A 57,671-nucleotide genomic window follows, 5' to 3' on the forward strand; every position below is an offset into this window, starting at 1 on the left:
TAGCGATACATGGAGCTGAGCAGTACTAATAGATCGAGGACTTAACCGGGTAAGAGTTTACAGCAGTTCGAAGTGTTTCAATTTAATTCATAATCTTAATATCTAGTTTTGAAGGTACGAGTTACCAATAGTGTAGTGACGATAGCGAGAAGGATACACCTGTTCCCATGCCGAACACAGAAGTTAAGCTTCTCCACGTCGAAAGTAGTTGGTGGGAAACTACCCGCGAGGATAGATAGTTGCTACGCTGTTTCATGATGGAGGATTAGCTCAGCTGGGAGAGCATCTGCCTTACAAGCAGGAGGTCACAGGTTCGATCCCTGTATCCTCCATTCATCATGAGCCGTTAGCTCAGTTGGTAGAGCATCTGACTTTTAATCAGAGGGTCGACAGTTCGAACCTGTCACGGCTCATTTGCAACATATATACACACCATGCGGGTGTGGCGGAATTGGCAGACGCGCTAGATTTAGGTTCTAGTGTCCAGTGGACATGAAGGTTCAAGTCCTTTCACCCGTATTCAATATTGTTGTTGCAATATTGGGAAACATTTAGTAAAATATGAAAGTAACGTTTTTATGCCGACTTAGCTCAGCTGGCAGAGCATCTGTCTTGTAAACAGGGGGTCGGAGGTTCGAATCCTCTAGTCGGCATAATGCGGAAGTAGTTCAGTGGTAGAACATCACCTTGCCATGGTGGGGGTCGCGGGTTCGAATCCCGTCTTCCGCTTTCATTATAGTAACGCCGGGGTGGCGGAACTGGCAGACGCACAGGACTTAAAATCCTGCGGTAAGTGATTACCGTACCGGTTCGATTCCGGTCCTCGGCACTATAATGAATATGCACCTATAGCGCAATTGGATAGAGTGTCTGACTACGAATCAGAAGGTTGTAGGTTCGACTCCTACTAGGTGCATTTGTTTTTCTCGGGAAGTGGCTCAGCTTGGTAGAGCACCTGGTTTGGGACCAGGGGGTCGCAGGTTCGAATCCTGTCTTCCCGATTGCAACGAAAGTTGTTATCAGTACAGCATTATTAGTTTCATGGCGGTGTAGCTCAGCTGGCTAGAGCGTCCGGTTCATACCCGGGAGGTCGGGGGTTCGATCCCCTTCGCCGCTATTATTCCGGACCTTTAGCTCAGTTGGTTAGAGCAGGCGGCTCATAACCGCTCGGTCGTAGGTTCGAGTCCTACAGGGTCCATCTTTAAGGACCCGTTTAATGCTGTTATTATTATCGCGGGATGGAGCAGTCTGGTAGCTCGTCGGGCTCATAACCCGAAGGTCGTAGGTTCAAATCCTGCTCCCGCAATTTGTTTCAAAAAATTTGGTTCGTTGGTCTAGTTGGTTAGGACGCCTGCCTGTCACGCAGGAGATCGCGAGTTCGATTCTCGCACGGACCGTTAGTAAAGAAGTTTACTATGATAGAAGTAGCCGTAAGGTAATATGCGGGTGTAGTTTAGTGGTAAAACCACAGCCTTCCAAGCTGTTGTCGCGAGTTCGATTCTCGTCACCCGCTTTGCCACTTTTATGGGCCTATAGCTCAGCTGGTTTAGAGCGCACGCCTGATAAGCGTGAGGTCGATGGTTCAAGTCCATTTAGGCCCACTATATCTGGAGAAGTACTCAAGTGGCTGAAGAGGCGCCCCTGCTAAGGGTGTAGGTCGCGTAAGCGGCGCGAGGGTTCAAATCCCTCCTTCTCCGTTTTTTATATGACCCGTTGGTCAAGTGGTTAAGACACCGCCCTTTCACGGCGGTAACATGAGTTCAAATCTCGTACGGGTCATTGATGCAGATGCATCATTAGTTTAATAGTTTTACGTTTTAAGCAATGGAGGATTACCCAAGTCCGGCTTAAGGGAACGGTCTTGAAAACCGTCAGGTCGCGAAAGCGGCGCGTGGGTTCGAATCCCACATCCTCCTTAGTGGGTAGCATGTGATACATTTTTTATTATCGCGGGATGGAGCAGTCTGGTAGCTCGTCGGGCTCATAACCCGAAGGTCGTAGGTTCAAATCCTGCTCCCGCAATTTGTTTTAAAGAATTATTTGGTTCCTTGGTCTAGTTGGTTAGGACGCCTGCCTGTCACGCAGGAGATCGCGGGTTCGATTCCCGCAGGGACCGTTAATGGCTCGGTAGCTCAGTTGGTAGAGCAATGCATTGAAGCTGCATGTGTCGGCGGTTCGATTCCGTCCCGCGCCATTTTGGAGGGGTAGCGAAGTCTGGCTAAACGCGGCGGACTGTAAATCCGCTCCTTCGGGTTCGGTGGTTCGAATCCACTCCCCTCCATATTTAGGGATATAGTTTAAAGGTAGAACTACGGTCTCCAAAACCGTCAGTGTGGGTTCAATTCCTACTATCCCTGTTTCTACCTTTAATAATGGCGGTATTGGTGAAGTGGTTAACACATCGGTTTGTGGTACCGACACACGTGAGTTCGATTCTCACATACCGCCTATTTTTATTGGGTTATAGCCAAGCGGTAAGGCAATGGACTTTGACTCCATCATGCGCTGGTTCGAATCCAGCTAACCCAATTGTTTTAAAAATTGAATATGGCGGTATAGCCAAGTGGTAAGGCAGAGGTCTGCAAAACCTTCATCACCGGTTCAAATCCGGTTACCGCCTTTGGTTATGCCTAAGTAATCAGGTATGTATTGACATGCCGGTGTGGCGGAATTGGCAGACGCGCAGGATTCAAAATCCTGTTCCCAGTAGGGAGTATCGGTTCGACCCCGATCACCGGTATAGAATGGTTTATAAAACCAAATATCAGTTAGCTCTGAATGTTGTTAAATCAACGTTCAGAGCTTTTTTTCTGTCTTTAAATTAATCACAAATTTTTGAATTCTAAAATGCTCTACGACACATTGCTCCCACGCGGGAACACCGAGATGATTAAAAATATTATTTACCTAACTCCTATTGCCTTTAGATTACCGGTGCTACTATAATCAAGATAGTAGATAAATCATATACGTTACTTAAATGAACTTTGACGTTTTAATACATAAAATATCCAAAAACTTCTTTTGTAGGAAAAAAAAGATAAAGTAAGTACTCGAAATACTTACTAAAAGTATTGCAAATGACGATGTAGGGTGCTTTAATGTATTTGGAAGCTAAGTAGTGCTATTTTTTTCAAAAGAATAAAAGAGTATTGCTAATACTTACTTTTAAAACGGGTGAAATAATGGTAACTAAAAAAGAGAAGATGCATCGTAATGCAATTAGAGATGTCTCACGAATCGATTCGGAAACAACAGAATTAGAAAAATGTATTTTCATTGTATCGATTGCCTATTTGAAATTTAAGGGTGAACCAAGGCCACCAAAGGATAGATTTGCTAGAACTCTGTTTCGAAGGTTGGAGTCTAGGACTCGCATTCTCAAAGTAGCACTTCCAGTGGTAGCAAATATCATGAAGAATATATCAACAAATGCTTATGAAGAAATAGTAGATTATATTATTGAATTGAATGTACAAGAAGTGGCTGCATTTATTGAAGAGTATCTCTATGTGGACGCAAAACGTACGTATAGTAATGCTACGTCATCCAAGAGTATAAATGATCTCCTAGTAAATTTGGCTAATATCAAGACAAACGATGCGGTTTTAGACCCAAGTTGTGGGATTGGTGGTACTTTGTTAACAATCGTTAAAAATAATCCTCAGCAGCTAATATATGGACAGGATACGGATCCGGTTTGTATTACTATTGCAAAGCTGTTGTTGGATATCGGTGGTTCTGAAAATTATCATCTTTTCGTTGGTGACAGTTTATCTGCCCCCAAGTATTTACAGGATGAAAAGTTAATAAAATTTGATGCTGTAGTAACGGAACCACCTTTTGTCTCACAATTTGAAAAAAGTTTAAACGATAAAGATAGCTATGATAGATTTACTTTTGGAACAGTACCACTGAAGAAGGCTGATTGGGGATTTGTTATGAATGCCATAAATTCCTCAAAAAATGAGTCTGGACGATCAGTTGTATTACTTCCTACAGGATCATTATTTAGAGGAGGTTCTGAGGGCGAAATTCGCCATAATATTTTAAAAAAGGATTTATTTGAGGCGATTATTTCGTTACCCAGTGGGGTATTGCCAAGTAGTTCTATTCCTACTAGTATCATGATCTTTGATCGTAATAAACCAGTTGATCGAAAAAATAAAATGTTATTTATCAAGGTTTCCAAAGATGATATTGTCCGAGTTGGAAGAGGACCTGGATTGACTACTGAATCGGTTGAAAAAATTGTTTCTACAGTTCGTAATTTAACAGAAATTGAAAATTATTCGTTGGTCTTATCTAATGATCAAATCTCAGCCGATAGTATGATGGTGGATAGATATATTAAGAAGACAATGTATCATTTCGATAATCATAAGTATTATATCGATTTAGTAGATTTCTATGGTGGTAACACTATTCCACTTAAAAATATCTCTAAAATAGATCGTGGATATAATATGATCTCTAAAAATGAAAATGAAGACGGCAAATATCAAATTATGAAGATTTCCGATATAGATGGTGAAAGTATTAATTATAATGAGATGTCGCGAGGAGATATTGAAGAAAGGACCAAAGTCGATAATTATGAGATAGAAGATGGCGATGTCATAATGGCTGTTCGGGGCACGTTTAAGATATTAACGGCTCAGAACGTTAAACCAAATACTTTAATTAATAGTAATTTGGTCAGGTTACGAGTCAATCCAAAACTGTATGATTCCGATTTCCTAAAATATTTTATAAAAAGTCCAGTTGGCAGAGCACAATTGGAGAATATTACGATGGGGACTACGGTTCGTCAAATTCCCATAAAACCTTTGAATATGTTTCAATTGCCAAATTTGACTTTAGTAAAGCAGAAGAAAATTGTTAAACATTATTTAAATCAAACAAATGATATTCAAATTAAAATAAATGAATTGGAAAAATTAAAAAGGAAAAACAATCAGGATCTGTATCAAAAGATGGGTCTGGATGATTTATATCAAGTTGATGGGGGAGAAAATAATGATTTATAAATTTTATGGATTCACGATTATTTTAAAACGTTCTAACAACAAAATGATTTATCGGTATAAAAATGTCATCCGCCCAGAAGAAATCAGTTTTAAAAATAATGAGAAATACATTGCTGAATACCATGATGGTGACACTTTAGCTCTATCTAAATTAATTAAGGCTAATGGCAAATTAGTTCAGAGTTTTGTTAACCGATATTCTCGTTATTTAGGTCCGGGATTGTCTGAAGAGGATTTGGTTCAGGCTGGTTATGTTGGTCTAATAAAGGCTGCCAAGCGTTATGACAGCGACCGTGATACTAAGTTTTCAACCTATGCTTGTTGGTGGATCAGAAAAGAAATCCTTTCAGAAAAAGATCGTATTAATTCGACGATTAGAGTTCCAGAACGTAAGTCAGCTGCAATCAGATCAATTAATGCACTTCAAAGTCAAAGCGTCGAGTTATTCGGCGAAGTAAACGTGGATTGGATTTGCCAAAAGGCTGAGATAGATGAGAAAGAATATTATCGTTTATCACAAGTTAACCAAGAAAAATTAAGAATCATGAGTTTGAATCATCTAATCTCCGATAATGGGGAAGATCAATTAGCCGATATTTTGCCTGATACAAGACAAAGTTTACAAGCTATTGTTGATAATGACTTTTTACGTGAGGATCTCCATAAGCAATTGCATCACAGATTGACTGAACGAGAAGCAAAAGTAATTATTGAACGTTTTGATTTAGATTGTCAGGGTCAAAGAACTTTGCAGGAAATTGGCCAAGAAATGGGTGTTACTAAAGAAAGAATTCGTCAAATTGAAAAACAGGCTATTAATAAATTACGAGATATAGTTGGTTTGAGAGATTATTTTCTTAATAACTAATGTGATCTATTAAAACAGAGACAGCACTTTTATTAAGATATTTCTTATTAAAGTTTTGCTTTGCATTAATCTTAGTTTTACCATTTAAGAACCCTTGGATTGTTATCCTTTGGTTCTTTTTTACTTTATGGTCCAATTTAGTAGATGCGACAAAGTATTGATCACTGGTGTTCAGAGGAGCTAATAATAAACTTGTTTTACCAGATTTATTTGTAGAAAAATCTTTAATGTAAAACTTGTTTAAAGTGACACCCATAAAGAGCATGTTGCTATCATATTGTTGCATTGAAGTGATATCTAGTTTTTTCATAATATCAGGATATTTTGACTCTACTTTTGATGATTTTTTTCTTTGAGCAGCCTTAATGATATTGATAGATTGATTATTTACTGAATTATTGAACGGAATATTAGTTCCACTAAAAATAGTTAGACTGGTTAACAAAGCTATCTTTTTTCTATTCATATCAACAATATCTCTTCCTCGTAAATTTACTTTCAAAATCATTATAATTCACGATTATCATCATAAATAGGAAAATGGCTATGTAAATTTTGATAAAAGATACATTTTTATTTATTAATAATCTTTTCACAAAATCGACTAAATTTCGTATGAAAAAAGTGATTTTTTTGTTAGGATACAAGTAAAAATTGGAGAGAGGTAATGCTATGGATTTAACGCTTGATCATTTACTCAATACCACATATGAAGAATTATCAATGAATAAAGTAAAACGTTTTAATATAACTGATTTGACAAGAGCCTCTAATGTAGCTAGAGGAACAATCTATTACTATTTTGAGAGCATTGAAGATATTTACATGGCTACCTTTAAAAAATATATTTTGAATATAGCCATCGAAAAGAGCGATACTTTTAACAAATTTGTATTTAATTTTATTTCACAAATTAATGAAAATAAAATTTTTAGTTTGAATGTTTATCATTTAGCTGCCCTGAATTTTAGGAAAGTTGTCTTACTCGATATTTTTAACGGTCAGTTAACAAAATATAAAGCTAAATATAATAAAAATGACAATTATCTAGTCAGCGGTCTATGTTTTATTGTGATTTATTGGTTAGATCATAATTTAGAGTTGGAAACAGAACTTATTATTCAAGAAATTAATCATTATCTCGGATTACTTCAAATTACTTTTGAACAGATTTAAAAAAGTGTTCAAATATTGAACACTTTCTGAAAATTGTACATATTAAATGAAAGATTATTCCATTATGATAGTAACTGTAATCAAGTCAGCAAATTGTTGACTTGATTAAAATATAAAACAAAGGGGTGACGGGTAATAATTTTGTAGAAGAAGCGATGATTAAATTCATCGCTTTTTTGTATTTGTTGGTTAATTTGAGATTATTGAGATTTCATGTATTATATATACTTGAGGTGGAAAAATGTTTAGAAATGCAAAAGCAGAGGATGCGGATCAGATATTGCCAATCTTATTCCAGATCTTCGATGAGATGGAACTCGATGTTTTCAAAGAAGTTGGCGATGAAAAGATGGCTCAGGTTATTAAAGAGGGATTCTTTCAACCTGGCTACCGTTATGGATTGGATAACATTCTCGTTAACGAAATTGATGGTAAAGTAGTAGCAATTATGGTCGGCTATCCTGAAAGTCTAGAGGATGGCATTGATGAACCTTTGATCAAAATTATGCACAAGTATGGCATTAAAGAAAAGAACTTGTTTGGCGATAAAGAAGCATGGCCAGGTGAATGGTATTTAGATTCATTTGCGGTTGCTCCAGCTTATCAAAACAAGGGTATTGGAACTGAAACAATGGAACATTTCATTCAAGTCATGCGTGACCGTGGTGAAAAGATCCTTAGTTTAAATGTTGATGTAAATAACGAACCTGCTAAGCATGTATATACAAAGACTGGCTTTAAAAAAGTTGGTCAGCTGTACATTGGCAGTCATTTATATGATCATATGCAATATGATTTAGAAAAATAAAAATTAAAAAACAGCACCTATTAGTGGATTCTAATAGATGCTGTTTTCATTTGGAGACGGTACTTTTAATTACACTTACTTTTAAAGCTATTTAAGTAAGGAATCTTGTTTTTCAGTAAATTGTTATCCAATTCCGCATTAGGAGTGAAAGTTGGTAATTTAATATATTTATTCAAAAAGATAGTTAGAAGTGTTCCAACAGGTCCATCATCCATATTGGCAAAATCTAATTCCAATCCGGGATGTCCTTGCGCTAGGATAGTTGGTTGTACACGAATAATTTCTTTGCCATTTTTTGTTACGTGATAATCAGACATAACCAAGTTTCCAGTAACATTCCAATTGATCTTGCTAAGATGGACAAATTTTAAATCTAGCATTGGAATAGCATTAATAGTCGCTTTTTCCTCACCATTAATTTCAATTGAATAAATTTTTAAAAAGCTATTCTTTAACTTTATTTCACCAATCAACGTATTCAAACGATTATACAATTTAATCAAAAAAGGATTTTTTTTGTCGCGTGATGCAATAAAAATAGTCTCTTTATTTTGATTGGTCACCACTAAGATATTGCCAACCGCTAAGTCTGCTTTTCGAATATAAAGATTCATCATATATTCTGTTTCTTTGCCTTTTCGACGACTTTTTCAATAATTTGAGCTACACCATCATTGATATTGTTATCAGTTTTGATGTCTGCCAATTCGGAAATAGCGGGAATGGCATTCTTCATAGCAACACCAACACCAGCATCTCGGATCATTGATTCATCGTTGAGGTTATCGCCGATAGCCATAGTTTCTTCTTGAGCAATATTTTTATCCTTAGCAAATTGTAAAAGAGCAATACCTTTTTGGGCATCTATACTATTGATTTCCACGTTGTTTGGCGAAGAAGATGTTACCACGACGTCATTAATATTTTCCTCAATATCTTTTCTTAAGGGGGCGAGGACTTCCTTTTCTTTGTCACTGAATGCTAACAATTTCATAACTTTGTAGGAAGGATCACTGAGAATCTTGTCGTAACTGTCGACAAAAATCATAGGCGTTAATTTAATACGAGATAATGTATCTTGGAGTGCCTGCTCGTAAGTTGTGCTGGGATTTAATTTAACCAGTAATTCCGCTAGACTAGAAACACGTAAATCTTTGTTATCTGAAAAGATTCCCTTATTAGTGATAACTTCAAAATAAATTTTATGTTCCTTTAAGTAATTGATCGCTTTTGTTTTCGATGTTTCTGAAATAGGATTGCTGGAAATAAGCTTCTCATTTTCATCATAAACTTCGGCACCGTTTAGGGTGATATATCCGGGATGAACCCGATTTTTTAAGAAGGGTTTAGCTTCATCAAGGCTTCGACCAGTTGCTATTATAAATTCAATGCCATTCTTTTGGGCATCTTTAATGGCTTTAATATTACGATCTGAAACAGCCATTTTATCGTTCAATAATGTACCATCCATATCGGATGCAATTAATTTAATCATAAAGTTCCCTCCGAGTGCGTTATGCTATATGTGAATGTTACCATATTTTATAGAATTAATATCAAACAGGTAGGTGTAAATTTGAAAACGCTAATAAAAAATGATTGGCAAGATGTCCTTCAGGGCGAATTTGACAAACCGTATTATGAGAAATTACGTGAATTTCTTGTTAACGAATATAATACTCAAACAATTTATCCAGAAATGCACCACATCTATCAGGCTTTTCAGTGGACTTCGTTTGCAGATACTAAGGTCGTAATTTTAGGACAAGATCCTTATCACGAGCCTAACCAAGCAATCGGTTGTAGTTTTGCTGTGGCTCCAGGTGTAAGAATACCGCCTTCATTAAGAAATATCTATAAAGAATTACAGGATGATTTGGGATGTACTCCTGTTAATCATGGCTACCTTAAAGCCTGGGCACAACAGGGTGTATTATTGTTGAACTCGGTTTTGACAGTCAGACGTGGAGAAGCCTTTTCACATAAAGGAAAGGGTTGGGAAGAGTTAACCGATTATGCAATCCATGCCTTGTCAGAACGAGGTAAGGTCGTCTTTATTTTATGGGGCAATGCCGCTAAAAGTAAGATACCTTTGATTGATCAATCAAAGAACACAATTATCTCTTCACCACACCCAAGTCCCTTTGCTGCTAGATATGGATTTTTTGGTTCAAAACCATTTTCTAAAGCAAACGCTTCACTTTTAAACTATAATGAAGAGGAAATAAACTGGCAATTACCTGAGAATGCCGACGAGACGGAGGAATAGTAATGGATTTGTTTGAAAGCCTTAAGAGTAAAATTGATGGAAAGAATTTAACAATTGTTTTCCCAGAGGGTGAAGAACCTAGAATTTTAGGTGCCGCATCTCGACTTTTTAAAGAAAATATTTTGAAGCCTATTTTAATTGGTGAGCAAGCTAAAGTTGAACAAGTTGCTAATGAAAAATCATTCGATATTTCTGGTATCGAAATTATCGATCCTAAAAAGTATGCCGATTTTGATGACTTAGTAGCTAAATTTGTTGAACGTCGTAAGGGTAAAAATACTAAAGAACAAGCTGAAACAATGCTTTTAGATAATAACTATTTTGGAACAATGTTAGTTTATACTGGCAAAGCTGACGGAATGGTATCCGGTGCTGTTCATTCAACTGGTGACACTGTTCGTCCAGCTCTTCAAATTGTGAAGACAGCTCCTGGTAATTCAAGAATCAGTGGTTCATTTATTGTGCAAAAGGGCGAAGAGCGTTATATGTTTGCTGATTGTGCTATCAATATTAACCCTAATGCTCAAGAACTTGCTGAAATCGCAGTTCAAACAGCTAAGAGTGCTAAGCTCTTTGATATTGACCCTAAAGTTGCTATGCTTAGTTTTTCAACTAAAGGTAGCGCCAAGAGTGATGAAGTAACTAAGGTGGCTGAAGCTACTGAAATTGCTCATAAATTAGCACCTGATTTGGCTCTTGATGGTGAATTACAATTTGATGCTGCATTCGTACCAAGTGTGGGTGCTCAAAAGGCTCCAGGTTCAACAGTTGCTGGTCATGCCAACGTCTTTGTATTCCCAGATTTACAATCAGGTAATATTGGTTATAAGATTGCTCAAAGATTTGGTGGCTTTGAAGCCATTGGACCTGTTTTGCAAGGACTTGCTAAACCAATTTCTGATTTATCACGTGGTTCTAATGAGGAAGATGTCTACAAGACAGCTATTTTAACAGCTAGTTTAGCATTATAAAATTGAGGAGAAATTATGCTCGAATATCAACTAACGACTCATTCATATGAAGAAACCGAAGAATTGGGAGCAAAAGTATCTAAACTGTTAGAAGCAGGGGATGTGATTGTTCTAAACGGGGACTTAGGTGTCGGTAAAACAACTTTGACTCGTGGATTGGCACGTGGCTTAGGAATTAAAAGAAATGTTAAAAGTCCTACTTTTACTTTGATACGTGAATACCAAGATGGAAGAGTGCCACTTTATCATATGGATGCTTACCGTTTGGAGAGCAGTCCCGATGAAGATTTAGGCTTTGATGAATACTTTAATGGCAATGGAATAACAATTGTTGAATGGCCTCAGTTTATTAAGGATGAAATCCCAGCTGAACATATTTCAATAAATATTACTCGTTTGTCAGATACCGATCGCCAGATAGTATTTAAATTACATGGCGATAAATATGCTGACCGCAAGTTTGGAGATTTGTAATGAGTGAAGAACTGACTTTACGTGAAGCAATTCCTAGCGATGCTAAAAATTTGATAGACTTTTTAAAGAAGGTCAGTCAACAATCAGATTTTATCGTCTTCGATGATTTAAAGAATCTGACATCAGAAAAAGAAGAGCAGTCGTTAGATCAAATTTATCAGTCAAAAGTCGATGAATTAATGGTGGCAGTTTTTGATGAAGAAATTATTGGCTACTGTCGAATCGAAGCAAGTGATGATCAAAAAGCGGAGTTAGGTGTCGTAATCGATAAGGATTTTTGGAATAATGGCATTGCTTCTTACTTGATTGAAGACATATTAGATTGGGCTAAGTCGTCGCCATTAAAACAAGTTTTTCTAGAGGTATATAAAAATAACCCTGCTGCAATTCATATTTATCAAAAATATGGTTTTACAACAGAGTTAACAAAAGATGAAACATTAATTATGTCCAGGATGGTCTAAGTAAATATTTTTAAATTGCCGTCCTCCGCAAAAATTGGGAATGCTGTTGGAACGCTATGGGCGCGATTCGGAGCTAATTATTTTACACTTCGTGCAAAATAATGGATCTTCGAAGTCGGCCTTATTGTAATCGGCAAAGCCGATAACAATAATTTCATAGCTGAACGCATCCCCAATTTTTGCTCCGGACTAAAGAGTGCTTCTATATGTTTGTACGTTTTTAAATATTAGATAGTAAAGCAGTATTTATTAAGCAATTCAGATATATGGATATATCTTGAATACTTGATAGATGCTGTTTTTTATTGAATTGAATTTGTATGAAAACTAAAAAAGCGTCCATATAACCAACATAGTGGTTATATGGACGCTTTTGATTCAAAGATAATTTTGAAATGAAAGCTATTAACTAGTAAGCTTAACCATTCTTTTAATTTGTTCAGTTCCAAATTGTTGTTCTGTTTTAACGAGAATCTCGGCACAAGCTACACTGTCGGCTAGAGCGTTATGATGATTTCGTAGATCAATATTTAAACGCTCAGAAACGGTGTTCAGTTTGTGATTGGGAAAATCGGGGAAGAACTTGCGACTGGTTCTTAAAGTATCGATTGTTAAATATTTAGGAACCATTATGCCGTAGTTAACTAAAGTTTTTTTCAAAACGCTATTATCAAAACTGGCATTGTGAGCTGCTACAAGATGACTGCTATCAAATAAAGGACTGATGTGATTCCAAACTTGGTCAAAAGTAGGGGCATCTTGAACGTCTTCTGGTCTAATGTGATGGATTTGAATGTTACGGGGACTGAAGTATTGTTGAGGATTTATTAAAGTATAAAAATTATCAACAATTTGGTTGTTACGGACGAGGACTAGAGCTAAAGAACAAGCACTGTCTCGGCTTCCGTTGGCAGTCTCGAAATCCATTGAAACAAAATTCATAGAGTGATCTCCTTATATATCTAAGTCTAATTCGATGGGACAGTGATCTGAACCATATATATCTGTGTGAATGTCGGCAGCTTTCAGCATTTTTTCGCCATTATCGGAGAGAACGAAGTAATCAATTCTCCATCCAGCATTGTTTTGACGAGCATTGAAACGATAACTCCACCATGAGTATTTCACATCATCGGGATGCAAGGTTCTAAAAGTATCAATAAAGCCGCTGTTCAGCAATTCTGAGAACTTAGCTCGCTCTTCATCAGAGAAACCAGGGTTCTTATGATTGGTTTTATCATTTTTAATATCTATTTCTTCATGGGCTACGTTTAGGTCACCACATAGAGCAACTGGTTTATCAGCTGATAATTTCTTCATGTATGCTCTCAAAGCATCGTCATAACGCATCCGATAATCTAATCTCTTGAGCTTTTGTTGAGAATTAGGGGTATAGCTATTAATTAAGTAAAAATCTTTAAATTCTAAAGTTAAAGTTCGACCTTCATCGTCAAATTCCTCAATTCCTAATCCTTTTGTCACATTCAAAGGTTCTTCCTTAGTGAAAACGGCGGTACCAGAATAACCTTTCTTTTTTGCATAGAAAAAGTATTGATGATAACCGGGAAGGTCAAGATCGATTTGTCCTTCTTGTAGTTTAGTTTCTTGGATACTAAAAACATCAGCATCTAATTCATTAAAGGTTTCAGCAAAATCTTTCTTGACAGCTGCACGTAAACCGTTTACATTCCAGGATATAAGTTTCATAAAATCACCTCGGCACAATTATAGCATTATTGTGGTATTTGTTAGTTCGTTATGTATCTTAGTATGTGATAAAATTGTATATAAGTCTATGCAACATAAAGGATGATGAATATTGAAGTTTCCAGTTGAAGAATTACCTAATATTGAATTTAAAATAAATGAACCGCTCAGTAAGTATACTTTTACTAAAACGGGTGGAAATGCTGATGTCTTGGCTTTTCCTAAGACTCGTGAAGAGTTAGTGAAAATTGTCGATACAGCCAGGGTCAATAAGGTGGATATTACTATTATTGGTAATGCCAGCAATTTGATCATTAAAGATGGTGGTATTAGAGGAATTGTTATTATTTTACCTAATTTCCATAAAATTACTGTATCCGATACTAAAGTTACTGCTGAAGCTGGGGCCACGATTATTAATACAACGATTGCCGCTCAAAAGGCTGGCTTGACTGGTATTGAGTTTGCTGCCGGAATTCCAGGTAGTGTCGGTGGGGCAGTCTTTATGAATGCCGGTGCTTATGGCGGTGAAATTAAAGATGTTTTTGAGTCTGCGGAAGTATTATTACCAGATGGACATATTACAACAATCAATCATGAACAAATGGATTTCACATATCGTCACAGCTTGGTCCAAGACAATGGTGGAATCGTTATTAGTGCTACTTTTGCTTTAAAACGTGGTAAAAAAGAAGTTATTCAAGAAGAAATGGATCGTTTGAATGAATTGAGAAGATCTAAGCAACCACTTGAGTATCCTTCATGTGGTAGCGTCTTTAAACGTCCTAAGGGTCATTTCACTGGTCCATTGATCATCAAGGCCGGTTTGCAAGGCAAGATTGTTGGTGGGGCTCAGGTTTCTATGAAACATGCAGGCTTTATCGTCAATATTAAGCATGCCACGGCAACTGACTATTTGAATTTGATTCATCTGATTCAAAAGACTGTAAAAGAAAAATTTGATGTCGAACTTCATACCGAAGTTCGTATTATTGGTGAAGACGAAAAATAAAAGAATGGTAGGTGTTGTCTGTGGAAATAATTGAATCAATTATTTTGATTCTATCTTTATTAATTATTGCCAATATTGTAAGTCACTATTTTGTGTCAATTCCACCGAGTTTGTTACAAATTGCGGCGGGAGTTTTAGCGGCTTTGTTTATGCATGTAAAAATTTATGTTGATACAGAATGGTTTTTGCTGGCATTTATTGCGCCAATTCTATTCAATGATGGAAATAATTTCCCTAAACGAGAACTCTGGAAGTTGAAGGGTCCCATTTTGGGAAATGCAATTATCTTAGTTATTTTATCCACGGTAATTGGGGGAGTGTTTGTTAAATGGCTGATTCCTCAACTACCATGGGCAACTGCATTTACGTTAGTGGCAGTTTTGTCGCCAACTGATCCTATTGCGGTTGAATCCATTGCCAAGAAGGCTCATATTCCGGATAAATTGATGCATCTGATAAATGGAGAAAGTTTAATCAATGATGCATCTGGTTTGATCTGTTTCAAATACGGAGTTGCTGCAACAGTAACTGGAGCCTTTTCACTGAAAAGTGCAACAATGGACTTTTTTCATATCTCGATTATAGGTGCCTTAGTCGGTGCCATAATGATTTGGATTTTTAATGGAATTAGATTGTATCTGATTAATCAAGGTGTGGATGATTCAATTCTGCATGCGATTATTCAAATCATTATTCCATTTATTATTTATTACGTAGCTGAAGATGTCTTCGACGTTTCAGGCGTTGTAGCGGTCGTTATAGCGGGTATTTTGAATATTTCTTCTAGTAGAAATATTAGTAATTTCACACCCGAGATTAGACTGGTTACTTCTCGGACTTGGGATTTGGTTGTCTACGTTCTCAACGGCATTGTATTTATTCTTTTGGGAATTGAAATTCCATTTGCGATGGAAGAATTAGTTCATAACGATAACATCAATACTTTTGGAGCAACGTTATTAGCTTTTATTATTTGGATAATGTTAGTCGTGATTCGTTTCCTTTGGAGTTACGTCTATTCAACTTTTTCCAACAATGGGGATGGCAAAGTCGTTCTCTGGTCAAAAACTAGATTTGACGATTGTCTGATGTCAGGAATATCTGGCGTTCGTGGTGCTGTTACTATGGTTGGTGCGTTGTCAATTCCGATGACGATCAAAGGTGGAGCGGCTTTTCCTTCAAGAACGTTATTGTTGTTCATCGCTAGTGCCGTTATTATTTTTAGTTTATTAGGAGCTACGCTTTTAATCCCTATTTTGACTAAGAATAGTGCACCGGTTGTTTATCGTGGTAGTACGCTTACCTCTGAAAGTGATGAGGATGACGACGATGATGAGGAAGATGAAACACCAATTGAATTGACTCAATACGAGGCTAATCGAGTTATTTTAGAAAGAACGGTTAAGAAACTGCGTTCAGAAATGGATGATGGCGATACGGCGGTTTATTCATCCGTGATTGCTGAGTATTTGTATGATATACGAAATTTAGGTGCTCAATCACGAAATCAATCTAGAACACGTCAAATTAGCAAGCGTCGAGTTCACGGTAAAAAGGATGCTGAACTTTGGGATATTTCTTTCAACTGTGAATTAGAAGCTGTTGATGAATTATATGATAATCATGAAATATCCGATGAATCGTATGATTTAGCATTAAAGAAAATTGCTCGTTATAAAAAAGAAATCGTTCATCGACGCTATAATCAAACGGTTGAATTCTTTTATAACTATTTCCGAAGAACTTACTTACAAATAAAGCATTTGATTTATCGTTCCGTAAACTCGGATGATATTAAACAAATCAATCAGGATTCAATCAAAATTTCCATTGCTGGTGCAAAAAAGGCTTTAGAAAAATTACAAGAATTGAATCAATCGGATTCAGACGATTTTGATGATGACTTAATTTATATTTTCCAACGCCATTATGAAGATCGTTTGGAGTTGTTACAAGGTCGATATCGAGGACGTTCACCACAGTTTAATAGTGATCGAATGAACCTTGAAATCAAGGCTTTGAGTTATCGTCGAGCTTTTGTCCAAGATATGTTGGAACAAGGTAAGATCAGTAAGATGACGGCTAATGAGTTACGGAAGAATATTAATTATAGTGAAGAAGTAATTAATATTGGAATAGATTAAAAATACAAAATATGGTGAACTTTTATAATTTTTATTGTTTGTTATAATTAGTTCGAACTACTAAGGAGCTATGGAAATGAATTTTATACCAAGCAATATATTTACGTGGCAGAATTTGGCTAACTTGGTTGATATCTTGGTAGTCTGGTATTTTCTGTATAAAGTTCTGTCGATGTTACGAGGCACCAAGGCTGTTCAATTATTAAAGGGAATCATAATTATATTCGGGATTAAGCTCATTAGTTGGGCTTTAAACCTACATACAGTCTCTTATTTAATGGATCAGCTGATAAATTGGGGAATTATTGTTATTGTGATAATTTTCCAACCAGAAATTCGTCGTGGCTTGGAACATTTAGGCCGGTTGCCATTCTTTAGTTCGACTAGTAATGAAGAGGGCAAAACGAAGAATCACTTAATTGAAAGTCTGGATCAGGCTATTCAATATATGAGTAAGCGTCGAATTGGGGCGTTGATCACCTTGGAAATGAATACTGGTTTGGAAGAATATGTTGAAACTGGGATTGATCTGGATGCTGAAGTTACAGGGGCATTGCTGATCAATATTTTCATTCCTAACACGCCGCTTCATGATGGGGCGGTTATTGTTCGAAACAACCGTATTTCAGTGGCTGCTGCTTACTTACCGTTATCAGAGAGCAATACGATTCCTAAGGAGTTAGGAACTAGACACCGTGCTGCTGTTGGTATCAGTGAAGTAACCGATGCGATAACGATTGTTGTATCTGAAGAGACTGGTGGCGTTATGATCACAAGAAATGGTCATATGATGCTGGATTTGTCTCGAGAAGACTATTTGAAGTATCTCCAAGCACAGTTGAAGGATCCTAATGATAATGGCACACATTCAATCTTAGGTTTCTTGAAATTAAGCCGGAAGAAAAAGGAGAGACAAGATGAAAAAGATAATTAACAGTAATTATTTTTACGCATTTATATCTCTCTGTTGTGCCTTATGGTTATTCTTTTTTGTAAGCACACCCGGTGTGGGCTCAACAAGAGATTCTAATCAATCGAATACATCTACTGTAACTAAGAAGGCTACGATCACAGCTCCTTTACAACTACAGGCAGATGTTGACAAGTATTACATAACTGGATATCCTGAAAAAGTTAAAATAACAATCGAGGGTCCGGCAGCTTTAGTGACCGCAACAAGAAATACACAGAACTTTAATTTGTATTTGAATTTAAGAGACCTTTCAATTGGTCAACATCGAGTCCAAATTAAAGAAACTGGGTTAAACAGTGAACTTACATATAGCATTAAGCCAAAGTATGTAACAGTTAATATTCAAAAACGTGTTACACGAAGATTTGCAGTTGATGTTGATTATAATAAGGATTCACTGGCAAGTGGTTATGAAACTGGAACGACAGATGTGTCACCAGATACAGTAACAGTAACTGGTGCGGCCTCTGAAATTGCCAAAATTGACAAAGTAGTAGTTAAACCAAATTTACCTAAAGGAATAAAATCTACATTTGATCAAGAAGTTTTAGTGCAAGCTCTCGATAAAAATGGTAAAACTGTAAATGTTACATTAGATCCACAAACGGTTCATGTGAAGATTCCTATTTCAATTCAAAGTAAACAAGTAAGTATCAATTTGAAGCAAAAGGGAAATTCATCGGATACGAGTTATTCGTTTGAATCTGATGTTAAGAATATTAGGGTCTTTGGTACTAAGAGTCAGATTGATGCTATCGGCGATTCAATCGACATACCGGTTGATGTTTCTGATGCAAGCGGCAATAGTACAAAGAAGAATGTCGACCTGGGTGACGCTTTGGGTAACAAAGTAACCTTTACCGATCCAGGTACTATTAGTGTTACGATAAGTCATTCTAATTCTAGTTCAAGTACTAGTTCATCCAATACAACTGGAAACAGTACAGCTTCAACTAGTTCAGACTCTAAGAATGAAACAAGCAGTAATACGGATTCATCAAGCACTAATTCAACAAATGATAACAATGATAGCGAATAAACGCTGGGGGTATATTTTTCATGACAAAATATTTCGGAACAGACGGAGTAAGAGGTATTGCAAATAAAGAGCTAAGTCCAGAACTAGCTTTTAAATTAGGCCGTTGTGGCGGTTATGTATTAACACAACATTCAGATAATGAGAATGCACATCCACGTGTTTTAGTTGCCAGAGACACACGTATTTCTGGTCAAATGCTACAAAATAGTTTAATTTCAGGATTGCTTTCAGTTGGTATTGAAGTCTTAAACTTAGATGTTATTACAACTCCAGCCGTTGCATATCTTGTTCGTGCCGTTTCAGCTGATGCTGGTATTATGATTTCAGCTTCACATAATCCTGCTGAAGATAACGGTATTAAATTCTTCGGATCAGATGGTTACAAGTTACCAGATGATGTTGAAGAGGAAATCGAAGAACTATTAGACGCTAAAGAAGATACATTGCCAAGACCATCTGCTGAAGGTTTAGGTAGCGTTTCAGACTATCCAGAAGGTGCCCAAAAGTATTTACAATTCTTGAAACAAACTCTTTCTGATGATCTTAGTGGCATGAAGATCGTATTAGATACTGCTAACGGTTCAACAAGTCGTTTAGCAAGTACACTTTTTGCTGACTTGAATGTTGATTTTGAAATCATGGCATCACATCCAGATGGAATCAATATCAACAAGAATGTTGGTTCAACACATCCAGAGCAATTAGCTCAACGTGTTAAAGAATCGGATGCCGTAGCTGGATTAGCTTTTGATGGTGATGGAGATCGTTGTATTGCAGTTGATGCTGATGGAAACATTGTCGACGGTGATAAGATCATGTTCATTCTTGGTAAATATTTGCATGATGGTGGACGTTTAAAGAAAGATACGATTGTAACTACTGTTATGAGTAATATCGGCTTGTACAAGGCAATTGAAGCCAATGGCATGAACTCTGTACAAACAGCAGTTGGGGACCGTCACGTTGTTGAAGAAATTCGTGAGAATAACTACAACATCGGTGGTGAACAATCAGGACATGTTGTTTTGTATGAATACATGAACACTGGTGATGGTATGCTTACAGGTACACACCTACTTCACGTTATGAAGGAAACAGGCAAGAGCCTAGCTGAATTAGCTGCTCCTGTAAAAGTTTATCCACAAAAACTAGTTAATGTTCCAGTAGCGGACAAGAATTCATGGGACAAACACCAACCAATCCTTGATGTCATTAAGACAGTCGAAGACGAAATGGATGGGGATGGTCGTGTTCTAGTACGCCCTAGTGGTACACAAGCCTTACTACGTGTTATGTGTGAAGCTTCAACTGAAGAAAAAGTTAACGAATACTGTGATCAAATCGTTGCAGTCGTTAAAAGTGAGTTAAATTAAGACAAATAAATAAAGCTGATGATTTCGAAAATGAGATCATCAGCTTTTTTGGTTTGTATAGATTGGGGATATGAGTAATTTCCCGTCCTCCACAAAAATTGGGAATGCTGTTGGAACACTATGGGCGCGATTCGGAGCTAATTATTTTACACTTCGTGCAAAATAATGGATCTTCGAAGTCGGCCTTATTGTAATCGGCAAAGCCGATGACAATAATTTCATAGCTGAACGCATTCCCAATTTTTGCTCCGGACTAAAGAGTGGTTCTATTATTTTATTTAAGGACTGATACTAAGTAGATTTTATAGTTTGAGACTAATCAGGTTTGTTGTTTTCGGTTAAATAGATAATGCTTAGACGTTTTGAAGAGAGAATAATTAAAAGAGAAAGATGCTTATATCGACTTAACTAGTAGTTGATATAAACATTTTTTATTTTGGAGATGAAGAATTAAAGTTTTAATTATTTACCAACAAAAAAATCAAAGCAGAATCTAGTCTGGAGTAAAAAATCTGTGGGCCCTCAGTGGCGACATTCTACTTAGCTTGCGGAGCAAGGTTAGTAGAAGACCGGACTTGAAGATCCATAATTTTTTGCGAAGTGAAAAATTATTAGCTTCAAGCCGTGTCCGCCACGTTCCAGCGGCCCACAGATTTTTTGCGGAAGACGGCAGGTTAAGCAAATTTAAATAACATTGGTCTACATGACATATACCAATGTTTACAATCGGTACATACCACCTATACCATTTATAAAAAATATTAAAACTTTCTTGACATAATGATAACTAATTAGTATTCTAGTCATTGTCGCAAGGTAATAAGTATAGTTCAAATGACCTATACCATTTACAACAAAATAAACTATACCAATTGAGAAAGGCTATAATTATTATGTGTGGAATTGTCGGAGTAATTGGAAATAATAATACAACTGATATTTTATTAAATGGATTGGAAAAACTAGAATACCGTGGTTACGATTCAGCCGGTATTTATGTTAATAATCAAAAGGGCAAAGACTTCTTAGTTAAAGAAGTTGGTAAAATTAGTGAATTAGAAAATGCCGTTACAAGTGATGTTCAAGGCCTAGCCGGGATCGGTCATACTAGATGGGCAACGCACGGAAAGCCAACTATTGAAAATGCTCATCCTCATTTTTCAGAAGATAACCGTTTCTACTTAGTACATAATGGTGTTATCACAAATTATGATGAGTTGAAGAAAGAATACTTAGCTGATTTCAAATTTGAAAGTCAAACTGATACTGAAGTTGCCGTACAATTAGTTGATTATTTTGCTAAAAAGGGTATGGACGGTGAAGCTGCTTTTAGAAAAGCACTCAGTTTGATCGAAGGTTCATATGCTTTTGCTATGATCGATAAAGAAGAACCAGATCGTATCTTCGTTGCTAAAAATAAGAGTCCACTTCTCATCGGTTTGGGAGACGGCTTCAACGTTATCTGTTCAGATGCTATGGCTATGCTTGACCAAACTCATAAATTTGTTGAAATTCATGATGGTGAAGTTGTTATCTTGAAGAAAGATTCTGTTGAAATTAGCAAGATTGACGGTACTAAGGTACAAAGAGATCCTTATATGGTCAACATTGATGAGAATGATATTTCTAAGGGTACTTATGACCACTACATGTTGAAAGAAATTGACGAACAACCAAATGTCATGAGAAAGATTTCTAAAAATTATATCAATGACGATGGTTCATTGAATGTTGAACAAGACCTTTTGGATGAAATCAAGAAAGCTGATCGTTTATATATTGTTGCTGCCGGAACTAGTTATCATGCCGGCTTGGTTGGTCGCAATATTTTCGAAAAGATTGCCGATGTGCCTGTAGATGTTGAATTGGGAAGCGAATTTGGTTACCATATGCCAAAACTTTCTAAGAAACCATTCTTCATTTTCTTATCACAAAGTGGTGAAACTGCTGACAGTCGTCAAGTGTTGGTTAAAGTTAATGAGATGAAATTACCAAGTTTAACAATGACAAATGTTGCTAACTCAACACTTTCTAGAGAAGCTACATATACTATGGAATTGTTAGCTGGACCAGAAATTGCCGTTGCCTCAACCAAAGCTTATACAGCACAAATTGCTGTTGAAGCGGTGTTGGCTAAGGCTTTGGGTGAAGCTAAGAATTTACCAATTGCTAAAGAATTTGATCTTAAAGAACAATTAGCTTTGGCTGCTAACGGAATTCAAACTATTGTTGATGAAAAAGATAAGATTAAGGAATTAACAGCTGATTACTTAACAGGTAAATCAGATGCCTTCTATATCGGTAGAGGTGTTGATTACGCTCTATCACTAGAAGCAGCTCTTAAACTAAAAGAAATTTCTTATATTCACGCTGAAGGCTTTGCTGCCGGAGAATTGAAGCACGGAACAATTGCTTTGATTGAAAAAGATACACCTGTCTTTGCCTATGTGAATGATGGTATTGGTGCAAGTCATACTCGTGGTAACATCCAAGAAGTAGAAGCACGTGGAGCTCATGTTCTAGTTATTGCTAGTCAAAAATATGCTGAAGCAGGAGATCAAATTGTTATTCCTGAAATTGATGAATTGATTTCCCCAATTATTAGTATTGTTCCTGCTCAAATGATTGCTTACTACGCAAGTTTGGCACGTGGAAACGATGTCGATAAACCTCGTAACCTTGCAAAAAGTGTCACAGTAGAGTAGCCTAAATTTACATAATGGATATATAATAGTCTTCGTAATGAAGGCTATTTTTTTATTATAAAAATTATAGATTGGTGGTTTTATGGGAAATAAAAAATTAAATTTGTTCTCAACAGTAATGTTTGGGCTAAGTGCGATTATTGGTTCAGGCTGGATGTTTGGATCTAGTCAGGCGGCGCAAATAGCCGGTCCAGCAGCAATTATTGCGTGGATTGTGGGAGCAATTTTAGTAGCAATGATTGCAATGGTTTATGTCGAAATTGGGACGATGTTTCCGGAAGAGGGAGCTATGAGTCGATTTACGATGTACACTCATGGTTCGTTGTTAGGACATATTTTCTCATGGGCTAATTGGATTTCATTATTAGCAATTTTACCAATTGAAGCAGTGGCCTCAGTTCAGTATATGAGCACTTGGCCATGGTCTTGGGCTAATTGGACGCATGGATTTATGAAGGGCGGACAGCTTAGTTTTCAAGGAATTATGATGGCAACAGTGATGCTGTTCATCTTTACAATTATTAATTATTGGTCAGTCGCTATTATGGCCAAATTTAATAACTTCATTTCAGTTTTAAAAGTAGTCGTACCAATAATCACAATGATTGCCTTGGTTACGGCACATTTCGATTTTAATAATATGGGTAGTTCATTTAGTGAATTTATGCCTAATGGTACGGCATCAATATTTGTAGCTATTGGTAGTGCCGGAATCATTTACTCTTACGTGGCTTTTCAAACGGTCATTAATTTGAGTAATGATATTAAAAAACCGTCTGTTAATATCAGACGAGGAATAATTTTATCGTTATTGATCAGTGCTTTGATTTATATCGCATTACAAATTGTCTTTATCGGAGCATTGCCACAGTCAATTGTTAATGGTGGTTGGTCAAAGATCAACTTTAATTCACCATTTGCTGATTTGGCTATCTTGTTGAATATTTATTGGTTATCGACATTGGTTTACTTCACAGCCTTTATTTCACCGGTCGGTAGCGGAATTGCTTTTGCATCTTCAGCAAGCAAATCATTATCATCGATGCCTAAGAATAAGCATTTGCCATTGTTCTTGAGCAATTCGAATAACAAATACAATTCGCCACGGATAGCTTTAATGGTCGATTTTGTGGTCAGTTTCATTTTGATTTTACTATTTAAGAATTGGTCATTACTATCACGTGTAGTTGCAGCATCAACGTTGATTTCCTTGCTATCAGGTCCAGTTGTGGCAGGAAGTTTGCGTAAAATGGGTCCGGAATTAAGACGACCAACAAAAATTAAAGGAATGAAAATTCTAGCTCCAGTTGTTTTTGATTTAATTAGTTTGGCAATTTATTGGGCTATGTTCCCAACGACCGTAGAGGTTATCGTAATCATTATCGTTGGTTTGCCAATCTATTTTGTTTACGATTATCGTCGTGGTTTTAAAGAGTTTAAGCAGAAATTATATGCCAGTTTGTGGCTGATAGTTCATCTGTTTGGTTTATCAATTATTTCTTGGATTGGTGGATCAGACTTTGGTGGAATGAATTTGATTAAGTATCCAATGGATTTCGTTGTTATATTGATTTTCTCAACTGTTATGTATTATTGGGCAACTCATTCATTGTATTATTCTGGTTATTTCGATGATGCTAAAGAGATCAATGCAACAGTTAAGTTGGAAAATAATTAGTCAATGAATAGTTTGAAAACAAAACAAAAATGGTTCTGGGGAATAGTAGTTTTAATTGAAGCTATTCTTTTCTACAGTTCGTCAATGACCTATAAGGAACAGACTTCAGTGCCTTTTTTAGAAAAATATTTATCCGGAAGACCTTTTGCTAATGCTTTAAAAGGAATTCATTTTACCTATGGTGGTAAGGTTCAATCGATTGAGAATGATGGCTATTACCATTTTGTCGAGTTCTTTATACGAAAGGGAGCTCATTTCGGTATTTATTTGGCTCTAGGAGTATTTTTGTGCTTAGCTTTGTATACATATTTTAAAGATAACTGGCTTTTACAAACGATTATTCCTTGGTTATCTGCAACGGGATTAGCCGCTTTTGATGAATTTCACCAAGGTTTAACTGGAGGTAGAACTCCTTCAGTAGTGGACGTAATCCTTGATAGTTCGGGCGCTTTGTTGGGCTCAGTTGTCGTTGTACTGATACTGTATTTTGTTATAAAACATAAGGATAAGAATAAAATTTTTTCAATTAAATAAGCTCCAGATAATAAGATTATGCGAAAGCATAATCTTATTATTTTTGCCCAAAATGCTATATCATGTGGTTAAAATTTTTAGAAGGAGGTATCGGGCTTATGAACATGGATGACGATGTGGTAGAGATCGGTGAAACGTCAGTATTGAGTCGTAAAATGGGCCTAGGTACTAACAAAGTTGGGAAGAGTGATATCTACAAAGACGTTAAAGATGCCGATGGCTTTGGACTTGTCAAAAAAGCTATCGATTCGGGAATGACGACTATTGATACGGCGTATGCATATGGCAAAGGTCGTTCGGAAGAAATCATTGGTGACGTTATTAAGCATTATGATCGTAGTGACATTGTAATAGCGACCAAGGCTGCTCAAGATCCAGAGCGTGATTATGCTATTAATAATTCCCCGGAGTTTTTAAAGAAGTCTGTGGATCAAGCTCTTGAACGATTAAAAGTTGATTATATAGATATTTTTTATATACATTTTCCAGATAAAGATACACCTAAGGCTGAAGCTCTCTCAGCTTTGGAAGATATGCGTGAAGCTGATAAGATCAAAGCCATTGGGGTTTCTAACTTTACTTTAGATCAAATCAAAGAAGCCAATATAGACGGTTTCGTCGATGTTGTAGAAGATAATTACAGTCTGGTTCATCGCAATGCTGAAAAAGAGCTGTTTCCTTATTTACGTGAAAACAATATTTCATTCGTACCATACTTTCCTTTGGCTTCTGGTACTTTGACCGGAAAATATCAAGCAAGTGATTATGCCAAAGTTCCACGTTTTTCAAAAGAGGAGTTTGGACAAATTGTAACGTCACTTGATCCGGTTAAAAAAATTGCCGCTAAGTATGACGCAACTGTCACGCAATTGTTGTTGGCTTGGTACATGATGGATCCAGATATTTCAATCGTAATCCCAGGTGCTAGAACTGTTGAGCAAGTGGAACAAAATGCTAAGTCCTGGGATATCCATCTAAGTAAAGAAGATTATCAAGCGATTGATACAGCTTTTAGTGATTTTAAATAAAAAATAAATTTAGAAGAAGTGATCATTATGGCAAAGAAAGTAGTGATTTTAGGTGCAAACGGCTATGTGGGAGGAGTTTTTGCAAAACAATTCCTCGATAGAGGCGACAGTGTAGTAAGTATTTCCCGCTCAGGACGTCCAGATAAAGATGTCGATTGGTATGACAAAATTGATTGGGAAATGGGTGATCCATTGGATAAAGATGCTCCTTGGGAAAAATATTTAGCTGGTGCTGATATTTTAGTTGATACCGTGGGTGAATACATGGAACATCTTGATAAAGGTATGACGTATGAGAAGGTCAATTATCAAACAGCTTTAAATATTGCCGATGCCGCTGAAAGACAAAAAGTTCCTATCTTTATTTTTATTTCCATCGACGATGATCCTGCATTTCCAGACCGTCGACTCTTTACAACTAAACGGGATGCCGAAGATTATTTGAAACAACGTGATTTTATTTCTATCTTGGCGCGTCCATCGGCTATGTATCCAGCAGATCAATACAAAAAGGGTGAAGGTCCACATCGTAGTTTGTTAGTTGATGATGTTGCTAGCTCAGTTATTGCCGCTACTGATACTGTTAAAGAAACGGAAACTCTGAAGGTTGATGATCTTGAAAGATAATTGATTTTTTTAACGTGATGCAAATTCCTGCATTGCGTTTTTTTAGGCAAAAAATATAAAAACTTGTGATAGAAGTTGTATTATATGTTTAAACATATATGCATACGGTTTCATAATTACAAGGTGGTTTAGTAGTATGACAAATATAAATATTGATAGAAGATTAGCGGTGATTGTAGCGGTCGGATTGAATTTGATTATTTATTTGTTTTACCAAGTAGTTGTTATACGTGCTGATGATTTGAATACGTCAGAAGTTAACTCGTCAAGCTCCGTGACCAATTTTTTGACACCAAGTACTGAACACGATAATAAAAGTAATTCTTCACTTGATGAATCAGTGGATATCAGTGCGGATGTTAAAAAGGATAATATTTCAGATTATCTCAATGGTGTTATCTCTAATAAGGATATTAATATTTCCAATTTGACCAATAATGTCGTCTATGATGAGAAAACGGATAAATTTGTTATTCCAGCTGGTACTAGGGAATTTGAATTTCATTGGGATGCGAATTCCACAACTGATGGAAAAGAATATAGTGGAACCTATAAAGTTTATCTGAACAGTCATGATGTTGTTATGACGGCTGATCCTACAACTGGTGATAACAAGAATGATGTTAATGTGGATCAAAATACCAAGGTTCCTAACAAAAACTTGACTCAGGATTTGAAGGACAGTACTAATGCTGTGAATAAAGCCAATGAGCCGTCATTAGAAGACTCATTTCCTAAACGGGGCACGATTATAATGTTTGGCAACGTCTACAGTATTTCAGGTCCGGTTGAGCCCAAAAAGAAACTAAGAATAGAATCGAGTTATAAATCTAGTATTGCTAAATACAATCCTAATTTTTTACAACCGAGTGTAAAAATGCTTCCTGAGGCGGGAAATAAGAGTGGTGATTTTCTAACAATTTTAGGGATGACGATTGGCATATTGACGGTAATTGTAATCGATATCAGGAAGACTCATCAATATGGCAAATAAATATTATTTTTTAGCGTTTATTTACGCTACAAATATTGAAATAACAGTGTTACTTTGATAAAATTATATGCGGTTTACAATAATCATGAAAGAAGGAAACAGAAATGTCAGGACATTCAAAATGGCATAACATCCAAGGTAGAAAAAATGCCCAAGATGCAAAACGTGGTAAAATCTTCCAAAAGCTGTCTCGTGAGTTATTCATGGCAGCTAAATCGGGTGGTGCCGATCCTAACGATAATGCTGCCCTTCGTTTAATCGTAGATAAAGCTCGTGCAGCTAATATGCCAAAGGACAACATCAAACGTGCCTTAGACAAGGCTGAAGGTGGCAGTGATGAACATTATGATGAAGTTACATACGAAGGCTATGCTCCAGGTGGAGTTGCAGTTTTAGTAGAAGCTTTAACAGATAACAAGAACAGAACTGCTTCTGCCGTACGTGTTGCATTTACCCGTAACGGAGGAAGCATGGGCTCAAGTGGTTCAGTTGCTTACATGTTCGACCGTAAAGGTTATATCGTCTTGGATCGTTCAAAGAATACTCAAGATGAGGATACAGTTTTGATGGATATCATGGACTTAGGTGCCGATGATCTACAAACATCAGATGACGCTTATGAAATCTATACGGAAGCTAAAGAATTCGCAGCTGTTCGTGATGGTTTAATCGAAAAGGGTTATGAACTTGCCGATTCAGAATTGACAATGATTCCACAAAACACAACACCAGTTCCAGAAGAGAAAAAAGAACAATTTCAACATATGATTGATCAACTTGAAGATGATGAAGATGTTTCAGAAGTTTATACTGCTGCTGCAGATGCTGATGATGAATAATAAGTTCTTTAACTAAAAAGATCGTAAACAATTTGTTTACGATCTTTTTTTGTCGTCTGAAATATTATCAAGAATGTCATTGGAAGTTAGTTTTTCGTAGTTGCTCTGTAATTTAATCAGGTTCTTTTTATAAGATTTAGCGTAGACAATGGCAAAAAGAGTATCCAATAAATATTCAAAGGTGATCTGTGAGGCAAAAGTGCTGACTTTGAAGATATTATATTCATTTTGAACGATTGAAATAGTTTGGGATGCATATTGAATCATCTGACTGTCGGGATTGCCAGTTATTAAAAGCGTTGGGACTTTTTGTTGATGTAAAAATTTGATCAGTTTTAGATAGTTGGAGCTGTTTCCGGTATAAGAGAGAAAGATGGCTAGATCATTTTCATTCAGATTAACTGAGGTCCAAGATTCATCGCTGTATTCTTCAGCTATAATGGCAAACTTATTGATTTTGACTAATTTGCTTTGAAATCCCCGGGCACGAATTTGAGTATCACCGATAGCAAAGAGGACTAGTCGATTACTATTCATAATTTTAGTGGCTGCAGCGGTTAATTCTTTTTCAGTTAATTGAGCTAAGGCTCTTTTGACGGCATTGATAGTTAAATCAGAAATATTTTTAGCAATTTCAACGGCGGTATTCTCTGATGAAAAAGGGAAATTAGCATCAACGGCGTTCAGCTTGGTGATGTTTTGTTGCACATCTTTAGTGATGTCTTGGCGCATAGCTCGAAAGCCACTGTAGTCTAACTTTTGGGCGAAACGAACAATGGCAGAATGGGATGTGTAAGTCTTGGAAGCCAGGGTTTGAATGGACATAGTGGAAACGGCGGTTAAATTATTTTCGATGTATTTGGCAATTCGTTGTTCATTGTCAGTTAAATCTTGAACGTGAGTGATTCTATCTGAAAAAAGCATGGGTAAATCTCCTTTGTACTGATTATAACGAATCTATTGAACATAATGTTTATGAGTTTGGTGTAATTAATATTTATTCTTGTTCATTGTGACCAGTTTCATGGCAAAAGGTTATCAAGAAATAATTTTGCCTGTAGAGTGTATTTATGGATACGAGGAGGAATTATTATGAAAAAATTGACCATCGCATATATCGGAAATGGGAAGAGTGCTAATCGATATCACTTGCCATTTTCATTAAAATTAAAGGATCAAATTAAAGTAAAAACAATCTATGCTCGTCATATTAGTCATGAAGTGTGGAAAAAAATTGACGGCATTCAGTATACAACTGATGTAAATGATATTTATAACGATCCCGAAATAGATTTAGTTGTTTTATCAGTTCCAGCAGGAGTCCATTACAAGCTCGCTAAAGAAGTTCTTGATCATAATAAGAATGTTCTAGTGGAGAAACCATTTACGGAAACAGAGGCTCAAGCCAGAGAATTATTCCAATTGGCTAAGGAAAAACATTTGTTAATTCAATGTTACCAAAATCGTCGTTATGATTCTGATTTTCTGACCGTTCAGAAAGTAATTGAAAGTGGAAAACTTGGGGACATCTTAGAAATTGAATCGACGTATGACTATTTCCGTCCGTATATTCCTGAAGGTGAAAAAGAGTTTTCAGTTGGACATAGTTTCCTATACGGACATGCCTGCCATACATTAGATCAAATTATTTCATATTTTGGCAAAGCAGATAAGGTTCACTATGATATTCGTCAATTGTTGGGTAAAAATCGAATGAACGATTACTTTGATATTGACATGTATTACGGAATTATGAAAGTTTCAGTGAAATCGAGTTTTTTCAGGCTAGTACCTCGTCCTAGTTTCACTGTTTATGGTAAAAAAGGCGTTTTTGTGAAACAGGATATGGATCGTCAAGAAGTTGATTTAAAACATTTCTATATGCCAGATCATGCTGATTTTGGCTTGGATCGTCCAGAGGATTATGGAATGTTAACTTATCTGGATGACGATAATCAGTATCATCAGGAAAAAGTTGTTTCTGAAGTAGGCGATTATAGTCGTGTTTATCAAGGATTGTACGATGCCATTATTAACGGCCAACCAAAGACAGTTAAAGATGAAGAGACCATCTATCAAATGCACATGCTTGAAACTGGTATAAAAGAAATTACGGAAGAAAAGGAGAATCAATAATGAAATTAGCAATATTTGGAGCGGGAATGATCGTTAAGGACTTTCTCACAATGATTCATGATCTTCCTGAAATAGAATTGACCGCCATTATGGGGACGCCTAAGGATTTACCAACGATGGAAGAATTGCAAAAGAACGATGGAATCAAGAAAATTTATACCGATGCAAAGGAGTGCTTAGCTGATCCAGAGATCGATACGGTCTATGTAGCACTACCTAATTTCTTACATTATCAGTTTTCAAAGATGGCTCTAGAAGTTGGAAAAAATGTTATTTGTGAAAAGCCATTTACATTGAATTCTACTCAATTAGAGGAGCTGAATAAGTTGGCTCAAGATAAGGATCTAATTTTAGTTGAAGCCATTACAAATCAATACTTATCTAATTATCGATCCTTGAAGAATGCCTTACCAGAATTAGGTTCTTTAAAAGTAATTGAATGTAATTATTCACAGTATTCGCACCGTTATGACGCCTTTTTAGAAGGAAAAATTTTACCTGTTTTCGATCCTAAAAAGGGTGGTGGTGCCTTGATGGATTTGAATATTTACAACATTCATTTTGTTATTGGTTTAATGGGTGTTCCTAAAGCAGTGCACTACTATGCTAATGTGACACGTGGAATTGATACTTCTGGTATTTTGGTACTCGACTATCCTGAAACTAAGGTGGTCTGCATCGCTGCTAAAGATTGTTCAGCTCAGGTTACTTCAACTATCCAGGGTAATAAAGGATCAATTGTCGTTGATGGACCAACGAACGTGATGAAAGATTATAACGAACAATTAAATGGTGCCGAGTCTGAACAAGTAGATAAGAAAGTTCATCCACACCGTATGTATGAAGAGTTTAAAAACTTTAACCAAATGATTGAACAACATGATACGAAAGCTGCTAGTGAAAGAATGCAACACAGCATGATCGTTATGAATGTCGTTGATGCGGCATTGAAAGATTCAGGAATTAAATTAGGCTAGTTTCTCCTCCTTATTCAAATTTAAATAATAAATACGAACGGTCACTATTAAGATATCAAAGTATATATACATGCTTTGAGCACCTAGTAGTGGCCGTTTTTTAATCTAAAATTTCTAAATATTGCTGAAAGCTTTTTTATCCTTTTCTTCGTAATTTTTACCTGAAAGGGGGTCATTCGATGACAGCAGAATCGATGGTCAATAATTTGTTAACGGAAGCATGCATTAATAAAATCTCAGATATTTATTTTTTTCCACATGACAACTTCTATCATATCGAGGCCAGTAATTCTTTCCAGAATTATACAGTGGCTGATCTAACTAATGATGAAAGTTTTGCCATTATGAATTTTTTAAAGTTTAACGGAGGATTGGATGTTTCTGAACGTAGACGTTCACAGAAGGGAGCTTTTAATTTTAATTATCAAAATAAGCGGATATTTATTCGAATTTCCGCAGTTGGTGATTTTCAGAATCGTGAGTCAATGGTAGTACGGTTAATTTATCCACAGGAATTTAACTCAGTGGTAGATGAAGAAATCATTCAGAAAATTCTGCCGATTGCTCAGCAAAAAGGAATGATGTTATTTTCCGGTCCGATGGGTTCAGGGAAAACTTCTTTAATGTACACTTTGGGTCGTCAATTGAGTCTTACTAAAAAAGTTATGTGCATTGAAGATCCAATTGAAATTGTTGAAGATAGTTTCTTGCAGTTACAAGTCAATGATGAGGCGGGAATGACCTATGAAGAGCTGATAAAAACGAGTTTACGTCATCGTCCAGAAGTATTGATCATAGGTGAAATCAGAGATAAGAAAACAGCACAGCAGGCCATTCAAGCGGCTCTGTGCGGCTATACCGTTATGTCAACGATTCATGGGAAATCCAAATATTCAATTTTACAGAGGTTACGTCAATTTGGCATTGATGAAATCGATATTTTGAATGGGATAAATCTTATTTCCTATCAGCGGCTAGTACCAACTTTTCAGGAATTAGAATTATTCATCGATACTTTGGATGCACCCCAAATTGAGAAATATTTAAAAGATGAAGTTGTCGATAAGCATTGGCAATCTATGTTGGAAGAAGCGTATCAGTGTGGTCGAATTGATCAAACTACTTATCAGGAATATATTTATGGCTAAAAAACTTACGATGGCGAAAAAAGCTGAGTATTTAATTTTGATTAGTAAACTCTTGAAGAATGGATTTTCACTGGGTGATTCAATTAATTGTCTTCGTTTGTTGGATGATAACGTGGGAGTATTCGAATTAATTTATCATGATTTACGTCAAGGGAAGATGATTTCTCAGTCATTGATCCATTTTAATTTACCCACCGTCGTTTATAACCAGTTGATCATTGCGCAAGACCACGGAAAATTGGCACAAGCTTTGGAACAGACTGGGATTTTGTTACAGGATCAGGCTAAACAGAAGAATAAATTCAAAGAATTGTTAGCTTATCCCTGCTTTATTTTGATGTTCTTAATAACAATGTTAGTTGGAATGAAACTCTATATTGTGCCGCAATTGTCAGTTTCAGGTGGGGACAGCGCGATAAATCTGTTTCTAGGAGCAATCTTATTAGGATTATTTTTAATAATTTTGGGTACAGTAGGCTTAATAATTTTTCTCAAGAGGAAGGATGAATATTCTCGAGCACTTTTTCTTGTGAAGCTACCTTCCGTGGGGAGAATTTATCAAAGCTTTTATTATTTCTTGATTCTGCAAGGATTAGGGATGCAGTTAGCCAACGGAATGAATCTGTACAGTATCTGTGAAAAGAATAACCATTTTCAAAAAGGCTCTATTCAGGAACATCTAGCAGATAAATTCATTAATAGTTTGGTTGGTGGTAAAAGTCTCTTGTCATTGATTGAGCAGGAACCATTATTGCCAAAACAGTTACAAATCATTTTACAGGCGGGAGAGAGTGGAACGGCATTAGCTCAAGATATTTTGTTAATGTCGGAATTAAAATTTGAAGAAACACAACGTAATCTCAAAAAATTACTAGGATTAGTGCAACCAATTCTCTTTGCCATTATCGCGATTATTATCGTGGTGACTTATTTGATAGTTTTATTACCAATTTATGGAATGATGAAAGGAATCTCATGATGAATAAAATAAGAAAAGGTTTTACTTTAATTGAAATGGTTATCGTTCTGTTCATAATTTCACTGTTGCTTTTGATTATGATTCCTAATTTAACGAAACAACGTGATAATGCCAATGAGAAATCAAATGAAGCTTTGCAGACCACAATCATTAATCAAGCTGAATTATATTCTGAGAACCATTCAGATGATGATGTAACCATAGATAATTTAAAAAAAGACAATTATATATCTGAAAAACAAGTTAAGAGATTATCAAATTTGAATTTGCAGAAAGATAAAGACACTGGAGAATGGACACTGGTAAAAGAGGCTTCACATTAATTGAAACGGTAATTGGTTTAGCAATTGTTTGCGGTCTGATTGCTGTATCAGTGTGGAACCTTAAAGATTATCAGGCTCAAATTGAAGAAAAAGAGGGACTAGAGTGGTTTAAAAATTCTTTTAAAAATGAGATGAATTATTCTTATCTTTATCATGAATACGCTGGATTAAGGATTAGAGAAAATAAAATTACTTTTATAAGATATGCAGCCAATGGCAAAACAATTTTTAAGAAGAAGACTTTGCCTAAAACCTTAAAAAATACTAATGGTCCTATAGATTACTTTATTGGGGAATCAGGACAATCAGGTCCTAGAACAATCATTTTTACATCTCAATTAACACACCGAAAATATGAATATCGAATTCAAATGGGATGGGGTGAAATCATTGAGAAGACGTAGTGGTTTTATTCTGGTTGAAGCTTTGACCTCTTTAACAATCTCTTTGATGATTATTTTTATGCTCTCAATCTGCGTTAGTGAACAGTTTAAATTGATCAATGAGTGGGAGCAGAGAGTCAACGCCCATAAAATAATTTTGTTGCATTTAAAAAATAAGGACGTTCCCAATCAAGTAACGATAAAAAACAGAATTTACAATTATCAACAGATTGGAAATGTCTATCAAGTTAAGGTAAATAATCATGTCTATCAAGTCAAAAGTTAAGCGAAAAGGTTTTGTTCTGTATGAATCTATTTTAGCGTTGATGATAACTTTAATGACCCTGGGTATTTTACAGCAGTCATTATTAATAATGCGGACAGTACAGCACACTACTTTTAAAGATCAATTGCGTTGGCATGTGACTCAAGAAAAACTCCAAAGTGAGTTGGATCACGCCTTAAAAATAGATGAAATAACAAATAAACATATAATTTATACAAAACCGGAGTGGCTTGGCAAAAGTCATCCGGCTTTTGTTTTTGATATCTTTGGAAATGAGGGTAATAAAATGTTACGATATAAGACTGCTGTTGCTGGTGGACACGAACCCATTTTGATGAATCAGAAAGAAATTAAGATTGAAAAAGGTTCAAATTTAGTTATCATAACAACAGTGAACAAAGCCGGTGAAAAATCTGAAATGTACTTAACGTTGGATGAACGAAAAATATAGACGAAGTGGCGCGGTTTTATTGAACAGTATTTTAATATTATCGGTCGCAATTTTAGTCGTGGGATATACTAGTAATTTGATTGGTGAACAAATCTCGGGATACCGGCGTTTAGACGAGATTTATGAGCAACAAATTAACAATAGTTTTAATAAAAGTAATAAAATATACTATTGTGAATTAACGAATCCTTGAATAAAATCGCTTACAACGTTAAAATTCTAATTATTAGGCAAAGAGGTTAACCATGTCAGAAAAAGATATGCAAACATATTTTGATAAGATGAATCAAGCTAATTCTTTATTGAAAGGGGCTTTAAGGGTTAGTAACATTGAATCGCTCGCTGAGACATTGACTGATATTTCCGATGGTAGCGTTTACGTCGAGAACGGAGTTCCCGATAAAGAAACCGTCGCCAAGCTAGAAAATATCTATACGGAAATGAAGAATTTAAGTTTAACTCCACTTCAGTTGAAGCAAGCAATTACAATTTCAATTATTAAAGCTCAAAAAGAAGATGAAACTGAAGTCAATAAGTTGATGACTCCAGATGCAATCGGCTTGATAGCTAGCTTAATTGCTTATGAAATATTAAATGTTCAAAATAAGAAAGATGTGAACATAGTCGATCCGACTGTTGGAACAGGTAACTTACTGATTGAAGTCATTGAACAATTGAATATGACTGACAAATTTAATATCAATGCGGCAGCACTTGATAATGATGATGCTTTAGTTTCACTAACTAAAGCCTTTAGTGAAGTAATGAATCTTAATTTGGATGCTTATCATCAAGATAGTGTCGCTGATTGGGATATTACTGATATTGATTTGGCAGTAGCTGATTTACCAGTTGGTTATTATCCAATTGATGATAATGCTAAGAACTTCAAGACGAGATCAGACGAGGGACATTCATATGCTCACCATTTGTTGATTGAACAAACTATGAATAATTTAAATGACGGTGGAATTGGTATATTTATTGTACCTTCACAAATTTTCCAAACTGACCAAGCAAAGAAGCTATCTGAATGGATGGTTTCAAGCGTTTATTTGCAAGCTGTTTTAGATTTACCCGCAACTTTGTTTGCTTCTAAAGAGGCACAAAAAGCAGTCGTAGTTTTACAAAAACATGGCGGTAATGCTAAACAAGTAGGAAATGTTTTGATGGGCACAATACCTGACACCAATAACCCAAAGTCGTTTGAGGGATTTAAAGACCAGTTGCAAAGCTGGGCAAAAAATTTTAAAGGTTAGGTGAGATTAAATGTCTAAAATCATGGCCGTTAATTCTGGTAGCTCTACATTAAAATGGAAACTATATACAGTACCTGATGAAAAGGTTATTGCCAAAGGGATGGTAGATCGTTTGGGATTGCCAGATTCAGTTTTTGAAATTAAGTATAACGGCAAGAAGATCAGTGAAAAAGAGGATATTCCTGATCACGCAACTGCAGTTAATAAAATGCTTGATAAACTAATTGAATTAAAAATCATCAAGAGTTATGACGAAATTACTGGAGTAGGGCATCGTGTGGTTGCTGGTGGTAGTATTTTCAAAGATTCTGCCGTAATAACGCCACAAGTAATTAAGCAAATCAAAGATCTTTCTGAATTTGCTCCGCTACATAATCCTAGTCAAGCTACTGGTATTGAAGCATTTGAAAAGATTTTGCCAAATGTTCCTCAAGTGGCAGTCTTTGATACTTCGTTTCATCAAACGATGGATCCAGTAAATTACTTATATAGTATTCCTTACGAATATTATGAGAAATATGGTGTTCGTAAATTTGGAGCACACGGTACAAGTCATCGTTATGTATCGCAAGCGGCTGCTGATTATTTACAGAAACCAATCTCCGATCTTAAAATCATTTCAGCTCATCTTGGTAGTGGGGCATCTATTGATGCAATTAAGAATGGTAAATCAGTTGATACTTCCATGGGCTTCACGCCATTAGCTGGTATTACTATGAGTACTCGTTCAGGTGATATTGATCCTTCTTTGGTTGCCTATTTGATGCAAAAGAAGAAGATCACTGATCCAGATGAAATGGTAAATATTTTAAATAAAAAATCAGGTTTACTAGGAATTTCCGGTATATCTCCAGATATGCGTGATTTGTTAGCTACAAGAAGTGAAAATCACCGTTCCGAGTTAGCTATCGATATTTTTGTCAATCGAATTGTTAAATATATTGGTTCATATATTGCGCTCTTGGGTGGAGTTGACGCGTTGATCTTTACTGCTGGTGTTGGCGAAGGTAGTGCCGCAATTCGTGAAGAAATTGTAAATCACTTTAATTATCGTGGTATGAAGATCGATAAGGATGCTAATGAAAATGGCAAAGGAATTCATGTTATCAGTTCAAAAGATTCAACAACTGATGTTTTGGTTGTTCCAACTGATGAAGAATTGATGATCGTTCGCGATGTAGTTAGACTAACAAAGTAAATAATGAAAAAATCAAGGAATTAAAACAAATTTAAGTTGTTTTGATTCCTTTTTTAATGTTAAAAAATAGATTAAAAATGTTGCCAATAATGCAATGTAAGCCTTTACTTTTTTATTTTTACTGTTATATTAAGGGTGTATAGAAAAGAGTAAATTTGGAATGGAGGTTCATGATATGACAAGAAAAGCCTACATGATTGGTACAGGTGTTGGTAATTTAGCAGCTGGTATTTATTTGATTCGTGATGGGGGATTTAATGGCGATCAAATTACTATGATGGGTCTAGAAGACCACGGTGCAAACGATGGTGCCGCAGTTAAGGACTATGAAACAGAATATGGTAACCAAGCTTTATCGAACAGCAAAGGATTTTTAGCAAAGGGTGGTAGAATGCTCAACGAAGAAACATTCGAAAACCTATGGGATGTATTGCGTTCGGTACCTTCATTGGACCATCCTGGACAAACAGTTACAGATGACATTTTGAATTTTGACCACGCTCATCCAACACATGATGTTGGCCGTTTGATCGATGAAAACGGTCCACGTGTAAAACCTAATAAAGATAATTACAGACATATGCAATTTGACAACAAGGATCGTTACCTATTGTCTAAATTGATGTTGATGCCTGAAAAAGATGAAGAAAAATTAAATAACATCAGTATTGCAGAATGGTTTGCAAGCAGTCCACACTTCTTCACAACAAACTTCTGGTACATGTGGCAAACAACATTTGCTTTCAAACGTGCTAGTTCAGCCGTTGAATTACGTCGTTACATGAATCGTATGATTCTTGAATTCAGTCGTATCAATACACTGGAAGGTGTTACAAGAAGTCCATATAACCAATTTGAAAGTATCATCTTGCCAATGCGCAAGTACTTGGAAGATCGTGGCGTAACATTCATCAACAACCGTAAGGTTACCGACCTTGAATTCAAAGACACACCACTTCAAGATGATATTATCGTTACTGGACTCAAGTACGAAGAAGTTGATAACGATAACAAAGAAGGACATATCGATATTGCCGAAAACGACCTAGTCTTTGATACTAATGGTTCAATTACTGATAGTTCAGCACTTGGCGACTTCAACACACCATTTAAGGAAAATATGGATTATGCACCTAGTGCAGCACTTTGGAAGAAAGCAGCCGAAAAGTTCTACTCATTAGGTAATCCTGACAAATTCTTCGGTGATCGTACACAAAGTGAATGGGTCAGCTTCACAGTCACAACAAACAGCCACTTCTTAGTAAATGAAATTTCACGTATCACACAACAAGAACCCGGAAATGCTTTGAATACATGGATCAACAGTACGCCATTGTTATCAATCGTTGTACACCATCAACCACACTTCAAGGCACAAAAGCCAAATGAGTCAACATTCTGGGGTTACTTCATGTATCCAAGAAGAAACGGTGACTACGTTCAAAAGCCTGTAATGGAAATGACAGGTAAAGAAATGCTAGAAGAATTACTAGGACATCTAGCAGAAGTAGACCCAAGCAAAGACAATATCAAGAATCATACACAAGAAATTATGGATAGTATTGTCAATGTAATTCCAGTTCACCTACCATATGCAAGTGCAATGTTTAATCAAAGAGCCGTCGGAGATCGTCCAGATGTAGTTCCAAAGGGAAGCAAGAACTTAGCCTTCATTAGTCAATTCTGTGAACAACCATTCGATATGGTCTTTACAGAACAATATTCATTCCGTGCAGCACAACGTGCCGTATATACATTGTTGAATATTCCATTGTCAGAAATGACACCAATGCATCATTACGAGAAAGATCCTAAAGTAATGGCACGTGCTACTAAGACAATGTTTAGATAGAGAGAGGGCGGAGCAAGGGCGTTTGACCTCTGAGGATTTGCCTAAGTACTGGAATCGCACGCGTACTATGCGTGCAATTTCAGTACTGTAGCAAATCACGGGAGGTTGCCCTTGCGGAGCCCATTTAGGCAGCATACTTGAGAAGAACAGCCAAGAAGAATGGTTTGAGGTCTTGAGGTATGGTTATTTAGAGTTAGAAGAAAAACTATTGAGAATAGAAAAAATAATTTTATGTGGAACGAGAAATTATTTTAAACAAACCTCAAAAACCTTCACAATACAAAATGTATTCAAAAGTAACTAACCTAAACGAAATTCCCATCTAAAAGGGAGGTTGATGCCTATAATCAATCTATATCGGAAACAAATAAAATCTAACATCAAACGACAAAACATCTCATTAAGAAAGATAAAAAGTTTCACAAGTAAGAGCTGAATCCGATTTCAGCTCTTTTTTTGTGAATCAAAAAGCAACATGAGACAGGCATTATGATGAGATTGTGAAGAAATATTCACAATTAAAAAGTGATGTGAAATTAATTTTTTTGTAGAGATAATTGTTTAGGTGTTGATATATCAACGTGGAAACGTTTACTTAGAGTTTTTAAACAAAATGGCTTGAACATTGATTGTACAGTGATAAGATAAAACGTGAATTAGTTAACAAATATGAATTTTTAAATCTTGGAGGTAATCAGATGTTGAAAGGTTCCAAAGATACAAAAGTTTCTACAAAATCAGATGAAAAAGAAGATGTAAAACCTGGTATTGATGCCATGGTTGCTAAAGCTCATAAGGCTTTGGATATTATGGATGGTTTTACTCAAAAGCAAGTTGATCATATTGTTCACCAAATGGCCATCGCTGGATTAAACGCTAGTTTTGAATTAGCTAAGTTAGCTTATAAAGAAACTGGCCGTGGAATGGTTGAAGATAAAGTTATTAAAAATATGTACGCTACAGAAGAAATTTGGCACTCAATCAAACGTGATAAGACCGTTGGTATTATCGAAGATGATAAGGAACACCGTTTGATCAAAGTCGCTGAACCACTTGGCGTTTTAGCAGGTGTTACTCCTGTTACTAATCCAACTTCAACTGCAATGTTCAAGTCATTGATTGCTATGAAGACTCGTAATCCGATTATCTTTGGTTTCCATCCCCAAGCTCAAAATTGTTCTGTTGCCGCCGCTAAAGTTATGTTAAAAGCTGCCATTGATGCTGGTGCCCCAGAAGGTGTCATTCAATGGATCGAAAAGCCAAGTATTGAAGCTACTTCTTACTTAATGAATAACGAAGGTGTTGCTAGTGTATTAGCTACTGGTGGTCCTGGTATGGTTAAAGCCGCTTATTCAACTGGTAAACCTGCTTTAGGTGTTGGTCCTGGTAATGGCCCTGCATATATTGAAAAGACTGCTAACATCAAACGTGCTGTTAACGATATTGTTCTATCAAAGACTTTTGATAATGGTATGGTTTGTGCTTCTGAAAACAGTGCCATCGTTGATGCCGATATTTATGACGAAGTAAAATCACTATTTGAAAAGAATAAGATTTTCTTCATTAAGAAGTCAGATTACAAGAAATTAGCTGACGCAATGTTTAGACCAGAAGGTGGAGTTAAAGGTCCTATTGCCGGTAAGTCAGCTGTTGCTATCGCTAAATTAGCCGGTATCAAAGTTCCTGATGATACTAAAGTACTTGGTGTTGAACTTTCAAAGGTTGGTCCTGACGAACCACTTTCAGCTGAAAAACTATCACCTGTTCTTTCAGTTTATAAAGTTGCTGGACACAAGGAAGGCTTTGAAAAGGCTGATGAGCTATTACACTTTGGTGGTTTAGGCCACACAGTCGGTATTCACACAATGGATGAGGACTTAGCTACTGAATTTGGTATTAAGATGAAAGCTAGTCGTGTCTTAGTAAATACACCTGCTGCTATTGGTGGTATTGGTAATCTTTACAATGAAATGATCCCATCACTTACTCTTGGTACTGGTTCATGGGGGAAGAATTCTATTTCTCATAACGTATCTTCATTTGATTTGCTTAATATTAAGACAATCGCAAAACGGAGAAATAATATGCAATGGATTAAACAACCAAGAGTTTACTATGAAAAGACTTCAGTTCGTTATCTAGAAGATCTTGAAGGTATGAAGAGAGCCTTTATCGTTTGTGATCCTGTCATGGTTCAACTTGGTTTCGTTGATACTATTACCGATGAATTGAAACGCAGCAAGTTCCACGTTGAATATTCAATGTTCTCAGACGTTGATAACATCGTAACAACAGATGTTGTAAAACGTGGTGTTACTCAAATGAATTTATTCAAGCCTGATACAATTATTGCATTAGGTGGTGGTACAACAATGGATACAGCCAAAGACATGTGGTTGTTCTATGAACATCCCGATGTTGATCTCTTTGGTGCAAAACAAGGCTTCATTGATATCAGAAAACGTGCCTACAAGTTCCCTAAGCCTGAGAAAGCACAATTCGTTGCTATTCCAACAACATATGGAACTGGTGCCGAAGTTACACCATTTAGTTCAATTATCGATACAGAAACAGGTACAAAGTACCCAATCGCTGATTATGCATTGACACCTGATGTTGCTATCATTGATTCACAATTTGTTGAAACAATGCCAAAAGACATCATCGCTGAATCTGGTATGGATGTTTTGAACAATGCCATTGAATCTTATGTTGCCAATATGGCTTCAGATTACACAAGACCATATGCATTACAAGCTATTAAGTTAGTCTTTGACAATCTAGAAAAAGCTGCTAGTGGTGACAAGGATGCTCAAGAAGAAATGCACAATGCGTCAACACTTGCAGGTATGTCATTCGGTAATGCCTTTGCTGGTGTCGGTCATTCAATCACAGATGCTTTAACAAATGTTTATGGCATCAGACACGGATTGGCTTCAATCATTGCCTTACCACAAGTAATCAATTATAACTTCGAACAACCAACAAAGATCACTATGTGGCCTAAGTACGAAAGTTTCAGAGCTGATTCAGATTATGCATCTATTGCTAGATACATCGGTTTGTCAGGTAAAGATGATAGAGCTTTGAAAGATGCCTTAGTTCAAAAGATTGTTGATCTTGCTCATGGACTCGGCATTAAGTTAAGCCTTAAAGATAACTACATTAATAAGAAGGAATTTGATGAAAATGTTGATTCATTATCAGAAGCAGCATTCGGAGATCAATTCTCATTCACAAATCCTAAAGAACCTTTAATTTCTGAATTGAAACAAATCCTTGAAGACATGTATGTTGGTAAAGGAATCGAAAAATAAGAGAGCAATAAATTGCAGAGATTTTCTCTCAATTCACTATTAAATAAAAAACAAGCAGTGACTCATTTCGAGTTACTGCTTGTTTTTGTGTGCAACCGATATTTATAAATAATGATTAGGCCCTAAAAACCTGTATTACCAGTCTAAAATCCAAGATAGAGAGTTATTGTTTTGTATATCTAGAGAAGCTTTTCCCATGCTATAATTCCTTCGCGTTATAAAAATTTATTTTCTTTGCGCAAATGGATGGGGGTAATAATTGATGATTTCTTTAAAAAATAAAAGAAGTGTCAATTTAAAAATCAACAAAGAACAGTGGAGCTGGATCATGTATGACTGGGCCAATTCTGCTTACGGAATAATCGTAACGACAGCTGTTTTGCCAGTGTATTTCAAATCAATGGCTTCAGCAAATAATGTTTCGGCCGCTAGTTCTACTGCTTATTGGGGATATGCTAATAGTTTCAGTACGCTATTAGTATCATTATTGGCTCCGTTTCTGGGTGCGTTAGCTGATTATCCTCACTTTAAGAAACGTTTATTGAGTATGTTTTGTTGGTTAGGAATAGTGACAACATTAGGATTAGTTTTTGTTCCCGCATCGCAATGGCGACTATTGTTGTTAGTCTATGTCTTGTCAGCGATTGGTTACTCAGTAAGTAATCTTTTTTACGATAGCTTTTTGACTGATGTGGCTGACGATAAACAAATGAATAAAATATCAACTTACGGGTATGCCTATGGTTATCTAGGTGGAGTTATCGCCTTTATTCTGTTCCTTGTTTTGGAATTAACCAGTGGCTTTGGGATGTTGGATGGAACCGGAATTGCTCGTTGGAGTTTTGTAATAGCAGCCATTTGGTGGTTGGTATTTTATTTACCACTACAAAAGAACGTCACTCAAAAATATTCTGTTAAATCGACAACTTCACCTTTAAAGGGCAGTTTCAAAAGAGTATTCCAAACTATTAAACATATTAAACAATATAAACAAGTTGCGTGGTTCTTAGTAGCGTATTTCTTTTATATTGATGGTGTTGATACAATCTTTACGATGGCAACAGCCATTGGGATGGATATCGGCATAAAAACTTCAGAATTGATGATTGTTATGCTGGTTGTGCAATTAATAGCTGTACCATTTTCGATCCTATTTGGATGGTTTGCTGATAAAACTTCGACTAGAAAAGGTATTTTATTAGGAATTGTAGTTTATCTTTTGATCTGTCTGTACGCACTAAACCTAAAATCTAGCTTAGATTTCTGGGTTTTAGCTATTTTAGTAGGTACTAGTCAGGGTGGTTTACAAGCCTTGAGCAGATCTTACTTTGGAAAAATTATTCCTAAAGAGTCAGGTAGTGAATTTTATGGATTCTATAATATTTTAGGTAAATTCTCAGCAGTTATGGGACCATTTATTGTAGCTATCGTTACACAATTAACAGGTAAATCAACTATCGGTGCTGCTTCGTTGAGTGCCTTATTCTTAGTAGGATTAGTTATCTTCTCAATTTTGCCAAGAATGGTAAAGGAAACAAATTAAAAAGCTGAAATCATAATGATTTCAGCTTTTTGTTTATAAACGGTTAGCAGTGATTAAACGATAGTTAAAAGAGTTAATCACTAATTCTATTTTTTCATGACGCAAGTAATAATTTTTTCCAGACTTTTGGAAAGTCGTGTTGTCGGCACTGATGATTTGGTTAACTAATTGTTTGATTTCTGATTCTGATAAATCCAGCTTTAATTTTTTATTGAAACGTTCGAAAACTAGTGGAGTGTAACAAATATTTTTTAAAAAAATTTCTTGATTCGGCATACTACTACTTCCATTTATCAATTAGATGAGAAGTCTCTTTGGTGTTATTAGTAAAGACACTATCTAATTTTAGAGTATTAAGGGCAGTGTAATTATCATTATAAGTATCGATGATCCAGCCATTAGTTTTGAAGCCATTCTTATGAGCTAGTTTAATCAATTTAGGTGTCCACTGTTCCAAACGAATAGAGATAAATTTGATGTAGCGAGGTGCATTATCGATCTCTTCACTGTACTGACGTTCAGTTACAGAATCTAACAACCATAAGATTGGGACATTCTTTAAAGACTTATGAAATGCTTTGATACCAGGAATACTTTCATCTTGCATAATTAAATTATTCTTCATATTGTACTTTTTGATTTCTTTAGCAAGAGCTTTTTCAGTGTCAGTATTGTCGCCAGCGTTCTTTTTAGTTTCAATTATGTAATGGACTCGTTTACCATAACGATTAAAGACATCTTTCAACTGATGTAATTTTTCACCATTGCGTAATTTAACTTTGTCCAGTTTGGCAGATGTGGATTCAGAAATAGTGACGTTAGAACCAGTCGATTTTTTCAAATTATCATCGTGAGAAACGTATAATTTATTATCCTTGCTGAGCCAAACGTCTTGCTCAATGTATTGAGTACCATCCTTAATAGCACGATTGTAACCACTAAAGGAATGATCTGGATTATTATAGGGACTGCCACGATGTGAAAAAATGATTGGTGTTTCAGGCGAAGCGTGATTCACACTTTGTGTCACAGAGGTAAGATTTTTAGCTTTGGGTGCTGCGGCCGCTGCTACATTAGTTAGTGAAATAGGTAATCCTAATAGGACTGTAAGAAAAAGTAATAGTGCAATAAATCTCTTTTTTAACATAATTTTCCCCTTATTGATGATATATTCCATCATAGTTGAAACATAAAAAAAGTGCCACCCAAAATGGGTGCCACTTCTATAGATGACGTGAAAGTAAGTGAGTATGTTTATTTTGTAAACCTAATTGTCTAGTTTTCTCACGTTCAATTTTTAATTGTTTCTTTATTTGTTGGTTCTTCCAGAACCCATGGATACAAACAGCTGCGGGTAATGTCATGCAACCTAAGATTGCTGGAATCAGCCATGGATTATCGTGAAGCAATTGGAAACTTTCTTCATTGTAATGATTGATTTCTTCTTGTACATCTTTTGGTAACAACATAATATCGCATCCTCTCTTGATTAGTTACAGCATATACCATAATGACAACGCTGTCAGCAAATAAAAGAGAGGTAATAAGTAAATCATCCAATTTTTTGATAGAATTGTATCTGTTAAAAAAGAAGGATACAAATGAAAAGATTTCAAAGTTTTAAATTATTTCAATTAAGAGAAATAGCCATTGGTTTAACTTTTATCGGTGGTTTCATTGATGCATACACATACGTACAACGAGGTCGAGTTTTGGCTGCGGGCCAAACTGGAAATATTGTTTTCCTCAGTGTAGATATTGCCCGACAAAATTTACCAGGAATAATGACTAAGGTTTTTACGATGCTATTCTTTGTTTTAGGAATTGTAGCCGTAGAAATAATGAAACATAAAAATAATCGTAGTCATTATTGGCGTTTGGTCAGTTTGATTGCTGAATTCATAGTTTGTCTGATTGTTGGATTCTTACCTAAAACGGTCTCCAATATTTATATTGTTCCGGCCTTGGCATTTGTTATGGCAATGCAGAACGTAGCTTTCAGCCAAATTGAAGGTATGGGTTACAATAACGTCTTTTCAACCGGTAATCTAAAAAAAGCAGTTATTTCTTTTGTTGAATATTTCTATCATGGACGTAAGAGTGATGTAACGACAGCGGTGATCTATTTCCAACTAGTTATCGGCTTTGCTGCGGGAGCAGTGATGTCAGCGTTACTTCAAAAATGGTTGTATTTGAGAACCATCTGGATAGTACCTGTTTTACTCCTGATAGTTGGTGGATACTATACTTATTTACTTTACCGAAGAAGTAAATCCTAGCTTCCAGATGAAATTTTAATTCCGATAATACTGATCAAGAGAAGAGCTACGAAAACCCAAGTTAACGGTGATAATTTATCTCCAAAGAGAACGACACCGATGATGACTGATCCGACAGCTCCGATACCAGTCCAAATCGGGTAGGCCAAACTCATAGGCATTCTCTTAACAGCAATCGCTAAAAAGAACATGCTGAGAAATAGCCCAACAATCGTGTAAATGGTAAAGCTGATTTTGGTGAAACCATGACTTAGTTTCATAGTAGTTGACCAAACAACTTCAAAAATTCCTGCGACAATTAAATAGATCCAATTCATAATATTTTCCTCCCAAAAAAATAAAGTACCCCTATAAATTCCTTCTATGGCCTAATGGAATTTATAAGAGTACTTTTTTAGTTGACACCCGGCGGTGTATAATTATTTCTATAAATAATAGCAAATTCAGGGGAAAATGGCAAATATGATTCGAGAAATGCGACCAGAAGAAATTGAAACAGTGAGTAATATTTGGTTACAAGGAAACTTAGAAGCACATGCTTTCATTGACAAAGACTATTGGATTAATAATTTAAACGTTGTACGAGAGCAATTTGGAAAAGCCGATATATATGTGTTTGTTGAGAATGGCAAAATACAGGGATTTGCTGGTTTACAGGAAAATTATCTAGCTGGAATATTTGTTCAAAAAGAATATCGAGATCATGGCGTAGGTAAGAAATTACTAGATTATTTGAAACAAAAATATTCAGATTTATCATTAGACGTATATGCTAAGAATATTCGAGCCAAAAAGTTTTACTCACAAAATGAATTTGTAATAGTTCGTGAGGATATGGATGAATCGACTAATGAAGTTGAATATCAAATGTTTTGGAAAAGGGGATAAACATGAAAATTTGGTGGGGAGTAAATTTTACGTGGTTGATACTATTTGCTATCGGTACGATTTATCTTTTAAATAGAAAAATTGATGGAGCGGGCGCTGTCCAAAGTCCACAAATAAGAATGGTTTCATTAGCAGTCCTAGGTGGTTTCTTCATCTTTGTTTGTCTGTGCCAATTGATCGTATTATTTTTTGTCAAAAGAAGAAATAAATAGTAAAAAATCCTGATCAATTTAATTGGTCAGGATTTTTTTACTCCGCTTGAACAAGTGGATGTTTTCTAACAATAAAGGTTAGTAGATATGATGCAGCTAAAATCGCAGTTACAACTAAGTATGGATAATGAGTATTCCAATCCATTAATGCTCCAGACATCAAAGGTCCGATAACATTTCCGATACTAGTTAGCGACATATTCATACCATTGATAAGACCTTGATTAGAACGACTTGACTTAGTTAAAAGGGTCGTAATTGCAGGTCTCAATAAATCAAATGATGAGAAGATGATCAAAGTTGCTACAATAACTTCGATGTGTGAATGTGCTCGTGTGATCCAGAAGACACAGACAGCACTCAGTAAGAATGCGATACTGATTAAACGCATTTCTCCAATTTTATTGATGATCCAGTTGAACGCTGCAACTTGTAAAATCAAAGAAATAATACCGTTTAAAGTTAATACTAAAGCAATTGTATTTAAACCAAAATTGAACACTTGATTAACATAGATACTATAGATACTTTCAAAACCTTGTAGTCCAAATGATGAAACAAGAATCATTCCGAATAGCATAACCATTGGCAAAGTCAGAATTGATTTGATAGAACCCTTTTCTTGAGCTTTCTTTTCGGCCTCTAGTGCTTCTTCTTCGAGAACTTCTTTGTTTTCTTTTAATAGGAATAAAGTGAATATAGCACTGATGATTCCAAGCGCTCCGGCAAAGTAAAATGGTGTCTTATATGTGATACCAGCTAGGATCCCACCAAGTCCAGGTCCTAGAATCAAGCCACCACTAAAGGCAGCAGAAAGCCAACCAATAACTTTGGCACGCTCTTTTAGAGTTGTTAGATCTGAACCTAAAGCCATTGAAGTAGGTACAACCATTGCAGCCGCTAAACCACCGATAACACGCGAAATGTTAAAGATAGGTAGACTGGTTGCGACCGCAAAGATAAATTCCGAAACGGCATAAGTGAACAGGCCAATAACAATTACGGGCTTACGTCCAACCTTATCAGACATTTTACCAACAATGGGTGAGGCGACAAATTGAGCAAAAGCAAAAAGTGACGTCATGACCCCCATCTGTGATGTAGTATAGTGAAATTCGTTTTTGATAAATGGTGTGACTGGAATAACTAATCCGATTCCTAAACAGATTAAAAAGTTACTAGCCACAAGGATATAGATTGATTTTTTGTTCTTTCCCATATTTCCCCCCTAATGATAAATATTTTTAAGTTCAAAAAAACTACCATCTGCTGATAGTAGTTGACGATAAGAAAGCCGATATTCTAAGAATTAACTCAGATATCGGCTAGATTTGAACTTGAAATCTCACATTACTTTACAGCTTACTATGATTGTATATTAATGTCTAATACTTTGAGTTAACTTTTTTATTACGTTTTTATAACAAAAATAACTTTTGGCATATAAATTTATTTAAAACGGTGTAAAAAATGGACATTTCGTATGGATGGTATTAATATGTTAGGTATGACTAATAAGGAGGTCATATTTTGGATTTTCGAAGTGGCTTGAACAGTGATAAGCCTCAGATAATAAATTTACTAGTAGAATCATTTAAAGAATACACTACAACTAAGAACATGTTCCAACAAGAGTTTAGATCTAGCGCTAAGTTCGATAAGTTGTTACGCAAATACTTCGCACTGGAAGTTAACGTATTTATGAAAAAAGGTTTGGTTTATGTTGGAGCTGACGGAAAGGGAAAGCCTAGAGCAGTTGCTCTAATTGAATTTAATCAAGGTCGACAGATAAGCAACTGGGACTATCTTTCAATGGATGGTTTGAAGTTGATACCTCAGATTATTATGAGCGGATTCAATGGTTTCAATGCATTCGATATCTTTAAGTTTGAAGATCTTTTCGACTTAGTGAAAGGTAAGAAGAAATGTGCTGTTGAGTACTTGGCTGTAGATAAGAGTCTACGTGGTCAAGGTATCGGTAGTAAGATGCTTAACAATCACATTAGCCCTTACGTGAAGAAGATTGGTTACCGTAATATTATTTTGGAAACCAACACACAGAAGAACGTTAAATTTTATAAAAAGAATAATTTTGCCGTACGCTCAGTTAAGAAAGTTAACTTGAGTCATGGTGATGTTAAGGATTGGGTCTTATCAAAGGCCATCTAAAGCAAAAAGGACATTCACAATTTGTGAATGTCCTTTTTTTACTAAAAACAACTAATTCCTACTTCATAAGAATAACAAATTATTTCATAAGTGACATTTTTCTTAAGGAAACTTAAACTTTCTTCAGATTACCTTAAACTGATTCGACTAGATTCCACGATAATGTACCGGTGTAGTCACCAGCTGCAGTTCCAGGAGCTAAATGAATTTGCCAATCATTCACACCAACATAATCAGATAGATTCAAATTATCCTGACTACCTGGAAATGTATCTGTTTGAATTGATACACCACTAGCGGTGAGAGGCTGCCAAGTACCGGTATCAGTATACTTGTTGGTTCTTTGTCTAATGAATAATAAGCCTGAGTCATCTGCTTGCAAAGTATCATTATTGTAATTTTTCATTTGAGTCTTGGAATTATTATTGTCATACGAAACATTAACGTTAAAACTGTTGCTATCAGGATGTGTAACAATCAATTCTCCCTTAGTAGTTACATTATTGAGAATCATTTTTTTACCATAAATATTAGTTGAGCCGAAATCTATAAGGCTAGGAACTTCAACAAAGGCATCACTCTTTTGAACATTGACGGAAGCACCGTTAGAAACCATATCACCAATTACTTCGTTTGAGGAACTTACACCACCAGAAACGGTAGCAACATTAGTTACTTGGCCAACTGCCGCGGAAGTAACTTTAGCATTGAACTCCAAGGTGACAGTTTGTCCAGGTTTTACAGCATTGATACCAGTATTTATTTGGTTAGATTCATATGGTGTAGTGTCCTCGGGACCTTTAACGTGAACCTTCCCGTCTAAGACTAATCCATTAGGAAGATCATCAGTTAATTTAGTCCCAGCGTTTAGAGTGTCTGTACTGTCAGAAGTAACTTGATAAATCATGTAAAAATCAACAATATCACCAACTTTTGCATCTGTACTTTCTGAAAATCCGGTTTCACCATTAGTAACATTTTTAACATACTTTTTAAATGAGAAATTAAAGCTTGATTTCTTAACAGGAATATCTACTGAAGCATCATAAGTTTTACTGGAGGTTTTAGTATCGTGTCCAGTAAAGTAAGCCGTATTGGTGAGAGTTTTTCCACTACCATCCCGAGTGATACTGGCGTTATATGAAATGGTAGCTTCTTGACCATCGCTTAGTGACAATGTTGGTGGAATGGTCAGAGTTTTAGTTGAAGCATTATAGTCACTAGCATTAATATGAACACTTGATCCATCATTATATGTTAAAACAATGCTAGTAGGATCGATTTGTAAACCATCAGGTATAGTATCTTTAAGTTCTTCGTAAGTCCATGAACTTCCATATCCATTGTTACGAACTTTTAGAGAAAATTTTAAATTGTCACCAATATTGTTGGTGCCACTAGTATTTGTTTGGTTAGTGTAAGTTTTACTTACAACCGGTAAGGCATAAGGATTAGCGGTAACACCCATTGTTGAGCCAAAATGTGCTGTCTCACCGGGATTCAAAGTTGTTGGATCCCACTTTAAAGTGTAACTGGAGTCGGCGAGAGATGTGGATCCGGCGATTGCATCTCCATATTTGTAACCCTTTGATTCAGCCCCAGCACCAGTTTTAGAATCAAAGCCACTGATCCAATTCATGTTAGTACTAAACGTTTGACCAGCATAGTACTTAAACCCGTCTGGCATTTCGTTGGTAACCATTAATTTATAAGTGCCGTTTTCAATATACAGACCGTTAGAATTTCCCAAATCTTTTACTAAGACACGATCATTATCTGCTAATTTAGTATCTTCACCATATAGAATTTGGAATGATTGTGTTTTGCTTGAATTATTGGATAAGAACAGCTCTCTTTGGACGATAGCAGAATTAGTTGGTGAAGCTCGTAGAACAATTTCTGCTTTCAAATCGAAAACATCATTACCGGTTCCAGATCCTCTTATGAAGTCACCAACAATTTTATAAGCAGCGTGTCCATTAGAGTCTTTTCCAATATAGAACTTCTTGTTTTGCATGTATGGAGTATTAGAGGTACCACCTAGAAGAGCATATTTACTAGCATTTACACCACTGAGGCCAAAATTTGTATTAGTGGGTAAAACTATAAAGTCTGGAGAAGTGAATGAAACCTGTTGTTTATTAATTGATGAATCAGTACTGTCATGGGAGCCTTGAAAGATTGAGTTAATATAATTTCCACTATCATTTAGAAAAACATTGATTTTTGATCCATAAATATTACCCCCGCTAAAGGTCGTGGGCTTTGCAATAGTATCATCAGACATGGATTTTACCTTACCATTTGTATCTTGAGTCAAACCAAAGGCATATCCCAGACTAATACCAGGGGCAATTTCCAATTCCTGATATGAATTTATTGAAGATGTACCCGAATTCCAAGTAATATCTTTATCGTAACTTGTTTGAGTGTCAGGATCGGCAGCACGAACATTTGTAATAGGGAGCAATAATATGATGAAAAAAGTTATAATAAAAAACATCAAATAATATCTAATAGATTCAAATTTTTTCATAATAAACCCCTCCCAAAATTTACTGGTATTTACAATCATTATAGTACTATATTTAAAATAATTAATTAATATTTTGACTAATTATTTTAATTTATCGTCTATATTTATAATTTATATGAGTTGTAAAATCTTATGAGAGGTAAACCAAAATCACAAATTTTTGAATTTAATATTAGTTTAGTCCATTTTTAAATGATTCCAGACCTTCGCTAGCAATAAAATAAACTAATACTAATGCGGCAATGGAATCGACCCACCATAAATTGAAGAGAGCTGTTAGAACAGCACCTAGAAGTACAGTTCCGGCCATATATGCACAAGTAATATTACACATTCCATCCTCGATTAAGGCGTCAGAATTAATTTTTTTACCTAGTGAACGTTTCTTGAAAGTGAAGAAAGGCATTAGTAAAACTGAGGCAATAGCAATCGAAATACCAGAAATACTAGTATCGGCAGTTTGGTGTGTGACCAGATTAAAAATTGATACAGATATGACATAAATTGACAGCAGCAATAACACGCTACCGACAATCAGAGAGGACTTCTTCTCGGCACTTTTAATCTGTTCAATAGGTGCGTTATTGAATTCTTTTTTCAAGCGCCAAATTAAAGTACTGCCAGAAATAATTTCTAAAAAACTATCTAAACCGAAAGCAATTAAGAGAATTGAACCAGCTTTGATTCCAGAATAGAATCCAACAATAAATTCAAAGGCCATCCAAATAGTAGAAAGATATTCTATTTGCAGACTCTTTTTAACGTCATTCATATTATTCACCATGTTTTTTACCTCGCATAACGTGATCAGCATGTTCTAGCGTCTCATTGATAACGTCTAAAATATGGGGGTCATCTAATTGGTAATAATTAGCTTTACCAACTCGATGCGAACTGACTAACTGGTAGTTCTTGAGAAGTGCCAACTGATGAGAGATGACGGATTGTTCAACGCCTAATAGTTCGACCAGTTCACTAACATTCATTTCTTGTTGCTCTAGGACGTTTAACATTTGGATTCTGGTTGGATTACTGAGTAATTTTAGAATTTTTTGCGATTCTTCCAATAAATCTGGAGCAATTATTTTTATTTTTGTCATTTTCTCTCCTTTTATATGTTATTTTTAACATATGTTGATTGTAACATATTATTCAGAGGAATAATATTGTGGTAGAATTCGTTTATTGAATGTTAATAAATTGTGGAGGATCTGTCATGTCAGATTTCATAGGAAATTATTCAGATCAAAAAGTAACCATTGATTTAAAGGACTTGGGATCGATCAATTACTATTTTCAAAAACCCAAGGAATACAGTAAAGAGTCTATTTTTTTAATAATGCAAAATCGGGAAATTATTGGATTAGGAATCGGAGATCTAGACAATACCGAGACGGCAACTAGCTATATTGAGGTCGTGGTACCGGAAAACTTTATCGTTACAGATTTCTTTTATTTCTTAACTGAAAGAATGGTTCAGTCAGGTTATAAAATTAACGTTGACTATAAGATGAAGATCTCACAAGCATCACAGAAATTGTACGAAGAATATTGGCAAGAAGTTTTACCGATCTTGTCTGCTTTCGGATTGCGGACAACTCCGGTTAAGAAGGGGAAACCTCGTCACAAGTTTATGGCATCACTAGCAGACGTACCTTTTGAAATTGATTATCAAGGTAGTAAGGCAACAGTTTATTGGCAAAAACGGAATCAATTTTTAGTCAAAGCAGGTGCTATCTTGGTAGGGACACCTCCGTTGACCAAATCGGGTGTTGTTGGATTTGCTGGTAGGTTTGGATTACGTTTGCGCCAGGAACATCAAGATGAGATAGAGGATAGCGTTTTGACAAAGGATATTATTTTACGAAGTGTTAATGAAGTAGGGACGTTTCTCTATTTTGCTGGAACTAATAGTTGGTTGCAGATGAAGTCACCATCAGGAAAAACATTGCATGAATTAACAGTTGAAGAATAAAAAAATATATATTTTTTTATTAGTAAAAATAACTAATAAATAGACCTAATAATTCAGAGATGAGTTATTGGGCTTATTTATTACCTATATGCAATAATATTACTTAATATTGCTAATTATTATATAAAAAATCAAATACAAAATAATTCATTTTATTTTAAGAATATAAAAAATTATTATATTATATTAATGGCCAAATTAGGAAGGGAATATAATGATAAGAAAATTTAGCAGAGTTAAACTTTGTTTAGTTTTATTATTGGTAACACTATCTTGTTTAGTTATTAATATAAGGAATGATTCAATAACCGTTAGGGCCGATGACCAGACTGTAAAACCATATGCGACGCCAACCTCAGATCCAATTGTGTTCTTGGGTATTTGGTTTAGTAATGGATACTCTTTACAGCCGGAAACTGACTATTACACTCAAGTAGGACAATCAATTGTGGTACATACTTCAGCTAGTAGGTCTATTTGGACAGTCCTCACGGGTCCTGCTGATTCGCCTCATTACAGGTGGTTTAAATCAACGGATTATGGTGAAAATTGGAGCAGTGTTTCTGAAGCTGATGGTGGTCACCGTATGAATTTTCCGATTACTCCTAAGAGTTCTGGAACAACGTGGTACCAACTTGATACGCAATACTACACTTTACTTACGCCCTATTTGAAGACACATATTTATTCCAGAGTAACAGCAGTCCATGTTAAAGATTCGGTGAACGCTACTAGTCTCAAAGTAAGCGCTGACAATAATTATATATATAATGAATCAGATTCAGATTTATCACAGAATTATACATTTATTCATGCATACCCCACACCATCGGATGCAACAGGTAAGATCACTTACTCAGTAGATAAACCTGAGCTAGCTAGCTTTGCACAAGATGTTGAAAATGGTGGAACAACAAATAAATTAGTTGCTAAGAGCGGAGCTGTCGGTACAGTAAGGGTAACTGCTAAAATGCAAAATCCTGATGGATCAACAACGGTCGGTTATACTGATGTTAGAGTTGGCGGTGGTCTTGATGATCAAACTGTTGACGTTGGTCAACCTGCAACTTTCAGTATGCATGGTAGTATTGATGGTACTAACTCCAATACTAGCGGAAGTATTCAAATTAAATGGTATAAATATGACAAAGATGGAAATAAGACTACTGTGGCGACAAGTAATAGTAGTAATTATAAAGATTTTGTTGATTATACTGTTCCTAAGACAACGATGGATGATAACGGTACACAGTATCAGGCTCAAATAACAGTCTCTTTGTTGGGATTCATCCAGACAGACAGTTTAACGACTAATAAAGCAACGTTAACGGTAAAAAATAATCCTGATGTGTCGATTTCTAGCAAGATTGTAAATAATACCTATGATGATGGAAGCAATACTTCTGATACTTTGAATAAAGTAACTAACAATGACAACATTTCATACGAATTTAATTTGAAAAACAATAATGAATATTCAATTTTGGCCAATGGAAGTTATGTTGTTCCCATTCATAAAGGGACAACTGTAAATAATGTAGAATTAGATGGAAAAAAATTAAGTTCAGATGATTATACTGTGTACGATAAATCAGATGATAAAGAATCATACATCATTATCAATGGGATAGATTTTGATGAGCGCGCGCAATCACATACGATAAAAGTGGACACAACCGTTTCAGGTATAACCGATGCTGAAAAATTTGAATCAGTGCCTTACTATTATGGCAATGACTATGGAGGATCAATTTATCAAAGAAATGCGGATAAGCAAACAATAAATTATGTAAATGATAAATTTAATGCGGAAGTCAATGATATTAACTTTGGGACAATAGAATATTCCGAAAGGAATAAAGTATATCACCGTCAAGATGATGACAATCTGCCTAATAATACGGTTAATATTAGTGATCAAAGAAGAGATAAGAAAGCCATGAAGGTTTTAGTATCTCAATCTGCACCTTTAGGAAATGGAATGACGTTACGTTATTACCAAAATGGTAGTTATACTAATTTATCCGATAGTGATATTCTAATTAAAAAATTTGATCAAGATAATATTTCTTCGATTGGTTGGAATAGGGATGACGGTATCCTACTTTATATCGGAGATACAATACCAACAGCGGGCGATTATAAAACCGAATTGCGTTGGACTTTTGAAGATAGTATTTAAAGTACTATAAAAATATTACAAACTTAAAGGGACGTCCTCATTATAAGGACGTCCCTTTATTGATTAAATTGCACTTGGTGTTTTAGGACCGCAGTAGCCATTGCAGGCACATTTTTGATCGTCGATCATGGAACAGTGACAGATTCCATCTTTACCTGAACAGTGGCAAGTGGAAAAACAAGTCATCCCTTGATGACAATATGGATTATTATCGGACATTGAATTACCCCCTTTAAAATAATATCATACGTTGACAATGGTTAATTAGATGATAAAATTTTCACAACTTTATAATGTGTTTAAGGGGAAAATATGAAAAAGGTATCAGCTAAAACTTTGATTCTAGGCGCGTTCTTAGAGTCAGTCGGGGCTAGTTTTATTTGGCCTATCAATACGATTTTTATCCACAATTATTTGCACAAGTCGTTGGCAGTCGCTGGAACGGTTTTGTTCTTCAATTCGATTTTAACGTTTCTAGGAAATTATTTGGGTGGAAAACTATTTGACCGGTGGGGCGGTCACAAGACCGTTATTATTAGTACATTAATTGGATTATTGGCATTAGTTGGTCTTATTTTTGACCATGGATGGCCAGCTTATCCAATTTTATTGCCAATCCTGGGTTTTGGCGTTGGAAGTGCCTTTACAGTCATTAATTCATTTGCAGCACAGATTGATGATGTTGACCGATATAAACTTTTTAATAGTATTTATATGGGGACCAACCTAGGAAATGCGATTGGAACAGCGTTAGGTGGGTATATTGCAGGAGTTCAAATGACCTTAGTTTTTGTGGCTAATTTTTTCTTTTTGACGCTTTTCTTCCTATTAGTAATATTTGGATACAATAATCGGGAAGTCATAA

54 protein-coding genes, 26 tRNA genes and 1 rRNA gene (1 of these 81 running past the window's edge) are annotated in these 57,671 nt (G+C 35.8%); 67 read left to right on the forward strand and 14 right to left on the reverse strand.

The annotated features are described in order from the left end of the window. Positions 1–131: 131 nt before the first annotated feature. The 29 genes from rrf to U8526_RS12330 all read left to right on the forward strand — a co-directional run bounded on the left by rrf (position 132) and on the right by U8526_RS12330 (position 5,898). Positions 132–248: ribosomal RNA gene (gene rrf, locus U8526_RS12190) — 5S ribosomal RNA — on the forward strand. 11 nt (positions 249–259) lie between these two features. Then, positions 260–332, forward strand: a tRNA-Val gene (locus tag U8526_RS12195). An 8-nt stretch (positions 333–340) separates the two neighbouring features. Continuing rightward, positions 341–413: transfer RNA gene (locus tag U8526_RS12200), tRNA-Lys, on the forward strand. 23 nt (positions 414–436) lie between these two features. Further along, positions 437–519: transfer RNA gene (locus tag U8526_RS12205), tRNA-Leu, on the forward strand. A gap of 61 nt (positions 520–580) precedes the next feature. Continuing rightward, a tRNA-Thr gene (locus tag U8526_RS12210) sits at positions 581–653 on the forward strand. A gap of 4 nt (positions 654–657) precedes the next feature. Further along, positions 658–729, forward strand: a tRNA-Gly gene (locus tag U8526_RS12215). A 14-nt stretch (positions 730–743) separates the two neighbouring features. Beyond that, positions 744–829 (forward strand) — tRNA-Leu (locus tag U8526_RS12220). A gap of 13 nt (positions 830–842) precedes the next feature. Then, positions 843–916: transfer RNA gene (locus U8526_RS12225), tRNA-Arg, on the forward strand. Positions 917–927: 11 nt separating this feature from the next. Beyond that, positions 928–1,001: transfer RNA gene (locus tag U8526_RS12230), tRNA-Pro, on the forward strand. Between the two features lie 42 nt (positions 1,002–1,043). Then, a tRNA-Met gene (locus tag U8526_RS12235) sits at positions 1,044–1,117 on the forward strand. Positions 1,118–1,124: 7 nt separating this feature from the next. Beyond that, positions 1,125–1,198, forward strand: a tRNA-Ile gene (locus tag U8526_RS12240). Between the two features lie 34 nt (positions 1,199–1,232). After that, positions 1,233–1,306 (forward strand) — tRNA-Met (locus U8526_RS12245). A 17-nt stretch (positions 1,307–1,323) separates the two neighbouring features. Continuing rightward, a tRNA-Asp gene (locus tag U8526_RS12250) sits at positions 1,324–1,397 on the forward strand. A 45-nt stretch (positions 1,398–1,442) separates the two neighbouring features. Continuing rightward, positions 1,443–1,513 (forward strand) — tRNA-Gly (locus tag U8526_RS12255). Between the two features lie 13 nt (positions 1,514–1,526). Then, positions 1,527–1,601: transfer RNA gene (locus U8526_RS12260), tRNA-Ile, on the forward strand. Positions 1,602–1,609: 8 nt separating this feature from the next. Continuing rightward, positions 1,610–1,697, forward strand: a tRNA-Ser gene (locus U8526_RS12265). A gap of 10 nt (positions 1,698–1,707) precedes the next feature. Beyond that, a tRNA-Glu gene (locus U8526_RS12270) sits at positions 1,708–1,779 on the forward strand. 47 nt (positions 1,780–1,826) lie between these two features. Next, positions 1,827–1,916 (forward strand) — tRNA-Ser (locus U8526_RS12275). A 32-nt stretch (positions 1,917–1,948) separates the two neighbouring features. Then, a tRNA-Met gene (locus tag U8526_RS12280) sits at positions 1,949–2,022 on the forward strand. A gap of 20 nt (positions 2,023–2,042) precedes the next feature. Next, positions 2,043–2,116 (forward strand) — tRNA-Asp (locus tag U8526_RS12285). A gap of 5 nt (positions 2,117–2,121) precedes the next feature. Next, positions 2,122–2,194 (forward strand) — tRNA-Phe (locus U8526_RS12290). 4 nt (positions 2,195–2,198) lie between these two features. After that, a tRNA-Tyr gene (locus U8526_RS12295) sits at positions 2,199–2,281 on the forward strand. Between the two features lie 5 nt (positions 2,282–2,286). Next, a tRNA-Trp gene (locus U8526_RS12300) sits at positions 2,287–2,357 on the forward strand. 18 nt (positions 2,358–2,375) lie between these two features. After that, positions 2,376–2,448: transfer RNA gene (locus U8526_RS12305), tRNA-His, on the forward strand. 9 nt (positions 2,449–2,457) lie between these two features. Next, positions 2,458–2,529 (forward strand) — tRNA-Gln (locus tag U8526_RS12310). A 20-nt stretch (positions 2,530–2,549) separates the two neighbouring features. Further along, a tRNA-Cys gene (locus U8526_RS12315) sits at positions 2,550–2,620 on the forward strand. A gap of 36 nt (positions 2,621–2,656) precedes the next feature. Next, positions 2,657–2,740, forward strand: a tRNA-Leu gene (locus tag U8526_RS12320). A gap of 445 nt (positions 2,741–3,185) precedes the next feature. Beyond that, positions 3,186–5,030 (forward strand): N-6 DNA methylase, encoded by a 1,845-nt coding sequence (locus U8526_RS12325; protein WP_334342242.1) that lies wholly within the window; start codon positions 3,186–3,188, stop codon positions 5,028–5,030. Continuing rightward, a complete protein-coding gene (locus U8526_RS12330; RefSeq protein WP_334342243.1) occupies positions 5,020–5,898 on the forward strand; it encodes a sigma-70 family RNA polymerase sigma factor in 879 nt (292 codons plus the stop codon). Before U8526_RS12325 ends, U8526_RS12330 begins: the two co-directional genes overlap by 11 nt. Here U8526_RS12330 and U8526_RS12335 read toward each other — a convergent pair. Beyond that, positions 5,888–6,364 carry a hypothetical protein gene (locus U8526_RS12335; RefSeq protein WP_334342244.1) on the reverse strand — a complete coding sequence of 159 codons (477 nt, stop codon included), beginning with the start codon at positions 6,362–6,364 and terminating at the stop codon, positions 5,888–5,890. The two genes, U8526_RS12330 and U8526_RS12335, sit on opposite strands and share 11 nt — an antisense overlap. Before the next feature lie 206 nt (positions 6,365–6,570). Here U8526_RS12335 and U8526_RS12340 point away from each other — a divergent pair, with 206 nt between their 5' ends. Next, entirely contained in the window at positions 6,571–7,074 is a 504-nt protein-coding gene (locus U8526_RS12340; protein ID WP_334342245.1) for a TetR/AcrR family transcriptional regulator, read from the forward strand. Positions 7,075–7,315: 241 nt separating this feature from the next. Next, positions 7,316–7,882, forward strand: a complete 567-nt coding sequence (locus tag U8526_RS12345) for a GNAT family N-acetyltransferase (protein ID WP_334342246.1) — start codon at positions 7,316–7,318, stop codon at positions 7,880–7,882. Between the two features lie 65 nt (positions 7,883–7,947). Here the strand turns inward: U8526_RS12345 and U8526_RS12350 are convergent, their stop codons facing one another. Both U8526_RS12350 and U8526_RS12355 read right to left on the reverse strand, forming a co-directional pair. Further along, positions 7,948–8,499, reverse strand: a complete 552-nt coding sequence (locus U8526_RS12350) for a hypothetical protein (RefSeq protein WP_334342247.1) — start codon at positions 8,497–8,499, stop codon at positions 7,948–7,950. Beyond that, positions 8,496–9,377 (reverse strand): Cof-type HAD-IIB family hydrolase, encoded by an 882-nt coding sequence (locus tag U8526_RS12355; protein WP_334342248.1) that lies wholly within the window; start codon positions 9,375–9,377, stop codon positions 8,496–8,498. The genes U8526_RS12350 and U8526_RS12355 overlap by 4 nt, the downstream gene beginning before the upstream one ends. 81 nt (positions 9,378–9,458) lie before the next feature. On the opposite strand from U8526_RS12355, the gene U8526_RS12360 reads away from it, so the two are divergent. The 4 genes from U8526_RS12360 to U8526_RS12375 are packed head-to-tail and all read left to right on the forward strand — an operon-like array spanning position 9,459 to position 12,060. Beyond that, positions 9,459–10,151 (forward strand): uracil-DNA glycosylase, encoded by a 693-nt coding sequence (locus tag U8526_RS12360; RefSeq protein WP_334342249.1) that lies wholly within the window; start codon positions 9,459–9,461, stop codon positions 10,149–10,151. Positions 10,152–10,153: 2 nt separating this feature from the next. Continuing rightward, a complete protein-coding gene (gene pta / locus U8526_RS12365) occupies positions 10,154–11,122 on the forward strand; it encodes a phosphate acetyltransferase (protein WP_334342250.1) in 969 nt (322 codons plus the stop codon). A gap of 15 nt (positions 11,123–11,137) precedes the next feature. Further along, positions 11,138–11,596: a tRNA (adenosine(37)-N6)-threonylcarbamoyltransferase complex ATPase subunit type 1 TsaE gene (tsaE, locus tag U8526_RS12370; RefSeq protein WP_334342251.1), complete on the forward strand. Its 459-nt coding sequence runs from the start codon at positions 11,138–11,140 to the stop codon at positions 11,594–11,596. Next, a complete protein-coding gene (locus U8526_RS12375) occupies positions 11,596–12,060 on the forward strand; it encodes a GNAT family N-acetyltransferase (RefSeq protein WP_334342252.1) in 465 nt (154 codons plus the stop codon). Before tsaE ends, U8526_RS12375 begins: the two co-directional genes overlap by 1 nt. A gap of 405 nt (positions 12,061–12,465) precedes the next feature. Here U8526_RS12375 and U8526_RS12380 read toward each other — a convergent pair whose 3' ends face one another. Together U8526_RS12380 and U8526_RS12385 are read right to left on the reverse strand one after the other, a co-directional pair. Next, positions 12,466–13,002, reverse strand: a complete 537-nt coding sequence (locus tag U8526_RS12380) for a 3'-5' exonuclease (protein ID WP_334342253.1) — start codon at positions 13,000–13,002, stop codon at positions 12,466–12,468. Positions 13,003–13,014: 12 nt separating this feature from the next. Then, on the reverse strand, positions 13,015–13,767 hold the full coding sequence (locus U8526_RS12385) for an exodeoxyribonuclease III (protein WP_334342254.1): 753 nt from the start codon (positions 13,765–13,767) through the stop codon (positions 13,015–13,017). Between the two features lie 112 nt (positions 13,768–13,879). Between U8526_RS12385 and murB the strand changes: the two genes are divergently transcribed. The 12 genes from murB (at position 13,880) to U8526_RS12445 (ending at position 28,713) form a co-directional block, all read left to right on the forward strand. Then, positions 13,880–14,779, forward strand: coding sequence for a UDP-N-acetylmuramate dehydrogenase (gene murB, locus U8526_RS12390; RefSeq protein ID WP_334342255.1), 900 nt, complete (start codon positions 13,880–13,882; stop codon positions 14,777–14,779). A gap of 20 nt (positions 14,780–14,799) precedes the next feature. Further along, on the forward strand, positions 14,800–16,923 hold the full coding sequence (locus U8526_RS12395) for a cation:proton antiporter (RefSeq protein ID WP_334342256.1): 2,124 nt from the start codon (positions 14,800–14,802) through the stop codon (positions 16,921–16,923). 76 nt (positions 16,924–16,999) lie between these two features. After that, positions 17,000–17,857: a diadenylate cyclase CdaA gene (cdaA, locus tag U8526_RS12400; protein WP_334342257.1), complete on the forward strand. Its 858-nt coding sequence runs from the start codon at positions 17,000–17,002 to the stop codon at positions 17,855–17,857. Then, positions 17,841–18,935 carry a CdaR family protein gene (locus U8526_RS12405; protein ID WP_334342258.1) on the forward strand — a complete coding sequence of 365 codons (1,095 nt, stop codon included), beginning with the start codon at positions 17,841–17,843 and terminating at the stop codon, positions 18,933–18,935. Before cdaA ends, U8526_RS12405 begins: the two co-directional genes overlap by 17 nt. A 20-nt stretch (positions 18,936–18,955) precedes the next feature. Next, the gene (gene glmM, locus U8526_RS12410) at positions 18,956–20,308 is read left to right on the forward strand and encodes a phosphoglucosamine mutase (RefSeq protein ID WP_334342259.1); all 1,353 of its coding nucleotides are present in this window, start codon (positions 18,956–18,958) and stop codon (positions 20,306–20,308) included. 893 nt (positions 20,309–21,201) lie between these two features. Further along, positions 21,202–23,013 (forward strand): glutamine--fructose-6-phosphate transaminase (isomerizing), encoded by a 1,812-nt coding sequence (gene glmS, locus U8526_RS12415; RefSeq protein WP_334342260.1) that lies wholly within the window; start codon positions 21,202–21,204, stop codon positions 23,011–23,013. Positions 23,014–23,095: 82 nt separating this feature from the next. After that, a complete protein-coding gene (locus tag U8526_RS12420) occupies positions 23,096–24,691 on the forward strand; it encodes an APC family permease (RefSeq protein ID WP_334342261.1) in 1,596 nt (531 codons plus the stop codon). Between the two features lie 3 nt (positions 24,692–24,694). Next, positions 24,695–25,225, forward strand: coding sequence for a VanZ family protein (locus U8526_RS12425; protein WP_334342262.1), 531 nt, complete (start codon positions 24,695–24,697; stop codon positions 25,223–25,225). Positions 25,226–25,323: 98 nt separating this feature from the next. Beyond that, on the forward strand, positions 25,324–26,253 hold the full coding sequence (locus U8526_RS12430) for an aldo/keto reductase (RefSeq protein ID WP_442886255.1): 930 nt from the start codon (positions 25,324–25,326) through the stop codon (positions 26,251–26,253). A 27-nt stretch (positions 26,254–26,280) separates the two neighbouring features. Then, positions 26,281–26,880 (forward strand): NAD-dependent epimerase/dehydratase family protein, encoded by a 600-nt coding sequence (locus U8526_RS12435; protein ID WP_334342263.1) that lies wholly within the window; start codon positions 26,281–26,283, stop codon positions 26,878–26,880. A 136-nt stretch (positions 26,881–27,016) separates the two neighbouring features. Continuing rightward, on the forward strand, positions 27,017–27,874 hold the full coding sequence (locus U8526_RS12440; RefSeq protein WP_334342264.1) for a hypothetical protein: 858 nt from the start codon (positions 27,017–27,019) through the stop codon (positions 27,872–27,874). Positions 27,875–27,978: 104 nt separating this feature from the next. Then, complete coding sequence (locus U8526_RS12445) at positions 27,979–28,713, forward strand: YebC/PmpR family DNA-binding transcriptional regulator (RefSeq protein ID WP_334342265.1); 735 nt, start codon at positions 27,979–27,981, stop codon at positions 28,711–28,713. 36 nt (positions 28,714–28,749) lie between these two features. Here U8526_RS12445 and U8526_RS12450 read toward each other — a convergent pair whose 3' ends face one another. Then, positions 28,750–29,637, reverse strand: a complete 888-nt coding sequence (locus U8526_RS12450) for a MurR/RpiR family transcriptional regulator (RefSeq protein WP_334342266.1) — start codon at positions 29,635–29,637, stop codon at positions 28,750–28,752. Positions 29,638–29,805: 168 nt separating this feature from the next. Here U8526_RS12450 and U8526_RS12455 point away from each other — a divergent pair, with 168 nt between their 5' ends. From U8526_RS12455 to U8526_RS12515, 13 genes are all read left to right on the forward strand, one after another. Then, positions 29,806–30,849, forward strand: coding sequence for a Gfo/Idh/MocA family oxidoreductase (locus tag U8526_RS12455; RefSeq protein ID WP_334342267.1), 1,044 nt, complete (start codon positions 29,806–29,808; stop codon positions 30,847–30,849). Beyond that, a complete protein-coding gene (locus U8526_RS12460; protein ID WP_334342268.1) occupies positions 30,849–31,826 on the forward strand; it encodes a Gfo/Idh/MocA family protein in 978 nt (325 codons plus the stop codon). The genes U8526_RS12455 and U8526_RS12460 overlap by 1 nt, the downstream gene beginning before the upstream one ends. Positions 31,827–32,005: 179 nt before the next feature. Continuing rightward, positions 32,006–32,974, forward strand: a complete 969-nt coding sequence (gene comGA, locus U8526_RS12465) for a competence type IV pilus ATPase ComGA (protein WP_334342269.1) — start codon at positions 32,006–32,008, stop codon at positions 32,972–32,974. Continuing rightward, on the forward strand, positions 32,967–33,953 hold the full coding sequence (locus tag U8526_RS12470; protein ID WP_334342270.1) for a type II secretion system F family protein: 987 nt from the start codon (positions 32,967–32,969) through the stop codon (positions 33,951–33,953). Before comGA ends, U8526_RS12470 begins: the two co-directional genes overlap by 8 nt. Beyond that, complete coding sequence (gene comGC / locus U8526_RS12475; protein ID WP_334342271.1) at positions 33,950–34,276, forward strand: competence type IV pilus major pilin ComGC; 327 nt, start codon at positions 33,950–33,952, stop codon at positions 34,274–34,276. Before U8526_RS12470 ends, comGC begins: the two co-directional genes overlap by 4 nt. Continuing rightward, a complete protein-coding gene (locus U8526_RS12480) occupies positions 34,246–34,680 on the forward strand; it encodes a type II secretion system protein (protein WP_334342272.1) in 435 nt (144 codons plus the stop codon). The genes comGC and U8526_RS12480 overlap by 31 nt, the downstream gene beginning before the upstream one ends. Continuing rightward, positions 34,667–34,945 (forward strand): hypothetical protein, encoded by a 279-nt coding sequence (locus U8526_RS12485; RefSeq protein ID WP_334342273.1) that lies wholly within the window; start codon positions 34,667–34,669, stop codon positions 34,943–34,945. Before U8526_RS12480 ends, U8526_RS12485 begins: the two co-directional genes overlap by 14 nt. Further along, positions 34,923–35,396, forward strand: coding sequence for a ComGF family competence protein (locus U8526_RS12490; RefSeq protein ID WP_334342274.1), 474 nt, complete (start codon positions 34,923–34,925; stop codon positions 35,394–35,396). The genes U8526_RS12485 and U8526_RS12490 overlap by 23 nt, the downstream gene beginning before the upstream one ends. A gap of 245 nt (positions 35,397–35,641) precedes the next feature. Then, entirely contained in the window at positions 35,642–36,655 is a 1,014-nt protein-coding gene (locus tag U8526_RS12495) for a class I SAM-dependent methyltransferase (RefSeq protein ID WP_334342275.1), read from the forward strand. A gap of 10 nt (positions 36,656–36,665) precedes the next feature. Next, on the forward strand, positions 36,666–37,853 hold the full coding sequence (locus tag U8526_RS12500) for an acetate/propionate family kinase (RefSeq protein ID WP_334342276.1): 1,188 nt from the start codon (positions 36,666–36,668) through the stop codon (positions 37,851–37,853). Positions 37,854–38,028: 175 nt separating this feature from the next. Next, positions 38,029–39,705 carry an oleate hydratase gene (locus U8526_RS12505; protein WP_334342277.1) on the forward strand — a complete coding sequence of 559 codons (1,677 nt, stop codon included), beginning with the start codon at positions 38,029–38,031 and terminating at the stop codon, positions 39,703–39,705. 698 nt (positions 39,706–40,403) lie between these two features. Next, on the forward strand, positions 40,404–43,022 hold the full coding sequence (adhE, locus tag U8526_RS12510; protein WP_334342278.1) for a bifunctional acetaldehyde-CoA/alcohol dehydrogenase: 2,619 nt from the start codon (positions 40,404–40,406) through the stop codon (positions 43,020–43,022). Positions 43,023–43,284: 262 nt separating this feature from the next. Continuing rightward, entirely contained in the window at positions 43,285–44,565 is a 1,281-nt protein-coding gene (locus tag U8526_RS12515) for an MFS transporter (protein ID WP_334342279.1), read from the forward strand. Between the two features lie 33 nt (positions 44,566–44,598). Here the strand turns inward: U8526_RS12515 and U8526_RS12520 are convergent, their stop codons facing one another. The 3 genes from U8526_RS12520 to U8526_RS12530 all read right to left on the reverse strand — a co-directional run bounded on the left by U8526_RS12520 (position 44,599) and on the right by U8526_RS12530 (position 46,034). After that, positions 44,599–44,841 carry a DUF3781 domain-containing protein gene (locus U8526_RS12520; protein WP_334342280.1) on the reverse strand — a complete coding sequence of 81 codons (243 nt, stop codon included), beginning with the start codon at positions 44,839–44,841 and terminating at the stop codon, positions 44,599–44,601. Between the two features lie 4 nt (positions 44,842–44,845). Next, the gene (locus U8526_RS12525) at positions 44,846–45,712 is read right to left on the reverse strand and encodes a glycerophosphodiester phosphodiesterase (protein WP_334342281.1); all 867 of its coding nucleotides are present in this window, start codon (positions 45,710–45,712) and stop codon (positions 44,846–44,848) included. A 76-nt stretch (positions 45,713–45,788) separates the two neighbouring features. Continuing rightward, positions 45,789–46,034: a transposase gene (locus tag U8526_RS12530; protein WP_334342282.1), complete on the reverse strand. Its 246-nt coding sequence runs from the start codon at positions 46,032–46,034 to the stop codon at positions 45,789–45,791. 132 nt (positions 46,035–46,166) lie between these two features. Here U8526_RS12530 and U8526_RS12535 point away from each other — a divergent pair, with 132 nt between their 5' ends. Further along, the gene (locus U8526_RS12535; RefSeq protein ID WP_334342283.1) at positions 46,167–46,844 is read left to right on the forward strand and encodes a YoaK family protein; all 678 of its coding nucleotides are present in this window, start codon (positions 46,167–46,169) and stop codon (positions 46,842–46,844) included. Here the strand turns inward: U8526_RS12535 and U8526_RS12540 are convergent. Further along, positions 46,841–47,161, reverse strand: a complete 321-nt coding sequence (locus U8526_RS12540; RefSeq protein WP_334342284.1) for a DMT family transporter — start codon at positions 47,159–47,161, stop codon at positions 46,841–46,843. The two genes, U8526_RS12535 and U8526_RS12540, sit on opposite strands and share 4 nt — an antisense overlap. A 136-nt stretch (positions 47,162–47,297) precedes the next feature. On the opposite strand from U8526_RS12540, the gene U8526_RS12545 reads away from it, so the two are divergent. Together U8526_RS12545 and U8526_RS12550 are read left to right on the forward strand one after the other, a co-directional pair. Beyond that, positions 47,298–47,732, forward strand: coding sequence for a GNAT family N-acetyltransferase (locus tag U8526_RS12545; RefSeq protein ID WP_334342285.1), 435 nt, complete (start codon positions 47,298–47,300; stop codon positions 47,730–47,732). A gap of 2 nt (positions 47,733–47,734) precedes the next feature. Next, positions 47,735–47,944, forward strand: a complete 210-nt coding sequence (locus U8526_RS12550; RefSeq protein WP_334342286.1) for a DUF3923 family protein — start codon at positions 47,735–47,737, stop codon at positions 47,942–47,944. 37 nt (positions 47,945–47,981) lie between these two features. Here the strand turns inward: U8526_RS12550 and U8526_RS12555 are convergent, their stop codons facing one another. Next, positions 47,982–49,163 (reverse strand): MFS transporter, encoded by a 1,182-nt coding sequence (locus U8526_RS12555; RefSeq protein WP_334342287.1) that lies wholly within the window; start codon positions 49,161–49,163, stop codon positions 47,982–47,984. Between the two features lie 311 nt (positions 49,164–49,474). Here U8526_RS12555 and U8526_RS12560 point away from each other — a divergent pair, with 311 nt between their 5' ends. Then, a complete protein-coding gene (locus U8526_RS12560) occupies positions 49,475–50,113 on the forward strand; it encodes a GNAT family N-acetyltransferase (protein WP_334342288.1) in 639 nt (212 codons plus the stop codon). Between the two features lie 133 nt (positions 50,114–50,246). Here the strand turns inward: U8526_RS12560 and U8526_RS12565 are convergent, their stop codons facing one another. The 3 genes from U8526_RS12565 to U8526_RS12575 all read right to left on the reverse strand — a co-directional run bounded on the left by U8526_RS12565 (position 50,247) and on the right by U8526_RS12575 (position 53,749). After that, entirely contained in the window at positions 50,247–52,649 is a 2,403-nt protein-coding gene (locus U8526_RS12565) for an isopeptide-forming domain-containing fimbrial protein (RefSeq protein WP_334342289.1), read from the reverse strand. A gap of 172 nt (positions 52,650–52,821) precedes the next feature. Further along, positions 52,822–53,433: a cation transporter gene (locus U8526_RS12570; protein ID WP_334342290.1), complete on the reverse strand. Its 612-nt coding sequence runs from the start codon at positions 53,431–53,433 to the stop codon at positions 52,822–52,824. Beyond that, positions 53,423–53,749: an ArsR/SmtB family transcription factor gene (locus tag U8526_RS12575; RefSeq protein WP_334342291.1), complete on the reverse strand. Its 327-nt coding sequence runs from the start codon at positions 53,747–53,749 to the stop codon at positions 53,423–53,425. Before U8526_RS12575 ends, U8526_RS12570 begins: the two co-directional genes overlap by 11 nt. A gap of 116 nt (positions 53,750–53,865) precedes the next feature. Between U8526_RS12575 and U8526_RS12580 the strand changes: the two genes are divergently transcribed. From U8526_RS12580 to U8526_RS12590, 3 genes are all read left to right on the forward strand, one after another. Next, complete coding sequence (locus U8526_RS12580; protein WP_334342292.1) at positions 53,866–54,624, forward strand: hypothetical protein; 759 nt, start codon at positions 53,866–53,868, stop codon at positions 54,622–54,624. 214 nt (positions 54,625–54,838) lie between these two features. Beyond that, on the forward strand, positions 54,839–56,806 hold the full coding sequence (locus U8526_RS12585; RefSeq protein WP_334342293.1) for a hypothetical protein: 1,968 nt from the start codon (positions 54,839–54,841) through the stop codon (positions 56,804–56,806). A 312-nt stretch (positions 56,807–57,118) separates the two neighbouring features. Then, on the forward strand, positions 57,119–57,671 hold the 5' portion of the coding sequence (locus tag U8526_RS12590) for an MDR family MFS transporter (protein ID WP_334342294.1). Its footprint extends 611 nt past the window's final position; the window shows 553 of its 1,164 coding nt (coding positions 1–553); the start codon lies at positions 57,119–57,121; its stop codon lies off the right edge, out of view.

Source organism: Companilactobacillus sp. HBUAS56275, assembly GCF_036913655.1.
Lineage (GTDB): Bacteria > Bacillota > Bacilli > Lactobacillales > Lactobacillaceae > Companilactobacillus > Companilactobacillus pullicola.

Excerpts from the sequence above, each read along its gene's own strand:
- U8526_RS12455 (WP_334342267.1), top strand. The coding sequence starts at position 29,806 with ATGAAAAAATTGACCATCGCATATATCGGAAATGGGAAGAGTGCTAAT.
- U8526_RS12530 (WP_334342282.1), bottom strand. The coding sequence starts at position 46,034 with ATGTTGTTACCAAAAGATGTACAAGAAGAAATCAATCATTACAATGAA.
- U8526_RS12555 (WP_334342287.1), bottom strand. The coding sequence starts at position 49,163 with ATGGGAAAGAACAAAAAATCAATCTATATCCTTGTGGCTAGTAACTTT.
- U8526_RS12460 (WP_334342268.1), top strand. The coding sequence starts at position 30,849 with ATGAAATTAGCAATATTTGGAGCGGGAATGATCGTTAAGGACTTTCTC.
- comGC (WP_334342271.1), top strand. The coding sequence starts at position 33,950 with ATGATGAATAAAATAAGAAAAGGTTTTACTTTAATTGAAATGGTTATC.
- U8526_RS12350 (WP_334342247.1), bottom strand. The coding sequence starts at position 8,499 with ATGATGAATCTTTATATTCGAAAAGCAGACTTAGCGGTTGGCAATATC.
- U8526_RS12550 (WP_334342286.1), top strand. The coding sequence starts at position 47,735 with ATGAAAATTTGGTGGGGAGTAAATTTTACGTGGTTGATACTATTTGCT.
- U8526_RS12585 (WP_334342293.1), top strand. The coding sequence starts at position 54,839 with ATGATAAGAAAATTTAGCAGAGTTAAACTTTGTTTAGTTTTATTATTG.
- U8526_RS12335 (WP_334342244.1), bottom strand. The coding sequence starts at position 6,364 with ATGAATAGAAAAAAGATAGCTTTGTTAACCAGTCTAACTATTTTTAGT.
- U8526_RS12405 (WP_334342258.1), top strand. The coding sequence starts at position 17,841 with ATGAAAAAGATAATTAACAGTAATTATTTTTACGCATTTATATCTCTC.
- pta (WP_334342250.1), top strand. The coding sequence starts at position 10,154 with ATGGATTTGTTTGAAAGCCTTAAGAGTAAAATTGATGGAAAGAATTTA.
- U8526_RS12490 (WP_334342274.1), top strand. The coding sequence starts at position 34,923 with ATGTCTATCAAGTCAAAAGTTAAGCGAAAAGGTTTTGTTCTGTATGAA.
- glmS (WP_334342260.1), top strand. The coding sequence starts at position 21,202 with ATGTGTGGAATTGTCGGAGTAATTGGAAATAATAATACAACTGATATT.
- U8526_RS12500 (WP_334342276.1), top strand. The coding sequence starts at position 36,666 with ATGTCTAAAATCATGGCCGTTAATTCTGGTAGCTCTACATTAAAATGG.
- U8526_RS12445 (WP_334342265.1), top strand. The coding sequence starts at position 27,979 with ATGTCAGGACATTCAAAATGGCATAACATCCAAGGTAGAAAAAATGCC.
- cdaA (WP_334342257.1), top strand. The coding sequence starts at position 17,000 with ATGAATTTTATACCAAGCAATATATTTACGTGGCAGAATTTGGCTAAC.
- U8526_RS12340 (WP_334342245.1), top strand. The coding sequence starts at position 6,571 with ATGGATTTAACGCTTGATCATTTACTCAATACCACATATGAAGAATTA.
- U8526_RS12440 (WP_334342264.1), top strand. The coding sequence starts at position 27,017 with ATGACAAATATAAATATTGATAGAAGATTAGCGGTGATTGTAGCGGTC.
- U8526_RS12520 (WP_334342280.1), bottom strand. The coding sequence starts at position 44,841 with ATGCCGAATCAAGAAATTTTTTTAAAAAATATTTGTTACACTCCACTA.
- U8526_RS12380 (WP_334342253.1), bottom strand. The coding sequence starts at position 13,002 with ATGAATTTTGTTTCAATGGATTTCGAGACTGCCAACGGAAGCCGAGAC.
- U8526_RS12570 (WP_334342290.1), bottom strand. The coding sequence starts at position 53,433 with ATGGTGAATAATATGAATGACGTTAAAAAGAGTCTGCAAATAGAATAT.
- tsaE (WP_334342251.1), top strand. The coding sequence starts at position 11,138 with ATGCTCGAATATCAACTAACGACTCATTCATATGAAGAAACCGAAGAA.
- U8526_RS12575 (WP_334342291.1), bottom strand. The coding sequence starts at position 53,749 with ATGACAAAAATAAAAATAATTGCTCCAGATTTATTGGAAGAATCGCAA.
- glmM (WP_334342259.1), top strand. The coding sequence starts at position 18,956 with ATGACAAAATATTTCGGAACAGACGGAGTAAGAGGTATTGCAAATAAA.
- U8526_RS12525 (WP_334342281.1), bottom strand. The coding sequence starts at position 45,712 with ATGTTAAAAAAGAGATTTATTGCACTATTACTTTTTCTTACAGTCCTA.
- comGA (WP_334342269.1), top strand. The coding sequence starts at position 32,006 with ATGACAGCAGAATCGATGGTCAATAATTTGTTAACGGAAGCATGCATT.
- U8526_RS12420 (WP_334342261.1), top strand. The coding sequence starts at position 23,096 with ATGGGAAATAAAAAATTAAATTTGTTCTCAACAGTAATGTTTGGGCTA.
- U8526_RS12495 (WP_334342275.1), top strand. The coding sequence starts at position 35,642 with ATGTCAGAAAAAGATATGCAAACATATTTTGATAAGATGAATCAAGCT.
- U8526_RS12565 (WP_334342289.1), bottom strand. The coding sequence starts at position 52,649 with ATGAAAAAATTTGAATCTATTAGATATTATTTGATGTTTTTTATTATA.
- U8526_RS12425 (WP_334342262.1), top strand. The coding sequence starts at position 24,695 with ATGAATAGTTTGAAAACAAAACAAAAATGGTTCTGGGGAATAGTAGTT.
- U8526_RS12580 (WP_334342292.1), top strand. The coding sequence starts at position 53,866 with ATGTCAGATTTCATAGGAAATTATTCAGATCAAAAAGTAACCATTGAT.
- U8526_RS12505 (WP_334342277.1), top strand. The coding sequence starts at position 38,029 with ATGACAAGAAAAGCCTACATGATTGGTACAGGTGTTGGTAATTTAGCA.
- U8526_RS12450 (WP_334342266.1), bottom strand. The coding sequence starts at position 29,637 with ATGCTTTTTTCAGATAGAATCACTCACGTTCAAGATTTAACTGACAAT.
- U8526_RS12515 (WP_334342279.1), top strand. The coding sequence starts at position 43,285 with ATGATTTCTTTAAAAAATAAAAGAAGTGTCAATTTAAAAATCAACAAA.
- U8526_RS12540 (WP_334342284.1), bottom strand. The coding sequence starts at position 47,161 with ATGAATTGGATCTATTTAATTGTCGCAGGAATTTTTGAAGTTGTTTGG.
- U8526_RS12375 (WP_334342252.1), top strand. The coding sequence starts at position 11,596 with ATGAGTGAAGAACTGACTTTACGTGAAGCAATTCCTAGCGATGCTAAA.
- U8526_RS12345 (WP_334342246.1), top strand. The coding sequence starts at position 7,316 with ATGTTTAGAAATGCAAAAGCAGAGGATGCGGATCAGATATTGCCAATC.
- U8526_RS12355 (WP_334342248.1), bottom strand. The coding sequence starts at position 9,377 with ATGATTAAATTAATTGCATCCGATATGGATGGTACATTATTGAACGAT.
- U8526_RS12325 (WP_334342242.1), top strand. The coding sequence starts at position 3,186 with ATGGTAACTAAAAAAGAGAAGATGCATCGTAATGCAATTAGAGATGTC.
- U8526_RS12470 (WP_334342270.1), top strand. The coding sequence starts at position 32,967 with ATGGCTAAAAAACTTACGATGGCGAAAAAAGCTGAGTATTTAATTTTG.
- U8526_RS12545 (WP_334342285.1), top strand. The coding sequence starts at position 47,298 with ATGGCAAATATGATTCGAGAAATGCGACCAGAAGAAATTGAAACAGTG.
- U8526_RS12435 (WP_334342263.1), top strand. The coding sequence starts at position 26,281 with ATGGCAAAGAAAGTAGTGATTTTAGGTGCAAACGGCTATGTGGGAGGA.
- U8526_RS12535 (WP_334342283.1), top strand. The coding sequence starts at position 46,167 with ATGAAAAGATTTCAAAGTTTTAAATTATTTCAATTAAGAGAAATAGCC.
- adhE (WP_334342278.1), top strand. The coding sequence starts at position 40,404 with ATGTTGAAAGGTTCCAAAGATACAAAAGTTTCTACAAAATCAGATGAA.
- U8526_RS12330 (WP_334342243.1), top strand. The coding sequence starts at position 5,020 with ATGATTTATAAATTTTATGGATTCACGATTATTTTAAAACGTTCTAAC.
- U8526_RS12385 (WP_334342254.1), bottom strand. The coding sequence starts at position 13,767 with ATGAAACTTATATCCTGGAATGTAAACGGTTTACGTGCAGCTGTCAAG.
- U8526_RS12430 (WP_442886255.1), top strand. The coding sequence starts at position 25,324 with ATGAACATGGATGACGATGTGGTAGAGATCGGTGAAACGTCAGTATTG.
- U8526_RS12480 (WP_334342272.1), top strand. The coding sequence starts at position 34,246 with ATGGACACTGGTAAAAGAGGCTTCACATTAATTGAAACGGTAATTGGT.